This is a genomic window from Pseudoalteromonas sp. MQS005, from assembly GCF_001661605.1.
In the GTDB taxonomy this organism is placed as follows: Bacteria; Pseudomonadota; Gammaproteobacteria; order Enterobacterales; family Alteromonadaceae; genus Pseudoalteromonas; species Pseudoalteromonas tetraodonis.
The window spans coordinates 1-47,649 of the sequence record NZ_LYRQ01000037.1 but is presented as its reverse complement, the minus strand read 5'-3'; the positions used below and the strand labels follow the sequence as shown (position 1 = coordinate 47,649).

Annotated in this window: 34 protein-coding genes; 17 read left to right on the top strand and 17 right to left on the bottom strand. The window is 40.4% G+C overall.

Translation table 11 applies throughout. The features are described 5' to 3' along the window. Positions 1-158 precede the first annotated feature (158 nt). The 4 genes from A9479_RS13330 to A9479_RS13315 all read right to left on the bottom strand — a co-directional run bounded on the left by A9479_RS13330 (position 159) and on the right by A9479_RS13315 (position 5,112). Positions 159-1,763 carry an ABC-F family ATPase gene (locus A9479_RS13330; protein ID WP_082918336.1) on the bottom strand — a complete coding sequence of 535 codons (1,605 nt, stop codon included), beginning with the start codon at positions 1,761-1,763 and terminating at the stop codon, positions 159-161. A gap of 142 nt (positions 1,764-1,905) precedes the next feature. After that, positions 1,906-2,691 (bottom strand): ABC transporter substrate-binding protein, encoded by a 786-nt coding sequence (locus A9479_RS13325; RefSeq protein ID WP_231893567.1) that lies wholly within the window; start codon positions 2,689-2,691, stop codon positions 1,906-1,908. Between the two features lie 91 nt (positions 2,692-2,782). After that, positions 2,783-4,294: an ABC transporter substrate-binding protein gene (locus tag A9479_RS13320; RefSeq protein ID WP_064663645.1), complete on the bottom strand. Its 1,512-nt coding sequence runs from the start codon at positions 4,292-4,294 to the stop codon at positions 2,783-2,785. A gap of 35 nt (positions 4,295-4,329) precedes the next feature. Next, the gene (locus A9479_RS13315) at positions 4,330-5,112 is read right to left on the bottom strand and encodes an ABC transporter substrate-binding protein (protein WP_064663644.1); all 783 of its coding nucleotides are present in this window, start codon (positions 5,110-5,112) and stop codon (positions 4,330-4,332) included. A gap of 453 nt (positions 5,113-5,565) precedes the next feature. Here A9479_RS13315 and A9479_RS13310 point away from each other — a divergent pair, with 453 nt between their 5' ends. From A9479_RS13310 to A9479_RS13290, 4 genes are all read left to right on the top strand, one after another. Then, entirely contained in the window at positions 5,566-6,165 is a 600-nt protein-coding gene (locus A9479_RS13310) for a bifunctional 2-polyprenyl-6-hydroxyphenol methylase/3-demethylubiquinol 3-O-methyltransferase UbiG (protein WP_064663648.1), read from the top strand. Then, complete coding sequence (locus A9479_RS13305; RefSeq protein ID WP_064663643.1) at positions 6,162-7,700, top strand: HNH endonuclease; 1,539 nt, start codon at positions 6,162-6,164, stop codon at positions 7,698-7,700. Before A9479_RS13310 ends, A9479_RS13305 begins: the two co-directional genes overlap by 4 nt. Positions 7,701-8,169: 469 nt before the next feature. Continuing rightward, the gene (locus A9479_RS13295) at positions 8,170-10,014 is read left to right on the top strand and encodes a hypothetical protein (RefSeq protein ID WP_064663641.1); all 1,845 of its coding nucleotides are present in this window, start codon (positions 8,170-8,172) and stop codon (positions 10,012-10,014) included. 168 nt (positions 10,015-10,182) lie between these two features. Further along, the gene (locus A9479_RS13290) at positions 10,183-11,742 is read left to right on the top strand and encodes a hypothetical protein (RefSeq protein WP_064663640.1); all 1,560 of its coding nucleotides are present in this window, start codon (positions 10,183-10,185) and stop codon (positions 11,740-11,742) included. Between the two features lie 9 nt (positions 11,743-11,751). Here A9479_RS13290 and A9479_RS13285 read toward each other — a convergent pair whose 3' ends face one another. After that, positions 11,752-14,904: a DUF3427 domain-containing protein gene (locus A9479_RS13285; RefSeq protein ID WP_064663647.1), complete on the bottom strand. Its 3,153-nt coding sequence runs from the start codon at positions 14,902-14,904 to the stop codon at positions 11,752-11,754. A gap of 461 nt (positions 14,905-15,365) precedes the next feature. Here A9479_RS13285 and A9479_RS13280 point away from each other — a divergent pair, with 461 nt between their 5' ends. The 3 genes from A9479_RS13280 (at position 15,366) to A9479_RS13270 (ending at position 18,059) form a co-directional block, all read left to right on the top strand. After that, positions 15,366-16,241 carry a nuclease-related domain-containing protein gene (locus tag A9479_RS13280; protein ID WP_064663639.1) on the top strand — a complete coding sequence of 292 codons (876 nt, stop codon included), beginning with the start codon at positions 15,366-15,368 and terminating at the stop codon, positions 16,239-16,241. Positions 16,242-16,564: 323 nt separating this feature from the next. Beyond that, entirely contained in the window at positions 16,565-16,864 is a 300-nt protein-coding gene (locus A9479_RS13275) for a helix-turn-helix transcriptional regulator (RefSeq protein ID WP_004589614.1), read from the top strand. Then, the gene (locus A9479_RS13270) at positions 16,854-18,059 is read left to right on the top strand and encodes a type II toxin-antitoxin system HipA family toxin (RefSeq protein ID WP_064663638.1); all 1,206 of its coding nucleotides are present in this window, start codon (positions 16,854-16,856) and stop codon (positions 18,057-18,059) included. Before A9479_RS13275 ends, A9479_RS13270 begins: the two co-directional genes overlap by 11 nt. 383 nt (positions 18,060-18,442) lie before the next feature. Here A9479_RS13270 and A9479_RS13265 read toward each other — a convergent pair whose 3' ends face one another. From A9479_RS13265 to dgt, 3 genes are all read right to left on the bottom strand, one after another. Further along, entirely contained in the window at positions 18,443-19,291 is an 849-nt protein-coding gene (locus A9479_RS13265; protein ID WP_064663637.1) for an ABC transporter substrate-binding protein, read from the bottom strand. Positions 19,292-19,453: 162 nt separating this feature from the next. Beyond that, a complete protein-coding gene (locus A9479_RS13260; protein ID WP_064663636.1) occupies positions 19,454-20,935 on the bottom strand; it encodes a hypothetical protein in 1,482 nt (493 codons plus the stop codon). A 345-nt stretch (positions 20,936-21,280) separates the two neighbouring features. Further along, the gene (gene dgt, locus A9479_RS13255) at positions 21,281-22,744 is read right to left on the bottom strand and encodes a dGTPase (protein ID WP_064663635.1); all 1,464 of its coding nucleotides are present in this window, start codon (positions 22,742-22,744) and stop codon (positions 21,281-21,283) included. A gap of 149 nt (positions 22,745-22,893) precedes the next feature. Between dgt and A9479_RS13250 the strand changes: the two genes are divergently transcribed. Continuing rightward, positions 22,894-24,114 carry an alkaline phosphatase family protein gene (locus A9479_RS13250; RefSeq protein ID WP_064663634.1) on the top strand — a complete coding sequence of 407 codons (1,221 nt, stop codon included), beginning with the start codon at positions 22,894-22,896 and terminating at the stop codon, positions 24,112-24,114. A 119-nt stretch (positions 24,115-24,233) separates the two neighbouring features. Here the strand turns inward: A9479_RS13250 and A9479_RS13245 are convergent, their stop codons facing one another. Beyond that, positions 24,234-24,977, bottom strand: a complete 744-nt coding sequence (locus tag A9479_RS13245; RefSeq protein WP_064663633.1) for a zinc-dependent metalloprotease family protein — start codon at positions 24,975-24,977, stop codon at positions 24,234-24,236. 72 nt (positions 24,978-25,049) lie between these two features. Then, entirely contained in the window at positions 25,050-25,763 is a 714-nt protein-coding gene (locus A9479_RS13240) for a hypothetical protein (protein WP_064663632.1), read from the bottom strand. A gap of 369 nt (positions 25,764-26,132) precedes the next feature. On the opposite strand from A9479_RS13240, the gene A9479_RS13235 reads away from it, so the two are divergent. Continuing rightward, positions 26,133-27,290 (top strand): benzoate/H(+) symporter BenE family transporter, encoded by a 1,158-nt coding sequence (locus tag A9479_RS13235; protein ID WP_064663631.1) that lies wholly within the window; start codon positions 26,133-26,135, stop codon positions 27,288-27,290. 156 nt (positions 27,291-27,446) lie between these two features. On the opposite strand, the gene hemH is transcribed toward A9479_RS13235, so the two are convergent. The 4 genes from hemH to A9479_RS13215 all read right to left on the bottom strand — a co-directional run bounded on the left by hemH (position 27,447) and on the right by A9479_RS13215 (position 32,719). Then, a complete protein-coding gene (gene hemH / locus A9479_RS13230; protein ID WP_064663630.1) occupies positions 27,447-28,466 on the bottom strand; it encodes a ferrochelatase in 1,020 nt (339 codons plus the stop codon). A 78-nt stretch (positions 28,467-28,544) separates the two neighbouring features. After that, positions 28,545-29,882 (bottom strand): HD domain-containing phosphohydrolase, encoded by a 1,338-nt coding sequence (locus A9479_RS13225; RefSeq protein WP_028834307.1) that lies wholly within the window; start codon positions 29,880-29,882, stop codon positions 28,545-28,547. A gap of 246 nt (positions 29,883-30,128) precedes the next feature. Then, a complete protein-coding gene (locus tag A9479_RS13220) occupies positions 30,129-31,538 on the bottom strand; it encodes a sensor histidine kinase (protein WP_064663629.1) in 1,410 nt (469 codons plus the stop codon). Continuing rightward, positions 31,535-32,719, bottom strand: a complete 1,185-nt coding sequence (locus A9479_RS13215; protein WP_064663628.1) for an FIST signal transduction protein — start codon at positions 32,717-32,719, stop codon at positions 31,535-31,537. The genes A9479_RS13220 and A9479_RS13215 overlap by 4 nt, the downstream gene beginning before the upstream one ends. A gap of 218 nt (positions 32,720-32,937) precedes the next feature. Here A9479_RS13215 and A9479_RS13210 point away from each other — a divergent pair, with 218 nt between their 5' ends. The 5 genes from A9479_RS13210 to arfA all read left to right on the top strand — a co-directional run bounded on the left by A9479_RS13210 (position 32,938) and on the right by arfA (position 40,035). Continuing rightward, positions 32,938-33,516, top strand: coding sequence for a response regulator (locus A9479_RS13210; RefSeq protein ID WP_064663627.1), 579 nt, complete (start codon positions 32,938-32,940; stop codon positions 33,514-33,516). Between the two features lie 3 nt (positions 33,517-33,519). Further along, positions 33,520-35,529 carry an EAL domain-containing protein gene (locus A9479_RS13205; RefSeq protein WP_064663626.1) on the top strand — a complete coding sequence of 670 codons (2,010 nt, stop codon included), beginning with the start codon at positions 33,520-33,522 and terminating at the stop codon, positions 35,527-35,529. Then, on the top strand, positions 35,526-36,683 hold the full coding sequence (locus A9479_RS13200; protein ID WP_064663625.1) for an HDOD domain-containing protein: 1,158 nt from the start codon (positions 35,526-35,528) through the stop codon (positions 36,681-36,683). Before A9479_RS13205 ends, A9479_RS13200 begins: the two co-directional genes overlap by 4 nt. Positions 36,684-37,121: 438 nt before the next feature. Next, complete coding sequence (locus A9479_RS13195; protein ID WP_016899106.1) at positions 37,122-39,650, top strand: TonB-dependent siderophore receptor; 2,529 nt, start codon at positions 37,122-37,124, stop codon at positions 39,648-39,650. Positions 39,651-39,834: 184 nt separating this feature from the next. Then, positions 39,835-40,035 carry an alternative ribosome rescue factor ArfA gene (arfA, locus tag A9479_RS13190; RefSeq protein WP_016899107.1) on the top strand — a complete coding sequence of 67 codons (201 nt, stop codon included), beginning with the start codon at positions 39,835-39,837 and terminating at the stop codon, positions 40,033-40,035. Between the two features lie 293 nt (positions 40,036-40,328). On the opposite strand, the gene A9479_RS13185 is transcribed toward arfA, so the two are convergent. Continuing rightward, the gene (locus tag A9479_RS13185; RefSeq protein WP_064663624.1) at positions 40,329-41,312 is read right to left on the bottom strand and encodes a helix-turn-helix domain-containing protein; all 984 of its coding nucleotides are present in this window, start codon (positions 41,310-41,312) and stop codon (positions 40,329-40,331) included. Between the two features lie 221 nt (positions 41,313-41,533). On the opposite strand from A9479_RS13185, the gene A9479_RS13180 reads away from it, so the two are divergent. The 3 genes from A9479_RS13180 to eat are packed head-to-tail and all read left to right on the top strand — an operon-like array spanning position 41,534 to position 45,271. After that, positions 41,534-42,934 (top strand): ethanolamine ammonia-lyase subunit EutB, encoded by a 1,401-nt coding sequence (locus A9479_RS13180; protein WP_028834301.1) that lies wholly within the window; start codon positions 41,534-41,536, stop codon positions 42,932-42,934. A gap of 2 nt (positions 42,935-42,936) precedes the next feature. Continuing rightward, positions 42,937-43,821 (top strand): ethanolamine ammonia-lyase subunit EutC, encoded by an 885-nt coding sequence (gene eutC, locus A9479_RS13175; protein WP_064663623.1) that lies wholly within the window; start codon positions 42,937-42,939, stop codon positions 43,819-43,821. A 37-nt stretch (positions 43,822-43,858) separates the two neighbouring features. Next, positions 43,859-45,271 (top strand): ethanolamine permease, encoded by a 1,413-nt coding sequence (gene eat / locus A9479_RS13170; protein ID WP_016899115.1) that lies wholly within the window; start codon positions 43,859-43,861, stop codon positions 45,269-45,271. A 64-nt stretch (positions 45,272-45,335) separates the two neighbouring features. Here eat and A9479_RS13165 read toward each other — a convergent pair whose 3' ends face one another. Further along, entirely contained in the window at positions 45,336-46,061 is a 726-nt protein-coding gene (locus A9479_RS13165; protein ID WP_064663622.1) for a MauE/DoxX family redox-associated membrane protein, read from the bottom strand. A 363-nt stretch (positions 46,062-46,424) separates the two neighbouring features. Further along, positions 46,425-47,447 (bottom strand): LacI family DNA-binding transcriptional regulator, encoded by a 1,023-nt coding sequence (locus A9479_RS13155; RefSeq protein WP_064663620.1) that lies wholly within the window; start codon positions 47,445-47,447, stop codon positions 46,425-46,427. Positions 47,448-47,649: the final 202 nt, after the last annotated feature.

Sequence of the window (47,649 nt, the reverse complement as noted above, 5' to 3'; positions counted from 1 at the left end):
AACCCCGAACCCCGAACCCCGAACCCCGAACCCCGAACCCCGAACCCCGAACCCCGAACCCCGAACCCCGAACCCAAATTACAGGCACAAAAAAACGGCGCTTAAACAAGCACCGCTTTTAAATGGTTTAGGCTGTTTTTTAACCTAAAACCTTTAACCTAAGCGACTTTAGTATTTTCTTCGCAGCTTGCTAGGTATTCATCAAACGTACCTTGAAAGTCAATTACCTGCTTGTTTTTAATATCAACAATACGGGTTGCCAGTGACGATACAAACTCACGGTCGTGGCTTACAAAAATAAGCGTGCCTTTAAAGTCTTTTAGCGCATTGTTAAGTGCTTCAATGGCTTCCATATCCATGTGGTTTGTTGGTTCATCCATTATCAGTACGTTAACGTCTTGCATCATTAACTTACCAAATAACAAACGGTTTTTTTCACCACCAGAGCAGTTACGGGCTTTTTTATTTGAATCGTCTGCAGTAAACAATAAACGGCCTAACATACCACGAACCATTAAATCGTTGTGCTTAGCGGTGCGCCATTGCGACATCCAATCAAACAAGGTTAAGTCGTTATCAAAGTCTTTGGTGCTGTCTTGTGGGCAATAACCAAACGTGGCGTTTTCTGACCACTTAACTTCGCCCTCGTTGCTTTTAAGCTCGTTAACTAAACAGCGTAAAAAGGTGGTTTTACCCACGCCGTTTTCGCCGATAACCGCCAGTTTAGCACCGGCTTCGAGTAGTAAATCACCACCAGTAAATAACGTTTCACCGTCAAACCCATGGCCAAGCTTGGTTAGCTCAAGCGCTTGGCGATACATTTTTTTGCCCTCATCAAAGTTGAGTGATGGGCTCATACGACTCGATGACTTAACTTCATCAAGCTTAATTTTATCCATTTTTTTAGCGCGCGAGCTGGCTTGTTTCGCTTTAGAGGCGTTAGCACCAAAACGGTTAACAAAGTCTTGTAACTCGTCTATTTCAGCGCTCTTTTTCGCGTTTTCAGCAAGTAATTGCTCGCGTTGTAAGCCTGAAGCTTCAAGGTATTTTTCGTAGTTACCTGGGTAAATACGCAGCTCACCGTAATCAATATCGGCCATGTGAGTACATACCGAGTTTAAAAAGTGACGGTCATGGGAAATAATGATCATGGTGCATTTACGTTGGTTAAGCTCATTCGCAAGCCACGTAATAGTATGAATGTCCAAGTTATTGGTTGGCTCATCAAGTAGCAAAATATCAGGGTTTGCAAATAATGCCTGTGCTAACAGCACACGTAATTTCCAACCTGGGGCTACGTTTGCCATTAAGCCATAATGAAACTCTTTATCAATACCCGCATCAAGCAGAATTTCTTCTGCGCGGCTTTCTGCGGTGTAACCGTCCATTTCAGCAAAAATGCTTTCAAGCTCGGCTACTTTCATGCCGTCTTCTTCGCTCATTTCAGGCAAAGAGTAAATACGGTCGCGCTCTTGTTTTACTTTCCAAAGCTCCACATCCCCCATAATTACCGCATCAACCACGCTGTATTGCTCAAACGCAAACTGATCTTGGCTTAGGTTACCTAATTTTAGCCCCGGCGTAATAGACACATTACCTGCACTAGGCGTAAGCGCACCGCTTAAAATTTTCATAAATGTCGACTTGCCGCAGCCGTTAGCGCCAATTAAACCGTAACGGTTACCGTTACCAAATTTAGCTGAAATGTTTTCAAACAACGGCTCTGCGCCAAACTGCATCGTAATATTTGCGGTGGAGATCAAAAAAAGTAATCCTAGAAAATTAATGGCAGGGTTAAGCTGCAGCAAGGCGCCGCATAAATAAACAAGCAATAGAGTAAATAATAGGCCGCGAATTATACAGACCCGCGCTTCAAGATGAAAGGTAAAAGAATAATCTACGGGTTCAGTAATGTGGGTAAATGGCTTGTATTGCGGATTTATTTTGCTTAATTAACTCATTTATAGCTTGTAACTCTATTTGGCTAATGGTTTTTTTACTTAGCATTAAATGAATAGAACTCTTATTGATGGCCGCCATATTAGTAACCGCTTCTATTGCTGGGTATTGGTTTATAAAATATTGCGCTGCTAGTTCGTCTTCAATTGCGTAATCAACTCTATTTTTATTGAGCATTGCAAAACGTTTCTCGGCGGTAGGCATCATAATAACGTTAGCGGGGTGGTTCTGTTTAAACAGCTCAAACGCAACGCCATAATAACTGCCACGGTTAACCGCCAAGGTTAAATCTTTATAAAAAATATCGCTAATGTTATTTAAATCAGGCGATTCGGTGTATTTATACAGCCGAATTACTTCATCACGATAGGCATCGCTAAAATAGGCAAAATCAGCTCTTGCTGATGTTTTACTGGCGGCAAAAATAACATCAATACGGCCTTCTTTTAATTCTTCAAAAGCGCGCGATGAGGTAGGCAGCAACATAAATTTTAAACAAAAAGATGAGCCGTTAAAAATCGTGTTTAACACGTCAATTTCAACGCCCGTCAGGTTACCGTTAACGGCAATTACATAGGGTGGCCAATTGTTTTCATTTGTGCCTACTTTAAGTGTTTTAAAGCAAGCAAATACGTTACAGCTGCTAAGCAGTAATACAACAAAAGCGACTTTAAGCATTTTATTACTCGAGGCTACAGCGTTATCATTACTAAAGTATAAACTAGACTGCAAATTTAGCTCGTTTTACATCAATTAAGCAACAATGCTGGCTTCCTATGTTTTACTAATAATGGCAAGTACGTTAAATAACGCTATCGTGTGTTTAGGGGGTTGGCACTAGCCCTAACGACGCCCTATAAGCTTTTAGCTGTTTGTCGCGGCCAATTTCATCGGTTAGTTTATTCCAGCCTTGTTCTATATTAATCACGGTTTGCTCAACAGACTGGGTGTGCCTTAGGTATTTAGCCACTTCAGTGTCGAGTATGTCTCTAAAGTAGCGGTTGTTTTCAAAAATTCTCAAATCAAGAATAATATTGGCGTTATTAACGGTTTTAGAAATAGAGCCCAAGTAAAAATGCAGCGTACTTTTACTCATGCCTTGTTTAAGCCAGCTTTTGTGGTTAACTAATTGAGAGGTGCGATACGGGTTCATACCGGTGGCACCTATGGTTACATCTTCATTCGATTGCAAAGGCTGAGTAACATACGACAAGTAGTTATAAGCGAGGTTTTTTTTGTGTTTTGAGCTGGCATTATTAATTGAGCCGACCCAACCACCAAAAGCTGCATAAGGAGCATAATTAATATCGCCAATGGCAAACGGGCATAAGTTAGCATTGCAACGTTCAAGCTGGCCTGTTTTACGGTTTAATACCTCAGTAGCTCCGGGCAATATACTCACCCCTGTTTTGTTTTTCACTTTAGACTCAGGTAATACGGCCATAGTACCAATGTCGCCCCATTCAATGGCTAAGGCGCAGCGACCGCTTATAAACGCATACCTTACATCATTGGTATCAAAGTTAAGCTCATCAGCAGAGCCAAATTCAGTGGTTTTTTTATAAATTTTTAAGGCTTTTTTAAAGGCATCGTTATTCACTAATGGCGCCATAGTTCTTGTATTAAAAAATATGCCTTGAGAAGTGCCTTTGCTTTGCAAAAAACTGCCCGCAATCGAAAGCAAAGACCAATACGATTGCTCATTGGCTTTTTTAGAAATACACGAGCCAAAATCGCCCTCGCCATCCCCGTTCATATCAACGCCATTTAATTGCTTAGCAATAGCAAGGTAATCATCCCAGGTTCTAGGTGGAGCCAAACCATATTTTTCTAAAATATCGAGGCGGTAATAAAGTAAATGTATATCACCATCGAGCGGAATCGAGTAAATTTGGCCGTTATATTTAGAGCTAAAGTCTCTAAAAAAACGCGATACATCATTCCATTCAATTAAAGAGTCGGAGGCTATGTAATTATCTAAACGCGCTAAGTAATTATTTTCTGCAAAATCCACCATCCAGAGTGAGGCGTAGGCAATAATATCGTATTGGCTCGTTGGCGAGCTTAAATCTTTGTTTATTTCGTTATATAACTGGCCAAAAGGCACTTTGGTGACATTAACTTTAATACCAGTTTGTTGTTCAAACTCTAAGCCTCGTTGAATTAAAGGTTTACTAATGAGGGTGCCTAAATCAACTGTAAGCACATTGAGCTGGGTAGTGGCTTGTTGTGGTGTGCTTGGTTGGCTTTCTATTTTAGAGTGGGGCAGGGTAATTTGTGCAACGCATTGAAAAGCCAACATTAAGCTTATAACTAAAGCAAATACAACTCTCATAAAAAACTCAACCACAGCAATATGTAATTACTACTCTAGTCTATATTTTGTGGAAAGGGAAAAGGCAGGTAGTTGTAAGCAACAAACAACGCCTCTAACTCACCGCTGGCAAGTAATTTTGCAAATCCGGCGTCAAAAATTTGTGCTAACTCACGACCTTTAGCGTTATCGGTAAAGGCAATGTATTGTTTTACAGGCACAATGTTTTCGATTTGATACTGCTGCGGGTCAAAATTCATTTTTGATAACTCAGTGGCGTTAGCAATCAGGGTTTGCTGCAGCGCTTTACGGTTATCTAAAAAGAAATCAAGCCTATCGAGCTTAAGCATTTTAACGCCTTCAATTCGCTGGGTAACCTGCTGCAAATCAATCGGCACATACAAATAATTATTGTAGTTAGCGCCCCTTAACGTACCCACCGATCTGTTTTGTAACGAATACTCGCCTTGCCAATTTTTAAACCGGCTTTTTTTAAACATCGCCGACACAAAAGTAATATCGTGATGCCACACCGGAAAGTACAAGCCTTCTACCTCATTTTGCCTTGCGCTTAACATGGCATCAGCATTGCCATTGGCCGTCCATCGATAAGCACGAGACTGAGGTACAATCATAATATTAAGTTCAATCGATTGCGCAGCAAAAATTTTAGTAAGCATATCAACATAAAGGCCAGAGCCGTCTTTTTCTACCAGCCCGTCAATGGTGTCGGTAGCCAGAACAATTTTTTTAATATCGCTCGACGCCCAACCACTGCTAGGCACGCCTAAACAAAGCGCTAAAAGTACAGCTAAACACCACCTAAACCTAACATTCATTGTAAGTAACACCTCGGTACTTAAACACAGCAACACCAACAGTAAATTCATACTAGAAAAAGTTGAATAACGATCTTATGGGTAAACATAGCACACTATAATGACCAATAAGTGAACGGTGTAAAATAGCATCATTTTAACCCTAAAGCATTTAATTAATACCCCTGTTTTTAAGGGGGATTAAAGCAAGTGTTTGCAGAGTTTAACAAGCGATAATGATTTAAATAGCTGCGAGTGTTTTTTATACAACCTAAACCTTTTCAAAGGTGTAGATCTATTAGGTAAAAGTGTAAATAACATGGATTTATAAGGTTAAACAGTGCTTTTTTGTAATAAAAACATACTACTTAGGGCGTATATATTGCTGTGGCTCTATATTTTTAAATGTTGATACTGTAGATTAGTTATAAATGAATACCAGATTAATAAATAAACCAAGGAGCGGTGAATTTAGTGCCTACTAAAACACTCAATTACTACAATCAAAACGCACAAAGCTTCAGCGATTCAACGCTTAATGTTGATATGTCGGCGCTTTACGCTGAGTTTTTACCGCTTATCCCTAAACACGGCCATATATTAGATGCAGGCTGCGGTAGCGCCCGCGATGCCATGTATTTTAAACAGCAAGATTTTACTGTTAGCGCATTTGACGCAAGTTCCGAGCTTGCAAAGTTAGCCAGTAATTACTTACAACAAGCTGTAGAAGTTAAAACCTTTCAGCAGCTTAATTGTACCAATAAGTTCGACGGCATTTGGTGTTGCGCCAGCTTATTGCACGTTCCAAAAGTAGAGTTACCGCAGGTGTTTTTAAAACTGCAAAATGCCCTAAAACCAAAAGGTGTTTTGTATGTATCGTTTAAATATGGCACGCAAGAGCGTGTGCACAATGGCCGCGAATTTACCGATTTAAATAAAGATGGCCTAACCGCATTAATTGCCCACCACACCGAGCTTAAAATACTAAAACAATGGCAAACGGTCGACCAACGAGCAGAGCGCGAAAGCGAAGTGTGGCTTAATGCATTAATTAAAGCAGTGCCTGTTTTATGATGGGCACAATGCAACAACAACTCGACTTTATTGCGTATATTCAACGCATGCTGGTTGAGGGCGATTTTAGTGCAACCTACAAATTTGCATTGCTGCATGCTTTGGCTGATGTATGTGTTGAACAGCCACTTCAATCAGAGCAAAGTGAATTGGTCATAGAACTGCCAACGCTTGCTGACAAACTCATTACCTTGTATTGGCATCATGCAATGCCGTTTCCCTCAGAACATACTGGTGAAAGTGCAATGCTTTTACAAAATACCGGTGCGCAATCAAAAGTAATTAGCGTATTGTTTGAATGCCAACAAAACAATATTCGTAACTTACGCCAGCTAAAGCAAAGTGGTTTTTACAAGCCGACTTTTAATGCCGCTATGGCAACCTTAAAAAGTGGCCCACTTTGGCGCTTACAAATACTTGCCAAGCAAGAAGAGTGCTTTTTATATCCGCATACTAAAAACCCTAAATACATTACTTTGAATGCAGGCATTGCTAGTTGTTTTAGGCGTTTTTACGATCTAGTAACGTATTTAGCTAAAAATGCGTGGCTACAAAAAATTCAAAGCATAAAGCACAACCAAACACTTATTGGCCCGCAAAGCCAACTGCATGATTTTTTATTTGGCTTTGACCGTAACGCACTCACCAAAGCAAAACCTGTTTTGGTAGAGCTGCAATCAAACAGCTGTTTTTATTGCCAAAAGCCAATGAAAAATGATGTTGAAGTCGATCATTTTATACCGTTTGCCCGCTACGCAAACGACTTAGGCCATAATTTTGTGGCAGCGCATCGCACATGTAATAACAATAAACGTGACTTTTTAGCTGCACAGCAGCACCGCGAGCGTTGGCAAAAGCAAAACTTGGTTGTTAACAGCCAAATTATTAGTAACGAGCTAAGTGCGTATTTTCACTGCGATGCAGATAAATCTCTCGCAGTAAGCAATTGGGCCTATCAGGTGGCACAAGCCAACAACGCAAAATTATGGCTTGGGAATAAAGACCATTTTGAACAAGCAAAACCAACTGCTGAGTTGTTTACGTTTCCAAATGCACCACAACCTGAATTAGATCAAGTCGCTGAGCCCGAAGTTAGCTTAAAATCAATTGATGATGCGCTAAAGCTGCCGTACTTCCCCAATATAAAAATAGCCTGTGGGCATTTTAAAACAGGGGATGAAAGCGATATGGAGTTGATGGATGCACCACTTGGTGCAGGCAAGCTCGACCCGCAAGTGCATTTTTTAGCACGCGCTTCGGGTAACTCTATGAATGGTGGTAAACACCCAATACTTGATGGTGATTTACTGCTACTTGAGCTTATAACGTCCGATAAAGCAGGATCGTTACGCGGCCAAATAGTGGCGATAGAGCGAGATGATATAGGCGGGGAAGGGCAGTATTTACTGCGTAAAGTTAATAAATTACCAAACGGGCAATATGAGCTAATAGCTCAAAACCCCGATTACGAAGTAATGATTGCCGATGAAAGCATGCGAACCTTTGCGCGGTTTAAACAAGTGGTTATAGAGTAGCTGTAGTCGCGATCTTACAACGCGTTTTTAAATTGTAGGTTGTGCTTTAGCGCGTCAATGTAATTGATATTATTAGGGGTTGTGAAGGGATTTAATAACCTCTATTCGAGGTTTTATCGCGTTGGCGATGGCAACCAAAGGGCGGCTGCCGCCGACCGCCCTTTGGAATCCCACGGCGCCCCGAGGATCACACTGTGTCCTCAAGTTAAAAATTGATGTGAACGTAATCGCCGTGTATTCGCCATCCATGGCGAAGTCACGGCTTAACTTGCATCCATGCAAGTGATTACTCATCAATTTATACCTTTCGGGTGTGATCACGGGGAATTGGAGTATGTTGATCGTTTTGTGCTTATGAGCAGGAGTTGTTTAATCTTGTTTTAAAGATTAATGCTAGCTGAACATAAATTGCTCTAATCGAGATAAACTGTTACGTTAATAACCACATAATAAGAAAGGACTCTATTAAATGAAACTCAACCAAGTTTTATCAATCGTCAACCAAGTTGAAAAATCTAAATTCATTTCATGCCTTGATCGTCTTTGTTCAGACGCGGCTAAAAATAATAAAACACTAGCTAAAACAATCGACAATATTGACGGCCAAATTAAAAATGCATCAGGAAGTGAAATAACTCAGTTATTTAATACCGTCCGCGAGTTCTTCAAAATTTCTGTAAAAGAACAGATTCTAATGAGTACAGCGCAGCTTAATTTATTGGTGAACATATTGAGCCGTGATGGCAACGGAGTCGCAAGAATTAGCTGGATAGAGTTACTTTATGAAAAAGAATGGGCAGAATTATCTAAGCTCTCAAAAGAGCTAAAAGAGTGTATTCAACAAGGCTCTGACGAAAGTGTTTTAGAGCGAAACCGAGCGTTGAAGATTTATCATGCTTGTATGAAAGAAGCATACTTTAATGATGAAAAAAATAATCGAGAAGCCAAAGTTACTGATGACGAACGCAGTATCCTTAATGTACTGGCTGATGAGCTAAACCTCACTACTGATGAATGTGCAGCTATAGAGCATTTGGTTGATGTTATCCCTAAAAACGGTGTGCTAGATGCTTTAAATAGCCTCAGAGATATGGGGTTATTATTTATCAGTAAAAAGCGCCAAGAAGTGTTTATTCCTGATGAAATAGTTACCCTACTGAATGAAATTCAAGGCAAAGATTTAGCTGATAAATATGTACTGAGAATACTTAGAACGCTGGCAGATGCCGAACTTTCTAATGCACTCAAAGCCCATGGTCGTAAAATTAGAGGTATAAGTCGCACTGATAAAATTCAAACAATTATTCATTCAGGAATTAGTGCAGCTAAATTATTATCAGACGATATTCATAATGTTGAAGATAACCAAAATCAACGTAAAGACAGATTAAAGCAGCTTATACAAGATTTAGAAATTGATACAGATAAACTAGGTATAACTTTAGATGAGCGCATTAGTCTAATATTGTCATCGTTATCAGGTGCAACAGAGAAAGAGTTCGATTCCCTCAGTGCCAGTGGCTTTAAGCAGCTTCTAAAAACATTAGAAGAACACTTCCCAACCATGCAGGCTGTGCTAAAAGATGCATTTGAACTTGAAGCGAACGAAATAATAGACACTGAAAAACTACGTGCGTTAAGTATTACTCCTCACGATATTCTATATTTACTTTCAAACGATGAAGTTAGAGAAGTTCGCGATAGCATGAGGCTATCCAAGCGAGGCAATGCACGCTTTGCAATATTAGAAAGCTTTGCAAACGCAACTGATAAACTAATTGAAAATTACGACGCTCTAGCACGCCGCGATATTAATGCACTAAGAGAGGCTGGAGCAGATGTAACAGAGGCCGATATTGGTGTTAAGTTTGAAGAAGTCACAAAGGCCATCTTTGAGCTATTAGAGCTTAATATTGACGAAGACCTACGTAAAGACCTAAACACCACTAAAGATAAAGCCGATATCGTAATCTCGCTCAGTGATAACGACATAATTATTGGTGAAGCAAAAACCTGTAAAAATGGAGATTTTGCAAAATACTCAACAACTTCACGCCAAGTAAAAGCCTATGTAACCCGCGCTGAAAATCAGGGTAAACGTGTAGCACAAGTATTAATAATTGCCCCCAGTTTTTCAGGTGATTTCATCGAATCAGCCGAGATGGATACAGAGGTTAATATTTCACTACTCGAAGCGCATGGCCTTAAATTAATACTTGATGCTTATAAGTCAAAGCGAAACCCAAGCTTTGCGCCTAAGTTACTGACTAAAGGTGGCTTGTTGAAAGCTGAATTAATAGCGAAGAATATTTGAGTTATTTAGCGTTTCATTTTTGGGACTTAATGACCTTAAAACCTCTATTCGAGTTTTTATCGCGTTGGCGATGGCAACCAAAGGGCGGCTGTCGCCGGCCGTTCTTTGAAATCTCTCAGGCCTCCGAGGATCATACAGTTCTCTCAATTTTAAAATTAAAGGATAAAAATGAGTTGTTTATGCGAAGTTCAGAATTGTAATTTTGATACTTTTAAACAAAGTAGCATGTGTGTTTTACATATGCAGAAAAAAAATCTAAATTCGAAAGAGCTAAATTGCGTTGCTGAAGATTTTGATAATAAGCTTGTGTCATACGTTATTGACTACTTAGATAAGCGCGAAGAAAAAACAGTACAGTCACTCAATGATAATGACTTGAGAAGTTACCTTTTAGAAAATACCGAAGTACACTCTTTTACCCAAATCAGAATAAATGATAGGTTAAGACACGCTATTACTTTTGATCACATAAGCTTTCCAAAAATTGACAGTTTCACGGGATTTAACTTCGTAGAAATATTAAATAAAATTAAAAAGATTCACTTCAATTACTGCTTTTTTGAATGTAATTATTTTAAACTCGAGGAGTCTCAAACTTTTTATCAAGATTGTACTTTTCTAAACTGGTGGAATGTGGGTAAGGCAGATATATTAGCAAACGAAAATAGTGTGCTCTTTCAAGATTGTGAATTTCAAGAAGATGTGAGCATTAGCAAACAAAGCCCTTTAGAGTTCAGTTTATTCAATAATTGTAAGTTCCTTAAAACGCTTGAACTATCGAATCAGTTAATTAACTCCTCACCTTTTAATAATACCGATAAAGTCAATTTGAAATGTTCAAAATTAAAAATAGAAAATTGTAGATTTTCAGCTAAGTTTTTGTTCAACAATACAAAGTTTGATGAAGTTATTATCAAAGATTCTATATTTGAAGAAAAATTCGAGTTCAAAGAGAACTTCGTAGATAAATTTGAAATAATAAATTCAAATTTCAAGAAGTTATTTGATGCATATAAAACAAAATTTATAAACTTCAGATCATTTAAAAGTATTTACGATGACTTTGTAGGTTTTGAAAAATGTCAGTTTGGTATTTCTGAAAAAAATAGCGAAGAAAAAGTAGGCTCAGTATCAAGTTTTACTTATACGACGTTTATGAGCTTTACTAATTTTAGAAATACGAAGTTTAATTCAGGTTTGGATTTTAAAAATACTAACTTAAAAGAACCGCCAAACTTTTTAAATACAGAGTTGGACACTAAGTTTACTAATCGAGAAACTTTCAGAGTAATAAAAGATTCATTTGATAAAATTGGCAATCACATAGAAGCTAATCGATTTTTTGTTGGGGAAATGCAGAAATATAGAGAAGAATTAAAATTAAAAAAAGGTTGGTCACAAGAAAAGGTTATTTTTCATTTAAATTATTTGGTATCAGATTTTGGAAGTAGTTATGTTAGGCCTATAATGTGGATACTGTTAACTCTTTACGTATTTGATTTATTAGTAATAGGCTATGAAAAAAACCTACTTTATAAAGTTGTGCCCATTTATAACCAAGAAATAGCTGCTGTCACTGGATTCTTAAATAGTATTGCATCTTATGCTTTACCTTTTAAAAAATTTCTTTTACCAGGTATGGAGCTAATTAGTTTAGTTTTTTATATCATAATCATTAGTCTAGTCTGGCAGGCTGTTAATGCATTAAAAAGACATACAAAAAGATAGGTTGTTTCATCACCCAACCGCCAATTTCCCTGCCTCATGCCACATTTCACTTGGCATGGGGTTGGTTAATTCCCACGTAATATTCATCGGCTGGCTGCCGTTGTGGCTTTGGTATTTAACCTCGCCATAGTTTACAAATCCCATGGTTCGGCCGTTTTCATCTTTGCCTTGTTCGCGCACAAATAACAGGATGGTTTTGCCTGTTTTTTGATGCTCAATATAACTTAGGCCTCGGCCGTGTGCTGGGCGGGCGCTGTTTTGCGTTTGCCAATGGAATAGGGTGGGGCTAATTGCGTAGTCGTGATACAGCGTGGTGGGCGAGTAGGTTTTCTCACATTTATTGAGTGTTACAAATAACAGTTCTAGGTTTTGGTTTTTAAATTCTAAAACGCCTTCGCGAGCGGTCGATTTTTTATCAAACGAGTGCGCCCCAAACGCGGCGAGTATTTGCTGGCGTGTGTAGCGGCTGTGTAATTTGATTGCGTGATTGGATAGGCACGTTAAATCGCTTTCCTGTTGATGAATACGGTTTATTAAAAGCGCGATTACTTGGGCAAGTTCCTGTTGTAGTTCTTTGTGTTTAAGGGCTTGTAAGCTTTGCTCAAGCGTTTTAAACCCTAAACTCGTGCCTGTGCTATCCCAAAAGTTGTAATGCGCCATAAGCGCGTACTGTTTATTTTGTGGCGTTGGGGTAAAGTTAAAATCGTTGTTACATAAATCACGTAAAAAACACAAGTAGCTGAGCGAGTCGCAGCCGAGTAATTGGGTGTTGATTGCGCGGTAATACGCGGCGTAAATATCGGCTTGCTGTGTTGGTATTTCATCGCCTTTTAGCCAGTGCCAGCCGCCGAGTTTTTTATCTTTTGGTTTGTATATATCTTCAAGCGTAACTTGCGGGTTTATGCGTAAAAAGCTACTTAGCGTTAGCGCATCATTAGTATGTTGTGGATAGCTATTTATCAGCTGCTGTAAACGGCGTTTAGTGTTTATGGCTTGCTGAATATTTTTTAATATTGTTCGTTGTGTGCGCTTTTGTAGCTCTATGCGACAACCCAGTGGTAAGTGCGGGAAGTTGTTTTCAATCTCAGTTTTTATTGGCTGATTACTTTTACCAATTAATGCGCGGAATTTACTGGCAAAGTCGTATTCTGGACGGGCATTTCCTACAAAGTCGAGTACCGTACAGCATTGCTTTTGGCTATTATCTGGCAAGCGCAAGCCACGGCCGAGTTGCTGTAAAAACAGCGTCAGGCTTTCAGTTGGGCGTAAAAATAAAAGAGTATCGACCTCTGGAATATCGACCCCTTCGTTAAAAATATCGACCACGCAAAGTATTTGTATTTCACCTTGGCGCAGTGCTTGCTGCTTGGCCGTACGTTCATTAGTATTTTTGCTAGTAAGCACATCGGCGTTTATGCCTGCTAAGTTAAACTTAGATGCCATAAACTCTGCGTGTTTTTGGCTCACACAAAATGCCAACGCTTTAATGTTGTGAACATTAGTCACTATATCAGCAAGACTGGATATAATTTTGTTAGCGCGGCTGTTCTCCCCTGTATAAAGGTTACTTAGCTCGCTTATATCGTAACGGCCGCCGCGCCATGTTATTTGGCTTAGGTCGGTGTCGTCATCTAGTCCAAAATATTGAAAGGGGCATAAATGGCGCTGGTTTATTGCCTCTGGTAAGCGAATTTCAGCGGCTATTACGCCGCAAAAATCATCGAGTATATTGGCACCGTCTTGGCGCTCTGGCGTGGCGGTTAAGCCAAGTAATATTGTGGGGGTAAAGTGATTTAAAATAGCGCGATAACTGGCGGCGCTTACGTGATGTACTTCGTCAATAACTATGTAGTCGTAGTAATCATGCGTTAATTTGAGTGATTCAATTTGGCTGTTCAGCGTTTGGATTGACGCAAATAATTGGTTGTAACGCTGTGGTTTGTAGTTACCCACCCACAGCTCACCAAAGTCGTTATTTTTAAGTACACCACGGTAAGCGCTTTGTGCTTGTTTAAGTATTTCTTCGCGGTGGGCTACAAACAAAAAGTGTGCGTTAGGGTTTTTATCGTAAACGGTTTTAAAGTCGAACGCCGATATAATGGTTTTACCCGTGCCCGTTGCGGCAACCACTAAGTTTTTAAAGCGATTATGCACGTTACGCTCAGCGCTTAGTTTTTCTAAAATAGCGAGTTGATGGGTTTTTGGTGTTATATCAAAATAAAACTGGCTGCTTGCTTGGCCAACACAACGTTGCTCGTTAAGTGAATTTATGAGCTTTTCTTTACATTCAACCTTGCCAGTAAACAACTCGAAATCTGGCGATTGCCAGTAGGTCTCAAAAGTGCTTTTAGTTTTAGCTATGATGTGCGGAATTTCTTGCGCGGTAATTTTTAAGTTCCACTCAAGGCCGCTAGTAAGCGCCGAATGCGATAAATTAGACGAGCCAATATAACCGGTATGAAAACCCGTATTACGCATAAACAAGTATGACTTTGCGTGTAAGCGCTCTTGCTGGTTGTTGTAACTAAGTTTTACCTCAGTGTTTGGTAGGTTTGCTAAAAACTCCACCGCTTTAGCATCCGTTGCGCCCATGTACGAGGTGGTAATAACTTTGAGCTTATTGCCGCTTTTGGTAAAGGCTTCAAGCTCATTTTTAAATATGCGCAGCCCCGTCCATTTTATAAATGAAACAAGCCAGTAAATAGTGTCGGATGATTTAATCTCGCGCTTTAGCTCGGTTTCGAGGGAGATCCCCGCATTTGCGCCGCTAAACAATTCGCTTTGGGTAAGTCCTGTTTGCGGGAAAACATCTTTGGAGTAATCTTTAAGATTTGCAGCAATAGGGTTTTGAGTATTAAACAGTGCAGTAAGAATACGGCCTTGGCTGTCGATAAGGTTTTCGTTGATCAGCTCGTCATCGCGGATATGATCTTTAAGCCACAGCACAAGGCTGTTTGCGAGGTTTATTTGCTCGTGCAAACGCTCGCTTGAATTAGGGATTGCATCGATTGCATGTTCAACAAGCTTGCCTAAAAAGCGCGAAAGCCACGTAGCCGCCTCAGCCGATTCTAGCTGGCGTTCGCCCACATAAAATTGGTCACGATTTAAATTTTGCTCAATTACTTGCGTAATTAACTGCTCGTAAATACCAATCTGTTGCATTAAATCGCTCCCTGTTGCGAGCATTCAGTTTACTAAAAAATGCAATGTAAACAAGCATTAACTCAAGATTGAATTAAAGGCCGCTGCCAAGACAATTTCCCCGTGATCACACCCGAAATTAAACTAATGATGAGTAATAACAGCGCATGGATGCGCGTTAAGCTGTGACTTCGCCATGGACGGCGAATACACAGCATTTACGTTCATATCATTAATTTAAATTGAGAAAATAGTGTGATCCTCGGGGCGCCGTGGGGTTCCAAGGGGCGGTCGGCGGTATCTGCCCCTTGGTTGCCGTCGCCAACGCGACATGTATAAATTACTCTAAAAGCTTCGCTTTTCGCGTGAGCAAGCTGGGCGCCTACAGGTGTTTCGGTGATCTTTGTAGTGTGAGTTTGAATAATGAGACATGTAACTGTTTTTAATGTATAAAGTACAAGTTGTTATTATAGGAACTCGTCATGGATGATTTATTAAACCAAGGTTTAAGTCTTTTAGTTATTGTTGGTAGTGTTTACTCATTACTTGGCGTTTTATTTTTTCGCATTTGGTCACATCAACGCAGTGCTAAACTTCCTATCGAACGTCATAAATTAAAGCGAGTCGCAGCTCAAACTCTAAGTGAACAAGTCAATGATAATATTGTTGATGTTATAGGTTTAATTTTCTTGTCTGCTTTAATTGTTATAATGCCTTTTGCAATTAAAGGGATTGCTGAAATGTTTGCTAGCGGCAAGTTTAATTACTTTTTAATTATTATGATCTTGCTAGGTTTAGCTTATGTAGCAAGAAAGCTTTGGGTTAAATCAAATCACTTAATAAAGCTAAAGCTTGGGCGTGATGCCGAACTTGCTGTTGCCTCTGAACTTATAGAGTTACAGTCACATGGATACCAAGTATTTCATGATATACAAGCTGATGGTTTTAACATTGATCACTTAGTCGTGGGGCCAAATGGTATTTTTGCTATTGAGACCAAGGGCAGGCACAAGCGAATAAAAGACGATACAAATTACAAAGTTAAATTTGAGAATAATCATCTAGCATTTCCCTCTTGGTTTGAAAGTAAGCCGCTAGAACAAGCCCAAAAGCAGGCTAATTGGGTGAACAAATGGCTACAAGAGGCAACGGGTTTTAACACGCAGGTTTTCCCTGTTTTGTGCTTTCCTGGTTGGTTTGTCGAATTAAAACAGCGCCCACTCTTTCCAATTGTTTCGCATAAACAAATAGTGAAAACGATTCTTTCGATGCGACAAGTAAATTTAAACCAAGAGCAGCAACGTGCTATTTGTTATCAAGTAGTTCAGCGTTCACTGCATGAAAGTAAAGCAATTTAAAAGCTGCGCTTTTCACGTCAGCAAGCTTAACGCCTACGTTGATAAAAATCGCTAGGTTGTGTTCGCTGCCCGTCGCTCGCTGCTCGAAACCCGTTGTCTTCTCTTTGTGCAAATATAGTTTTAAGTGATTTATTCGCAAAGAGGTTATGAGGCGCTGCGCTGAAGAGGTAACGCAAAAGGGACTAGGCGCTTTAAGCTCGCTGCTTTAAGCTCGAACCTCGAAGCTCGAAACTCATTTCGTATCTATTTAAATAATATTGCAATCATATTAAATACCGCTAAACTAATCATTAGTATATTAATGACCGATTAGGTAGTCATTCATGAGATCTGAACAAGCATTAAAACTGGCGCGTCGATTGGGTGATTTAATTCGCCAGCATCGTACTTTACTTTATACCCAGAGCACGTTCGCTAAAATGATTGGTGTATCTCGCTCCACGGTACAAAAGCTTGAACAAGGGGAGGTAGTAAAAAGCGATATATTGTTTGAAGCCCTTGTTGTTCTTCAATTGCAAGGCTCATTGCTGGATGAAATTAACGAGCTTGCCGCAGATGTGGGCGGTTATAATGCAAGACAGCGTAAAAGCAATAAAACTCAGGTGATTAACGATGACTTCTGAAGCTTATGTATTTATTGACGGTTTAGAAGACAGCCCCATAATTTGTGGTTTTTTTAAGTTAAATACACAAACAGGCCGAGGTGAGTTTAATTATGGTAAAAGTTACCTTGCGCGCTCTGATGCGTTTGCGCTCGATCCGCTGCATTTACCATTACGGCCTGGCATAGTTAGTTATTCTGCCAATAAAGGTGTGTTTGGGGTGTTAAGTGATGCAGGAGCTGATTCGTGGGGGCGTAAGCTTATACTGTCGCTACATAATACCAAACCAAAAAATGAGCTAGAATTTTTACTCGCAGGGTCTGGGTATGGTGTTGGCGCCTTGGTATTTAGTTTGTCGCGCAGCGCATCAAAACATAAAGCGAATAAAAATACATTAGCCGATTTAGCTTTGTTAGATCAAGCAAAGGACGATTTGCTCGCCAATAAAGCGATTTCACAAGAAGCAAAAAAAGCCTTTGAATTTGGCCAAAGTATGGGGGGGGCAAGACCTAAAACCTCTGTGAAAATTGACCAAAAACTTTATTTGGCAAAGTTTAATCGTCAAGACGATTTGTTTAATTTAGCTAGGGCTGAGCATGGCGCTATGTGTATGGCTAATGAATTGGGGATTCGCACTGCAAATACCCGTATTCATGAAACAGAAAATGGCGATGTTCTGTTAGTTGAACGTTTTGATGTAAGCGATGACTTACCAACTCATCACTTTTTAAGCGCCAATAGCTTATTACAAAAACCAAAAGTCGCGATAAGCGACTTAGCAACATACTATAGCTACGGTGAACTGGCTGAATTTATTCGCCACCACACAGGTGAGTTTGCTGCTGATGCTACAGAGCTCTACAAGCGAATGGTATTTAACGTATTTATTGGTAATACCGATGATCACAGCCGAAATCATGCATTTTTGTATCACTTTGCTGGGCAAACGTGGCGTATGAGCCCCGCTTATGATATCACCCCTATTAATAACTCAAAGCAGCATGGCATAGGGCTTGGTGATGATGGCCGATATGCTAGTATCGATAATTTACTGTCGCAAGCCAAACGCTTCGGCCTCAACAAGGCTCAAGCAACAAAAATAATTGCCGAGGTTGAGAGCTATACTCGCCAATGGCCAGCGCACTTTAAACGTTTTGCTAATATCAGTGATATTGACATAAAACGCTTAGAAAGCGTAATACCTTCTATAATTTAAAGGCTAATAAAGCAGTCATTAGGTTGTTAATGACTGATTAAATATTCATTTGTTAATTAACGCTTTTATGAACCACAAAGCGGGAATGAGAAGGCAGCGGGCTTCGAGCGACGAGGCGCAGGTAAAATGCAAAAGCCTATAAATACGCGATATAAAATCGCTGCTACAGAATAATATTTGGCTTTATTATTTCCTCTAAAAGCGCAGCGCCTCATAACCTCTTTGTGAATAAATCACTTAAAAATTATTTGAACACAGAGAAGACAACGGGCTTCGAGCGACGAGTAGCGAACTTGTACAAACACTAGAACCTAAAACCTAGCTCGTTGCCCGAGCCCCGCGTTCCAAACATAAAACGCGCGGCATAAAGCCCTGCCTACAGGTTAGTCGGCCAGGGCGCTATTTGTGGGTTGATAAGCGCCATTATCTAACGCATCAAAGTAGGCTTGATAACGGCCGTTTTGTTTAAATTTAAGTAATTGCTGATTAAATATTTCAAGCCGCTGTTCACTGCGTGGGTTATTTTTAGGGAACATCATAAAGCTTTGGTTTACCAACAATGCTTTGGGGTGGTGATTAATAGCGCTGAATAGGTCAGGTAATTTACTCGCTAATGTGAAATAGCCTACGCTTTGTTCTTCGGCAAAGGCGTCGATTCTGCCCATAGCTAAGCGTTTAAAGTTTTGCTCTGTGGTACTTACACGCGACATATCGAACAAGCCTTCATCGGCTGCTTTATCAAAGTCTTTGCCGTAACTGTAGGCAAGCCCACCACCGAGTAATAAGCCTTTTAAATCACTGAGTTTTTGCCAGTTAAACGGGCGTTGTTTATGATAAAAAAATACAAAACGTTCGTTTAGTACCGGCTCGCTATACAAATAGTCATGAGTACGTTGTTGTTCAAACATCCATACGGCAGTGGCTGCGTATTTATCATTAATGGTGTCGTGGTAGGCACGCGGCCACGGTAAAAAGGTAAAGTTAACTTTAATGTTAGCTTGTGCAAATATATCGGTAATTAAATGCGCAACCACGCCTTTGTGAGGCAGCGATTCGCTTAAAAAAGGCGGCCATTCGCCTGTACTTATATTTAAAGTAGCATGGTGATTAGGCGCTTTGCTTGAGGGTTGTATTGCTTCAATTGCGTGCGTGTAATGACTGGTAAAAGCCATCAGCAAAAAAGATGCGATATAAATACGGTATCTTAATTTAGCTGATAACATAACATGCATGTGTATAAGTCTCTCCTTCTATTAAATATACCCTTTTTGGATATAAAGCGGCTTTGAGCGTTGCTTAAAAAACAGGCTATTTTAAAGGCGTTAACTGAATGTAGGCTTAAGGGCTATACCGTCGCTTTACTGACTTATTTTAAGTATTTTTATGTTACCGCGTTATTCTTTTGTTTGCATGTTTTTTGCGCGTTCTTCTGCATCGATGAGTGCTTGTGATTTAGGCGCGCGTTTTTTTTCTTCTATTTTTGGTTTTTGTGGTGAATTTGGATCCCAGCTTTCATCAAGCGATAAATTAGCAAATGGATTGCTGCTTTGTGGTGAGTTATCGGGCTTACTTGGCTCTTCAGGGGCAACCTTTACTTGCTCAGGCATTACTTTTGTTTTTTTAGTTGGTAGTGGCGCGTCGGGATCGAAAGTGCGTACTTCTGGCTCTTTAAAGTCGTGTTCAGTGGTTGAGCTTAATGATGAACGCTGCGTTTTTGCAGGATGGAAATCAGCTTGTGGCTGATGGGGTACAATGGGTTCAGGTGCGCTGTGTGAAGGCTTTATAGGCGCTTCTTGTTGTACCTTTTTGATTGGCTGATTTATAGGATTACGCTGAATTTTGGTTTGTTTGGCTTCGGGGTCAAAATCTCTTACTTGTGGCTCGGCAAACTCTGTTGCATTTTTTATCCGCTCTAAGGTTGCTTTAGCAGCTGCTTCAAACTCTGCCGTGTTAGGCTCCGGCTTTATTTTCACTGCATTAACTCGACTAGAATCAGGCTCTTTACCCTTGCTTTCGACGGCTGGGTTTTGCAGATCAGAGCCAGTCACCATTGGCTCAGTAACAACACTGTGAGTTTGATCATTGTCGTGACTTAGGGGCATTTGCAATGGTATGCCAGTATCAGCCGCTTGTTTATTTTGCTTAATATTGCGCAGGCGCATTAATACCACAACCGTAATTACCACAATTAACAATAGTGCCACACTTGGTAATACTAGCGAGATTATATTAGCCCCTTTGGGCATTGAAGAGGCAATAACGGCTGTTTGCTCGCTGGCTTTTATAGTGATAGGTACGGCGGTTTGTGCAGGCTCAACGGTGGCTTTTTTTACCTCTGGTTGCGTATTTTCCTCAGTGTTTGATAATTCACTGGCCGGTATTTTGCTGGGCTGTGCATTTTTTTCAGAAGCGCCGCTTTGTTCAGCCGCTGCTGTTACATTGACTTGTGACTCATCAGGTGCTGTTGTGGTTGATGCTACTGGGGCATTTTTTTTAGCTTGCTCTATAGTTTGAGTGGCGCTTTGTTCGATTACATTATTTTGGGGTGGAGTTGCACTTTGCTCAGTTGCAGCGTCTGGAAACGTTGGCTGTAAAGTGGGTTCTGTTTGTTGTGGTTTTACAACCTCCGGGGTCAATTGTTCAATAACCGGCTGCGGTTTAGGCTTTGGTACTGGCAAAGTGCGTGCCGCTTGCGGATCACTGCAGTTTTTTTCAAAGTCTCGCGCAGCATTACGGTATTTACGGCTGGCTTTATTATTGCTGTGTTGCTGCATTTCTTGTTTTATAAGAATACACATAGCTTCGTTATAAGCGGCACTGTTGGCACTATAAAACAAAGCAAAACAAAAAAGTAAGCAACTCAGTAACGGTTTCATAAAACTCAAAAGTGGTTAAGCATCAATGCCCTAATCTTAAGCGTAAAGTGAAAAATTATCTAGAAGCGCCTAGCGTTAATTAGGGTCTGTTGACCTTTGCGGATTACAATTTGTTCAAACTAGGGGCGGTTTAATCGCGGCGCGAGGTTTGTAACCTAGTGGACTAAGTAAAAACCGAGCAACAAAGAGTAAATCGCTCCTAGGCAGAACCCGAAGGGCAGCGCCTGTTTGGCATTGATGCTGCGTTATCGCCTATTTATGGGGAACAACCACACCACATAGGCTCTGCCTTGCCTAAATACCAAACAGACTGCTGCAAATTTAACCTTGAAAGGTCAACAGACCCTAGTCAATTACCATTAAGCTTCGGTACTCGTCGTAAGCAAATTGATCGGTCATACCGCTAATGTAGTCTTGAATTAACCGACAGCGATAATAAAATTCATAGGCTGCAAAATGATCGGGCTCTTCTTGCATCGCATTTATGGCATGCTGATAGCTACTTAAATGCTTTTTAGAGAGCTTTTTAACGAGTCTCGATTCTATTAATAAGCGGTTGTCGCCATGCAATGCACGTTTAAAGTCATCGCTACTCAAAAGCAGCAAAGGTTTATAACAATCGAGTAGGCCATTAATAATACGGTAGCCTTGCAGTTCGAGCTTTTCGACTTCTTTGTGCGAAAATACATGCTCAAGCGCGACTTGTTTGAGCGCTTGGGTTGCTGCATGCAGGTAGCTGCGATCTTCTAATAATGCATGGTTAAAGTCGCCATGATAAATTGGCTCTATGTTTTCAATAAAGCGTTTTGCGGCATGGTTTACTAGCGGGTGCAGTAATGACACGCGTAAATAAATAAAAAACTCACTATTAAAATTAAAGGGCTGTGCTTGTGCCCGTTCTATGGCGTAGTTTATGGCGTCGTCCACAAAGCTTTGGTGTTGGGTGTCGTTAAGGGCTAAGTTAATTAGCGCTTTTTGATACTGCTTTTTTAGTTGCTCGCATAATAACTGTGTGGTGATAATGTCTTTTTCTACGGCGTCTTCTATGTCGGCAAGGCAATAAGAAATATCGTCAGCGGCTTCCATAATATAACTGGCAGGGTGACGGCAATAGGGCTCCATTTTCAGCTCAGTTTGCAGTGCCTCTACAAAGCTTTTTTCACTGTAGTAATACCCCACTTTTTTCATAATGTAGTTTTTATTTTGAGGGATATCTTGCTTCGCTAAACTTGCAGGGCGGGTGTACTTTAAAATAGCGGCAGTTTGGCTATAGGTTAAATTTAGGCTCAGCAAAGAGTGAATAATACGTATTCCTTGGGCGTTGCCTTCAAAGCTGCAAATATCTTGGGCTAAATGTTTAAAAATAACGCCAATGCTGCTGTTTGTTGTTTGGCAACGCTCAGGCGTAATGCTGGCTAAATTAGCATTAAACCAATTATTAATAGCCGCTTCGCCAAAGTGACCAAATGGTGGGTTACCAATGTCGTGCATCAGGCAGGCCATTTCTACTAGGGTTTCTAGTGGGCGCTCTAAACCCGACAAACCATATTCTTTTTGTTGCTGGTAATTTAAATTGGCAAAAATGCGCTGCACAATAAAGCGGCCAACTTGCTGAACTTCTAATGAGTGAGTTAGGCGCGAACGCACTGCCGCGTTGCGCTCCAGCGGAAATTCTTGGGTTTTTTGTTGCAGCCGACGAATGGCTGCACTATTAATAATTCGGCCACGATCGCTCTCAAGCGCCATTTGTAAATTGGCAGTGGTGCGCTGCATACGTGCAGGGGTTACTTTGCTACTGAAGTTGATCATGGTAATCCTTTTTATGTGAATTAAGCACTTATTAAACGCACGATTATTTATTTTTAATAGTTTGCTTTAATTTATCAGCATGTATCATAAAGTAACAACTTGCTTTAGTATTATTTTTTATAAAATTAACATACATCTAGGTATTTAAAATGAAGTTGTGGATCACTAAGGTAATGTGTTTTTGCCTTTTATTGGGTGTGAATAGTGCGTTTGCCGCTAAAGAGCAAACGGTTGTTATGATCTCAATTGATGGCTTGCGTTGGGATTACATTGAAAAGCACGGTGCGCCTAATTTAAAAGCAATGGGTGAGCAAGGCGTAAGAGCGCAAAAAATGCAGCCTGTTTATCCTACTAAAACGTTTCCAAATCATATTTCGGTGATCACCGGTTTACTGCCAGTTAACCATGGCATTGTAGATAATAAGTTTTGTGACAAAGCGCGCAATAATGAATGCTACAGCATGGGGAAAGGACAAAAAGACAGTACCTGGGTACGCGGCACACCACTGTGGAATTTAGTTAAAATGCATGGGCTTAAATCGGCGGTATACTTTTGGCCTGAGTCGGATGCGCGCTTTAATGGTATGACGCCTGACTATTATTTTCACTACTCTAAACAAGGTGACTACCAAGACCGAATTGATCAAATCATTCAATGGTTAAGTTTGCCTAAAGCACAGCGCCCGCGTTTTGTGGCAAGTTATTTTTCGTTAGTGGATAGCATGGGGCATGAATATGGCCCTGATGCGGTGCAAACGCGTGATGCCGTTAAACAGCTAGATGCGCTGATGGGGCAATTAAAAACCCGCTTGAGAAAGTTAGAGCAAGAGGTAAATCTGGTGATTGTGTCTGATCATGGTATGGCACAAGTTGAGCCTGAGCAGAGCATTGTTGTGAGCAGCTTACCTAAAGATGATAACTTTATGGTTGTTAATACCGGTCCTCGATTACTTATTTATACTAAAAGCGATGCTAAAAATGCAGATGTTGAGGCTTATAAAGCCCGTTTACAACATGCAGCAAAAGGACGCTACACGGTACTAACAGAGGAGCAACTTGCAGGATATCACTATAATAAAGGCACTCGTGTGGGCGATATTGTGGTACAAACGACAGCGCCTGCGGTATTTAGCAGTAGTGCGAAAGTGCCTTACTTAGGAACGCATGGCTATGCCTATACCGATGATATGGCAGCGACATTTATTGCTACCGGGCCGGCGTTTAAAAAAGGGGTGAGCATTGAGCGAGTGAATAATTTAGATATTTACCCTGTGCTTGCTAAGGTGATGGGTTTAAAGCTAATGAGTAAAGTGGATAGCGATGGTAAAACCTTACTCCCTGCCATACAACAGAAAATGATTAATCATTAAAAAAGAGCGCCGAGGCGCTCCGCAAGGGAAACTTAATTGGTTAGCATGGGTAATTTACCCATGCTGATATTGTTATTTAAGCTGAATTTTGAGAATACATTTATTATTCAGCATTGAGCCTATTTAAAGTTAGCGATACTGGTTTTTGTGTCGGTAACGGTACGAATGGCGTACGATTGATTGGTCACCCCAAATGGGATACCGTTTACGCTCCAGTTAGGGTTTGAGAAATAGTCGTACTGCGTTGCACTGCCAAATACAAATGGGTAGGCCATAATACTGGCAAATTCATTTTGTACACCGTGCCCCATACCATCAACGTATACACCACCGGCTGTATCGCCTTGCTTACGTGAATGCGCTAAACCTTGGTTATGACCAAGCTCATGAACAAAGGTTGTGGCTCCACAATCGATTGCGGTGATTGAGTACATGCGGCTGCTCATTGAGCTGTATAAATTACCATTTGTGCCTTGGCCAACCCATGCTAAGCCACATGAAATTAAACCGTTACCTGCACTTTGGCCTGTACCGAGTACGGCAACCATGTCGGCTTTCCAATCATTGCGTAAACCATCTACGTAACTACTATTTGTGACTGCATTTAACCAATCTTCAGAAGGGGTTACTGCATAGTCACCTAAATTTTGAGTCCCAACTAAACGTAGCGTAATGTCAACGCCATTTTGGCTGTATACCTGGTTACTAAAAGCAATAAGCTGATTAATTTTGGTATTGATATTACTGGTAGCTGCTGCAGATTGATCGGTATATAAAATACCGATATCAATGGTTTCTGCTGACAATGTGCTGGCCGCACATAGCGCTGTTGCAATAGCGGCTGTTGAAATTACTTTTTTCATTTTTGTATTTCCTTACTTTTTACGATTGCAGTGTTTACTGCTAGGTCTTGTTGCCTGCGTTGACAGGTTTGTTTAAAAAGAGGGCGTGTTTTCAGTACGGGGTGCAAATGGGTCTATGTCATCCGCATTTTTTGGTGCAGGTTCACCAACCTGATGCTCTATATGTGTTTTATATAGGTCACGCTTAGCTGCAATCCAGCCATATTGACCTTTACTTTCAAAAACATAATTACCACTTGGGGCTGTAAATTGACCGTAAACCGCATCATTGCCAACGGTTAATATGGTAGTGTGCATTGCGCCATTGGCCCCAATAACCTGACCAATAATGCTTTTATCGCCGTTACTGGCATGGGTAACATTGGTTATTTCAGCGCTGTAGGTTTCTGCGGTTTGCGGTATTGCAAGATCAAAGTTATCACCTGTTTTTAGAGTTTTTAGCGCCGCTAGATCAAATTCTATGTAGGCTTCATTTTGTAAATCGGTTGGCAGTACTTTTGCCGCTTTAAGTATTTCTTTGGCCTTTGTTGAAGGTTTATTAATTGCGTCAAATGAGTTTGAAGGTACCGTTGATTCAATGTTAGCGGGCTTTGCTGCAATAGGGTCTTTACTCATATCAATGGGCGATGGGTTACGTGTTTTTTTTACAAACTCAGAATCAACAGGGACGATATCAATAGCAATGGGCGCTTCTACCTCATCGGGTTTTTTCTGATTATTAAGCAGCGTATATATGGCAAATACAGATAAAGGAATAGCGATAATTAAAACAATGTAACGTTTCATCTGTTTCTCTTATAGGGTAATTGGTGAATTAATTGTTAAGTTTTATCTTAAAAAAAGAATTAGATCAAATTTAAATTGTAATCATAAAGTGGTAGTTGCTTTTTTTATAACTTATTGTAAGTATTTGCTTTACCTTTTTTAGGTATACTTTTTTGGTTTAATAGGATGGCTTTTTTGTAGTAATGGCGCACCCTGTGGCATATTTTTGGGTACATGTGTGTTTTTTAAATCACACCGATTTTAACAAGTAATACTGACCAATAAAATTTTTTAGTAACGTGATCATTTTTTATTATTCAAAGGGCTAATTGCAAAGTATAAATAGGCAAAGTATGTTGTATCGTTAAACACCTATTAAAAGAGGGAATTATGGCAGGGACTGATCAGTTACTTAGTCGAATTATGGCAGGACTTGTTGCGGTCATTATTGGTTTTTCAAGTTCTATTGCATTGATTTATCAAGTGGTGATCACCTTAGGTGGTACACCTGAACTTGTGGCAAGCTGGATATTAATGCTGGGGCTAGTAATGGGCGGTACGTCTATTATGTTGTCGTTTTATTATAAGGTGCCCATTTTAATTGCATGGTCGACCACCGGTGCAGCATTACTGATCTCAAGTGCCCAGGGCTACAGCTTACATGAAGCGATAGGCGCATTTATGCTATCAGCCTTATTGGTGCTGGTGTCTGGCATTACTGGTTGGTTTGAAAAAATCATGAACCGTATTCCCAGTGAACTGGCCTGTGCTATGTTAGCGGGGGTATTAGTGACATTTGGCATTGATGTGTTTAACTTTATGAACGACTTGCCATTAGTGATTGGTTTAATGGTGGTGATGTACTTTATTGGCAAGCGCTTTTTTGCTCGTTTTGCAATGCTAAGTGTATTGTTAGCGGGTATATTTTTAGCCTGGTATATGGGAAATATAGATACTAGCACCGTGCATTGGCAGGCAAGCAGCTTTGCTTATATTGCACCAAGCTTTAGTTTGCAGGCATTTATAAGTATTAGTATTCCTTTGTATATAGTCACTATGACTTCACAAAACTTACCCGGTTTCGCTATTTTAAAAGCGCATAACTATAAAGCGCCAATATCATCGTCATTAACTGTGACCGGGTTAATAAATTTAGTAACCGCGCCATTTGGCACTTATTCAATTAATTTAGCGGCCATTACGGCTGCTATTTGTATGAGCGAAGAGGCCGATAAAAACCCTGATAAGCGCTATTGGGCGAGCATTGCTGGTGGGGTGTTTTACATTATTATGGCGCTGTGTGCTGCAATGCTAGTGGCGATTGTAGCAAGCCTGCCGCAAGCACTGGTATTGGCGTTAGCGGGTATTGCTTTGTTTGGCACCATCGCTAATAGTTTGCAGCAGTCTTTGCATAGCCCCGAATATACAGAGGCGGCCATTATTACCTTTTTAGTTACGGCTTCTGATTTAACGTTATGGTCAGTCGGCTCTGCGTGCTGGGGGATAATAGCAGGGGCACTCACGTTAATGGTGACACGTAAGAGCTAAGAGCAGATTTTAGGTGTTAGGTGCGGGAGCGGGTGTCGAGCAACGGGTTTGGTACTGTGCGCGCGAGGTAAACTCACACCTATAGTAGATCACCGCACTTAGCTGATCTCTTGCTGATCGCTGACAGCTAAAACCTAACCGCTGCTCTTCCCGTTTTTATAGCATTGGTTTTAACACATCAAACATGGCGTCTATGTGATCGTCACGGTCGTTAAGCGCTGCTATATAACGGTATTTTTCGCCGCCGGCTTCTTCAAAAATCTCTCGGTTTTCACCTTCTAATTCTTCAAGTGTTTCTAGGCAGTCGGCGCTAAAGGCAGGGCTGATAATAGCCACATCTTTAATTCCTTCGCCAGGTAAGCTCTCAAGAGTTGCATCTGTGTAAGGTTTTAACCATTCAGCTTTACCAAAACGGCTTTGGAAAGTGGTGATCACTTTGTCTTTATCTAGGCCTAGCTTTTCTACCACTAAACGGGTGGTTTGTTGGCATAAGCAGTGATAGGGGTCGCCATTATCTAAAAACTGTTTAGGCATGCCGTGATACGAAAACACCATTTTTTGTGGCATGCCGTGTTTTTCTAAATCTTCGCTAATGCTGTTAGCAAGCGACTCTAGGTAGGTTGGGTTTTTGTGATACCCATTTACAAAGTGTAGCTCTGGCACCCAGCGCCATTTTTTTAATACATTTGCCACGGCATCAAATGTTGAGCCTGTGGTTGGACTTGAATATTGTGGGTAAAGTGGTAACACAATAATGCGGGTTAAACCTTTATCTCTGAGCTCTTCAAGGCCCGCTTCGATTGATGGATTACCATAGCGCATCGCCATAACCACTTCGGTGTTGGTATAGCCGTGCTGTTTTAATAAGGCATTTAATTTAATGCTTTGTTGGCGTGTAATGTGGGTCAGTGGCGAGCCATTTTCAGTCCATATGCTTTTATACAATTTAGCTGAGCGTTTTGGGCGAATACGCAAAATGATGCCATGCAGAATAAGCATCCACACAATACGCGGTATTTCTACGATACGAGGGTCTGACAAAAACTCACGTAAGTAAATACGCAATGCACTTGCTGTTGGGGCATCGGGGCTACCTAAGTTGGTCAGAAGTATTCCCGTTTTTTGGTTAAAACGCCCGTCGTGGGGATTGTCGGTAACGGCAGAAAATCGCGACACGTTGTGCTCCTTCAAGCAATGGATTTAGAGGTATCTATTTAGGCTTAGTATAACGAATAAAAGAGTATTTTAGATCAATCATTTAGCCATTTTAACCATAATTCTAAATGGGGTCGGCTTTTTGGCTTCGAGTTGTTGTAGCTTAACAATCGATTTCGTATTGAAAATATGTCCTTTAGGCAAAAGCATAATACCTGTATGGCTGTGCAGTGAGTTTGCCAATGTCATATTTTCTTCGAGTTCTTGTGCGCTCATCACCTTTATTGAACCAATAGAGCTGTCAGAGGCAATGAGTTTAGCGTGGCTGGCTTCAAGTGCATCGACAATACGCGGGTGGTATAAGCTGCCACTGTTTGATTTAATACTATTGAGCGCAAATTGATGGCGTTGTTTTGTTGTCAGTAGCGGCTCACTTTGCTCGTAACCCTCCCAATAGTCACGAGCAACGCTGAGCACCATAGCCCCAATGGGGATATCGTTTTTAGCAAGTCCTTTGGGTATTCCTTGGCCGTTGTAGCGTTCGAATTGATGATAAATTGCATCAGAAACATCGCTTAAATGAGTCGCAGGCATGAGCATTAATTGTGAAATACTTGGGTGAGTGTAAAACGTTTTTCTTTGAACTTCATTAAGCTCGTTAATGGGTTTGTTGTAAAGCTCAGGATCCATAGCAAGTAAACCAATTTGAGCCAAATACCCCGCAATAGGCGCAAGTTCAATGCTTTTTTGCGATACGTTAAGGTAACGCGCTATTTGAGTACATGTACCGGCTATATTTTCTGCTCTTTTACCATCGAGATAAGGATTCGCATTGATAAAATTATAAAGCAGTTCAACAGTAGATTGGTGCTCTCGTTTTTCACTTTCATTAGCGACTTCAAGTTTTTTTAATACGCTTCTTATTTGTTTTGTCCGCTTTTCGACGAGTTGCTCTAGGTTAGTATTCAGCTCTTTTAATTGTTCATTTTGCTGATTTACATGGCGCTGTAAAATCTCATTTTGCTTTTTGAGTCTAAACTTTTCGACGCCTGATTGGATAACGCTAATTAAGTGATCGTTTTGCCAAGGCTTTTGCACGTAGGCGTGAATGCCTCCTTCATTAACAGCACTAATTGTTGACTCTAAATCAGAAAAACCAGTCAACAAAATACGCTGGCTATCGGGGGCAACTTTTCTTGCTTTAGCTAAAAATTCAGCCCCACTCATTAGTGGCATACGCATGTCACTGATGACGACATCAAACTGTTTTTTTTGCATTTTTTCAAGTGCATCATGGCCACTGGTTGAAACACTCACATCAAATTTATACTGGCGTAAAAGTCGTACTAAAGATTTGAGTACATTGGCCTCATCATCCAGGCATAAAATGCTCGGCGGCTGTTCATTTAATTGCTCTAATACATCAATGTCCGTCATTTTTTTACCAATAAGATAGTGAGTTTTATAGCTAAATTTAGTCTAAGCTTTGGTTGTAAACAACTGATTTATTTAAGCCGTTTCCAAGTATACTATTTGAACAATACGCAAATCATTGTTGTTAGGATTAAATAAGGTAATGCTGTGTTGTAGTTTGTATCTATTTTTACTGTAATTCTCTGTAATTTAGATGAGTACTTATTTAAATAAAATCGAATCTAAGCAAAATCGAGAGTGTGACATAGCTTACTCAATTTGTTTGTTGGCATGTAATATGGTCAGTACGTCGTCAGTTAATGTGGGCTTTTTAGGTAACGTAATATAAAAAGCAGTGCCTTGGTTTAACTGGCTTTCAACTCGAATTTGGCCACTATGTTGCTCTATAATTGCTTTACTTATAGCTAGCCCTAACCCTGTGCCTTGGCCTATTGGTTTTGTAGTATAAAAAGGGTCAAAAATTTTATTTAATTTGTCCTCATCAATTCCACTGCCATTATCGGCAATAGTTATATAGGCATTTTTTTTATCGGCTTTAGTGGTAATACTGATGACACCGACTTTGTCGCAAATGGCTTGAGCGGCGTTAAAAAATAAATTTAAAAATACCTGAGAGAGCTGGGTCGAACGTCCTGTGATGATAACGGGTTCTGTGTCGTAGTGTTTTTCAACGTTGGCGTTGTATTTAATTTCATTCCAAGCAACACGTAATGTATTATCAATGAGCTCGGTTATATCAATATCGCCAATTTGGGTTTGATCCGGATGAGCAAATTGCCTTAATCCTTGAACAATCTCCTTAACACGATCAGCCCCTTCAGTCATTTCAGCAATGATATCGCTTGAGTCTGTTTGTAATTCATCAAATTGATAATGTTGCAGCGTATCTGCTAATGGTTGCTGCGCTATGGCTTTTTCAGCTTTGAGTGTGTTAATTAAATGACTAAATTGCTCAAGGTTGTAAGCCAAATTTTGGATATTACTGACAATGTAGCTTAAAGGGTTGTTTATTTCGTGTGCAACGCCTGCCGCCATTTGCCCTAACGAAGCCATTTTTTCAGAGTTGATTAACACTTGTTCAATGTTACTTTGCTTTTCTTCCATTTCTTTTTGTTTAACAAGTAAATTTCGTTTTTCAAATTGTGAAATTGTATTCCCTGCAAAGCTGACAAAGCGTTGCATTAAAGTAATATCGTGCTGATTAAATGCGCCAATTGTTTCTGAAAAAATATAGAGCTGGTAGCTTTCTGTACTGGTACTTACTGGAGTGGTGAGCATTGCATGCTGCGAATGCCAAAAAGGATCAGTTATTTGCCAATCAGGAAGTTGGTGTAAGTTAAATACATTTTTAATGTCTCTATTGGGTTCATTTAGTGCTTTGAGTTGGGTAATTATTTCATCACTTTGTGGGTGCGATGCTGTAATTAACGTCGTGGTTTCATTGCTGGGGTTTATTTTAATTAAAATAGCCGCAGAAAAAGCAATCGCCTGCTGCAAAATATCAAAAAACTCAGTGAGTAAGGTTTCAGTTCTGTCGTTCTTTAAAATGGCATCTAAGCCATTTAAGATCAGGCTATTAAAGGCACGGTTTTCTTCAAGTGCTAAATTATGAACTTGTAATAAGTGTAGCTTTTCTAACAGTATTTCATTGCTGCTCATTCAGGGCCACCAAAGATTTCGCATGAAATCATTAAATTACCATGTTTACTGGTTGAATCGCTGAATGTGCCGAGCTCCCCAAAAGTAAAGCCCATAATAAATGGGGTGTTGGGTAGTTGTGTTTCAATAGACTCTTTTACTTCTTGCATGGCGTCTTTAATTGACAGCATACAGCCTCCGCAAAAAATGATAATGGCGCCGGTAATATTTTTTATGGCATGGAGTTCTGCCAATTTAGTTAATGAGGTAACAACCATATCGCCTCGTTTAATTAATTGTTCAGGACTTCCCGAAGCTAGATAAATAGTATCGCCAACGCTTAAATTTGAAAATAATTCTAGCGTGCCATTTTTTGCTACAGCTGGATGACTTAACAGTAATCGAGGGATTTCATCATTTAAAGAAAGGGCTCTTGCCAATGGGGTCATTGTTGATTGAGCAAGTATATTTCCTGCTGTTAACTGCTCTAATCCTAAGTTTTGACGCCATTGATTATAAACATCAAAGGCGGGCAAGTTATCAATTGTTTTTAATAAACGACCATCAACGTCTGTAACGGTACCCTGCTGGTCGGTTTTATCGTAGCCTGAACTATAAAAGCCGAATGTTTCTACACAGGGGTATAACACCGCAATAATAAAGCCTTGTTGGTATACATTTTCAGTATCGCTAAAACACCATTTTGCTGAAATATCGTTGTCGGCGCAACTTCCTCCAAAAACAGGTATACGCTGCCCGATAGCATCTTGAATTCCTTGTAATACCAACTCCTCATTACCTGGAACTTGAAAGCACCAGACCATTTTTGGGGCGAGTCCAGTTTGGCCTGCATTAGCAATGGCTTTAAGTACGGTTTGATGGGCTTTTTCTCTTAGATTATTGGTTGTATTGCAACTGGCAATCCCATAATGACCCCTTGAGTCTTTAATCGAGAATAAACTAATACTTTGCTCATTTAGTGATAGGTTTTGTTCGGTTGCTGAGCCAAGGCACGAAGAGATGATTAAACAATTTTGAGTGTTTTTTAAAAAGCCTGGCTGGTTATTATAAAGGTATTTAATGGTATCGGTTGTTGCAAACCCAAGCAGCAAGTCTGGGGCATTGTCCACAAATTGGCTTATAGGTTGAATAAATTCGTCTATATTTCTGCCGTGAGTGTGAAAAGTATCAATGGCGAACATAGATGCCCCTTGGTAATAAAGATAGCCACAATTGTGGGTGTTTTTAACTATTAATAATAGCTTAGGATTTATTCTAGACTATTCTTGAATAGGGGGTGTTATTGAGTTAGCTGTTAATAAATGTCGCTTATGTCTTAAGTGTCTTGAATGTCTTATTTGTCGTCTTGTTATTAAATTTATGTTAATGTGATTTTAAAATCAAGTTGAATTTTATTAGTATGCTAAAAACATTAAAGCCAAGTGAGATTGCTAGTTATTGCGATGTTCACCAACGTACGGTAAGCCGTTGGATTAATGCCGGTGATCTAAAAGGGCATAAGCTGACTGGTCGAGGTAATTACAGGGTGCAGGTGATTGACTTTATTGACTTTTTAGTAAGACATAAAATGCCCGTTCCACAAAGTTTGTCGCATAAGCCGCAAGTCTTAATTATTGATGATGAGGCAAATGTTCGCTCTGCAATTAGGCGTGTTTTAAAACGAAGCGGTTTTGACGTTGTAGAAGCCGCAGGTGGGTTTGAGGCTGGTACGTTAATGTACCAGCGAAAACCAGAATTGATTACCGTTGACTTATCTATGCCTGGACTAAGCGGTATTGAGGTCATTCGTTTTATCCGCTCTTGCGAAGAGTTTAAAGATATTAAGGTATTAGTGATTTCAGGGATGCCTGAAACTCAACTAATCGATGCAGTTAATGTCGGTGCTGATGGGTATATTTGTAAGCCATTTAGTAACGATACATTGATAAACTGTGTAAATATTTTATTTGGTGAAAATAGAATTCTTCTTGGGGTGTAAATAGTGGCTTTGCGAATTTTATTGGTAAACGATGAACTCAATGTATTGAAGTCTTTAAAGCGAGTACTTGTTCGTTCTGGTTATGATGTAATGACGGCATCCACTGGTTTTGAGGCACTTGAAATATTAGCGGCTAATCAAATTGAGATAATCATTACTGACTTTAGAATGCCAGAAATGAACGGCGCTGATTTATTACGCCAAGTTAAAATTAATTGGCCCGATTGCGTAAATTTAGTGCTCAGCGGGTATGCTGATTTTAAGTCTGTGGTTGAGTTATTAAATCAGGGCTTAGTATTTCGTTTTTTAGAAAAGCCATGGGTTGATAGTGAGCTACTTGAAAACATTAGCGAGGCGAAAGTAAAATATGAACAGCGCCGAGCTAAAAGAGTAAGAGATCAGTTATTAATGGGCAGTATGTCGGCATTAATAGAAATAGACAATAACGGCATTATTAATCGTTTTAATGCACCGGCTGCTGAAATCATTTCAGATATTCATTTATACGAAAACAAACACCTCGCCAATTTAGATACAGCTCAAAACAAAGCGGTAAGTCAGTCGTTTGTTGATAAGCAAAGCAGTACACTTTTTATTAATTATGCTTGCACTTCTGATCTAGCTAAAAGCGAAGAAGTTATGATTGAGCGTTGTTTACATGACGGTTTTTGCCAGCTTTTAAAGTTATCAATTAACTCAAATAGTATGAGTAATATTTTTCAACTTACCAGAACACCATCAGTGGTGACTAATGAGTCTGATTTTTATCATCATTTAGCCCTGTGTGAAGCGAATAAAGAATGTTATGCCCTCGTTTATATAGGTATTGCGCAGTTTCAATTAATCAATGATCTGTTAGGCGCAGAAGATGGCAGCCACCTTGTAAAATTGGTTTTGGAGGTGCTAAAAGGCGTATCAAAGCAACCGGTGAAAGTTCTTCATAAGAGCGCCGATCGGTTTGTATTATTTGTTCCTGAAATTAAATCTGATAGTGAAATTTTAACCGATTTAAATAAGGCGATGAATGATCTGAAAAAACTACTCCCTAGTAAATATAACGATGCCCATGTGCAGCTTTATGGCGTGTATGGGTTGTTTCCTGAGGATAGTTTGGAAGGAAAAGAACTCGTTAATCAAATGCAGTTGACGATGAATTACCAAGTAAGTGAACAACAGCGCATTTTTTCTCGGTTTGATCCTCAGCTGGTAGCCGATTATAAAAAGAACTTTGAGTTAAGCCGTTTATTATTAACAGCGGTAAGTAATGATGAACTATCGTTGCGTTTTCAGCCAAAAGTTGACACTAAAACAGGGCAAATATTGATTGCTGAGACGCTTATTCGCTGGTATGAGCCGAGTAAACATGGCTGGGTACCGCAAGCTCATTTTATTCCGATTGCTGAATGTGATGGCCAAATTATATCAATAGGACGCTGGGTTATTTCTCAAAGTTGTAAAACGCTAAAATATTGGGCAGAGAACAATACAGGCGTGCGTGTATTGGCAATTAACTTATCTGCTAGACAATTAAAAGATGATCCCGATTGGATTGACTTTATGCTCGAGTGTTTAAGTCGCAATAATTTAGAGTCATCACAGTTGGTTTTTGAGCTAACAGAAACCTATTTAATAGAAGATTTTGCTATTTGCGAACAACAGTTAGTAAGGTTAAGAACGTTGGGGTTTAAGTTATTGATTGATGACTTTGGTGTAGGTTACTCATCACTTGGCTATCTTTCGAAGCTGCCAGTAGATGGTGTTAAACTAGATAGAGCCCTTATTGCTGATATTGAATCGTCTTTAGCGATGCAAAGTATGATTCGTAATATTACGCGTATGTCACATGATCTAAATCTTAAAGTTGTTGCTGAGGGGGTAGAAACAGCCTATCAATGTGAATTAATTAAAAAGTTAGGGTGTGACTACATACAAGGCTATTACTATAGTGAGCCTTTAGAGCAGGATGACTTTTGTAATTATTTAAGCCATTTCAATTATCAAGGTGCGCAATGAGTTCAATAGCGGTAGTCATACTAGATGACGATGCTTTTTTATTAAAAGTATTACAAAGAACTATTCATCGAGCCTTTCCAGAGGTTGATATAATGACAACCTCTGATATTGATGAATTTTGGCAACTACTAAACACTAAGCAAGACCTAGATTTAGTATTAAGTGATTATTTAATGCCGCAAATCAATGGTTTGGATGTTTTAGAGCAATGCTCGTCGCAAAACCCTTACCCAGTGAGGGCATTACTTACTGGCGATATGACACTGAGTACCATGATGCGACAGCCTAATGTTGTGCATGCTTATCTTGCTAAACCGTTTAATGAGGCAGACATAACCGCACTTTTTAACAATGTGGCGGCGCTAAAGTCGTTACCCTTTGCTTTTAATGTGCGCAGGCAGTTAGGGGCTATGATCAGCTTTCCTGTTTATCCTCTTATTTTGAAAGAACTCAGGGAGTTAGTACAAAGCGATGAATTTGATTTACACGACATTGCCCATGTTGTTTCTCAAGAGCCAATAATAACTGCTAAATTGTTGCAACTTGCAAACTCCGCTTATCTTGGTTTTGTTAGGCCTACATCGTCAATAGATGAAGCTGTATCGAGGCTTGGAATTACCATATTAATGGCAATTACGACGTCTTTATTAGTTGCCAAAAATTTTGAATCATCTATTCCTTCGGCTATCCATGAGAAACAATTGGATATAGCGGCGAATTACGCTAGTTGTGTTAAGCGTTTTGCTAAGCAGGCAGGTTTTAACTTACATGATCAAGAACTATTATTTTCAGTGGCATTATTGAGTTTTGTTGGCAAAATTATTTTGCTGTCTCAAGGGGAAAGTGAAGCGTCTTTTGAGCATGAAAAAGCCGTGAGTGAAGAATATGCTAGTTCTAACTTTATTTCGGCCTATGTTTTAAAGTTATGGGGATACGACACGAAAATGTGTAGCTTATTAATAAGTTGCCATGATTTAGCCGCCACTGATGATAATGAGTTAATTCCGCTTAATCATACGTTATTTATTGTTAGGCAAATTCTTTTTGATAAACACTCCCCCATGCAGTTACGCGCATACTGTGACTCAAAAGGTGTAGACCCTATACTTTGCCATCTAATTAGTGAATTTGATTGGCATAGTTATACCTCTTAAATAGGCCTGTATAAAATATTGTTTAAAAACGGACAATACTACATAGCGACCTATGTATAGTTTCTGCTGAGTCCCCTTTCTTACCTTTAGTATCTACTTTAGTCTTATAAAAACCGCATAAAACCTCATTTGGAGTGTGTTTTTTGCTCATTTCAGAGTAAAAAATATACAAAACCGTTGTTTTCACTAATTATGAATAAAACCTCAATATTAACATTGCATTAACTTTGGGCGGTGTGATATTAAATTGCTACTTTGGTTGTATTTTGAGCTTTTATAGGTGTTATTTTCCTGTTTTTAAAGTTATTTGCATTCTTATGCTAATTTTATCAAATTTTTTGTTTCTTTTTGTTTGTGTATGTTGCTAGGATGTTGGCAATGGGATACAGGAATATACCCCACACACATTATAAGAATACACAAAACAGGGTCATCATTATGTCAACATATCGTTTAAACACCTTGGCTGTAGCGGTTGCTTTTGCTTTCAGTGCGCCAAGTATGGTTAATGCACAAGAAGCGCCTGCTAAAGCTGAAAAAAATATCGAACAAATATCTGTGTTAGGGTCGCGAGTTTCTAACCGAACAGCAACAGAGTCGTCATCACCTATTGATTTAATTGACGCGGATGATTTAAACAAAGGCGGCTTTACCGAGCTTGGGCAAAGCTTACAAGCGACAGCGCCATCGTTTAACTTTTCTCGTACACAAGTTTCTGACGGTTCAGATTTATTTCGCCCAGCAACATTACGCGGTTTACAGCCAGATCAAACGCTGGTTTTAGTCAACGGTAAGCGTCGCCATAATCAATCTATTTTTGGTTTAACTAGTACCGTGGGCGGTGGCTCTGCGGGGACTGATATGAACGCGATCCCGCTTATTGCCTTAAAAGGGGTTGAGGTTTTACGTGATGGTGCGGCGGCGCAGTACGGCTCAGATGCGATTGCGGGGGTTATCAATTTATCACTTAATAACTCAACAGATTTAACCACAGGTTATGTGCAATACGGTGAAACGGCAGAAGGCGATGGGGAAACAATTTCTGCAGGTTTAAATCGTGGTTTTGAACTAGGCAACGAAGGTGGTTTTATTAATTTATCGCTTGAGTATCGCGATGCAGATAAAACCAATCGTGCCGAGCGAGATACCGGTGGTTCACTTAATGTCGCACCTGGCACCTTATCGGACGAAGTTCGTTGGGGACAAGGTAATGCAGAGAGTGAATTTACTTCGGTATTTTACAATATGGCATTGCCAATGAGTGAGGGCGAGCTTTACTCATTTGGTGGTTATTCTGAGCGTACTGCACTAGGTAACGGCTTTTATCGTAACTTTAACGAAGCATCTAAAAACGTGATTCAAGTATATAGTGATGGATTTTTACCGCAAATAGACAATGAAGCACAGGATATCTCTGTTTCAATCGGTTTTAGAGGTGATATTAACCCTGATTGGAATTACGATGTATCGGCGGTATATGGTGAAAACCAATACGACTTTACCTCACGCAATACATTAAATGCCTCTTATGCTGCTGAGTATTTATTTAATAACCCAGGTGCAAGTGATGCCGATATTGCTGCAAATGCAGGACCAACTGAGGGGTATTCGGGTGGCTTTAGGTTTGACCAAACAACATTCAACGCGGATGTGAACGGGATTGTTGATATTGGCCGCAGTGAGCCTGTGTACGTGTCAATTGGTGCTGAATACCGTAAAGAAAACTATGAAATTGTACCCGGTGAAGAAGCCTCATACGCGTGTGGCACTGCTAACACAGATACTTCATACCCATCAGTGAACGATCCGAATCAATTTGCACAATGTGGTTTTCAAGCCTACAACGGCCTTCGCCCTGAAGCATCAAATAAAAGTGATCGCGATAGCTACGCCGTTTATATTGACGCAGAAACCATGGTTACCGATGCGTGGAATGTTAGCGGTGCACTTCGTTACGAAGATTTCTCTAATGCGGGTGACGACATAATTGGTAAAGTAGCCACGCGTTATGAATTTAACGATGACTTTGCGGTACGTGGTGCGTTATCAACAGGTTTTAGAGCGCCATCATTACAGCAAAGCGGTTACACTGCGTTTACCACTAACTTAGGTTCTGACGGCACGTTAAGCCAGTCGTTTACAGCAACAACGGGCTCTGCATTTCCAGCTGCTTTAGGCGTTGATAACTTAAAGCTTGAAACATCAACGAACTACAGTGCGGGCTTTGTTTATGATGTGACGAGTGATTTATCGTTAACGGTGGATTTTTACCGTGTAGAAATTGAAGACCGTATTACACTGGGCAGCTTGTTATCGGCTGATGATGTGGCATTTAGTCCTGATGCAGTTGCCGCGCTACAGGCAACGGGTGCAGTACAAGCTAACTACTTTTCAAACTCTGTGAATTCGACAACGCAGGGTGTTGATATTATCGCGTCGTATCGTACCGATTTATATGACGGTAATTTCTCTGCTACGTTTGCCGGTAATTTAAACGAAACTAAAATTGACAGTGTTAATGCAGCACCGGGTATTCCTGAAAATGTAGCACTTGATGATATTCAAAGTAGCTTTTTAACTGATGGGCAGCCGGGCGAACGTGCAACGCTAACGTTTGATTATGAGCGTGACGCGTATAGCTCAATGATCCGCTTTAATTACTTTGGCGAAACCGATGTGAAGTACTTTGGTAATGACCATATTGAACTTGCAACAGATGGCTCATTTAAAGCAACCAGTACGGTAGAATCAGCCGTATTAGTGGATTTAAATGTAAGTTATCAAATTAACGATATGTTTGCTCTATCGGTAGGTGCAGACAATGTATTTGATGAAACACCGGATGAATTAGGCGATGATGAAGTATTAAACGCTATTTCAAATGGGGCATTTAAATATCCGTTACGAGCCGTACCCTATGGCTTTGATGGTCGCACTTACTACGCAAAAGTAAGCTTTAGTTTTTAATTTTTAGGTTAAGTTAAACCAGCAAAGGCGCCGTTTATAACGGCGCTTTTTTATGGCTAAAATATATATTTAAAACAGCATTAAAAATGTTTGCATGCTTGAAAATTAAGCATACAATCGCCATCAATAACACTGTGGGGTATGTATCCCTCGTTATACTCATTTTATTAATAGGAAAAAATAAATGGCGAAAAAAAGCAAAACAAAAGCGGGTAACAAATCCGCAGTAGACACTGGGCGCGGCGTGATAAAACACAACGCATTGGCAGCACTGGTGACTTCTAAAGTATTTAAACCGCAAGTGGTTAAAGCCAAAAAAGGCAAAGGCTCGTTTAAACGCAGCAACAAACACGCAGGACAAGAGTCCTATTTAATCGCGGCTTAAATAGCACCGATCAAATAGGGCTTTTGTTGCGAGTTGGCTAAGTGTTTGCTGAAATAAGGCGGGCTTCGGGCTTCGGGCTACGAGTCACGAGCAGCGAACACAACCTAGCGCCAAGTTACTTCCCTAGAACCTAGCGCCTTTAACCTACTCTTTCAGCGCAGCGTCTCATAACCTCTTTGTGAATAAATCACTTAAAACATGTTTGCACAATGAGAAGTGAGTGAGGGTTAATGAGAAAATATAAAAACAGGAATGCTCTTCCCGTAGCTCTTAGCCCGACACCCATCTCTTATTTACCCGTGTATTATCGATTTAGAATTTGCCAAATAAGAAGCATGGTTGCTTAGTGTTTGCGAAGGGTTTTCACCAAATAATTGGGTGTAATCTTTAGTAAATTGCCCTGCATGCCAAAATCCCCAATTGGCTGCGATGACAGAAATTGGCTTATCTTGTTTTGCTAATTTTAGTTCTCTTCTGATGTTATTTAATCGGGTTAAACGTAAAAATCGCAGCGGATTAATCCCTAAAATACTTTCAAAACTGTATTGTAGCGTGCGCCTGCTAACAAAAGTGAGCTCACATAGCTGAGTAATGGTCACGCTACTTTGTGGGTTTGCATTTACATACTCTTTAACTTTATCAACCACCGCTTTTCGGTGTTTATAACTGGGAGCGATACGTTGACACGGAGTCTGTTCGTTTAGTAAATGTAATGCCAACATATTAAGCATGTCTTGCTGTAAATCGGCATTTAGGCCAAAAGCGTTACTGCTAACCATACTGTTTATTATACCCCGGGCACTTTTTAACATGGCGTTGCTTGTTGTATGTCGCTCAGTACCTGAAGAGGTTATATTTTTTAAGTGTATCCCTTGTATCTGAGCCATATGTTCTAACGATTGCGTGTCTATTACTAAACCATAAATATTAAACTGCTCAGGTGTAATAAGCTCAAAGTTACTCTCACTGGTTCGACACATAAATTGATTACTTGCCACATTTAAGCCATTAATTTTGCTCTGCTGAGACTGCTTTGGGATCCCAAGCCAAATAGATTGCGGCGCTATTGCACATTGTTGGTGAAGAGCACGCTCTGTGTATTCTTCAAATGCATGAATATTAGAATAATCCACGCTCTCTATACGCCCAAAAAATCGCCCTTCACTGAGCTGATCATATTTTTGCTGCCACTGCGTTAGGTTATTCGCTTGCTCATCTATATCTTGGGTATGCACCATGCTCTTTTGTGGTGCGCTAGCTAAATCTTGCTGCGTCATAATGGAGTTACTCTTTGCTTTTTTTATTTTTATTAAGATTAAGTTACCACCAGTAACTATAGTTAACTATATGAAATAAAGCCAAAAATGATGATTTGCCAAAATTCGATAGTGTCTTGGTACGAATTAAGCTCTCTTGAAACTAAACAAAATTGATTTATAGCTTATAGGTCAGCAAAACCTGTACCAAGGTTTGAACTAGTTGTTATGTGGAGTAGATCATGGGGCAAAGGTACCGATATACGTTAGGCACGCAGGTGTACAATTTTAAAAACTTGGCTGAAGTAATGGCAAAGGCTACCCCTGGGCGATCGGGCGATCGTCTTGCAGGAGTGATAGCAGGCTCAGCACAAGAGCGAGCTGTGGCGCAAATGACACTGGCAGATATTCCGCTTAAAACGTTTTTAAATGAGGCGCTGATTGCCTATGAAGACGATGAGATAACCCGCTTAATTATGGACGATCACGACACCAATGCATTTATGGCGATTGCTCATTTAACCGTAGGCGATTTTCGTAACTGGTTATTAAGTGACTTTGCAACTCCCGCTGTGTTGGCAAGTGTTAGGCAAGGGATCACTCCTGAAATGGCTGCGGCTGTAAGCAAAATAATGCGAAATCAGGATCTTATTTTAATTGCTAAAAAATGCCATGTAACCAGTGCGTTTAGAAATACCATTGGCTTACCAGGGCACTTATCCACGCGATTGCAACCTAACCACCCTACGGATGATATTAACGGTATTGCCGCCTGTATTTTAGATGGGCTTTTGTACGGTAATGGTGATGCGGTAATAGGTATAAACCCTGCAACCGATAACGTAGCGCAGGCCATTAAGTTGATGACATTGATGGATGAGGTGATTCAAAAATATGAAATTCCTACCCAAAGCTGCGTCCTTACTCATGTTACTAACACGATTGAATGCATTGAAGCGGGAGCGCCGGTTGATTTAGTGTTTCAGTCTATTGGTGGAACAGAAGCAACCAACTCGAGCTTTGGTTTTAATTTAAATACCTTAGCTGAGGCACAAGATGCCGCACTGAGTTTAAAGCGCGGAACTGTAGGCGATAATGTGATGTATTTTGAAACGGGGCAGGGCAGTTCGCTTTCGGCTAACGCACATCATGGGCTTGATCAACAAACCTGCGAAACCCGTGCTTATGCCGTTGCACGAAAATTTAATCCGCTACTAGTTAATACCGTGGTGGGCTTTATTGGTCCTGAATATTTGTTTGATGGTAAAGAAATTACTCGCGCAGGGCTTGAAGATCATTTTTGTGCCAAGTTATTGGGTATTCCGATGGGCTGCGACGTGTGTTACACCAATCATGCCGAGGCCGACCAAAACGATATGGATAACTTACTTACGCTACTTGGGGTCGCAGGGTGCTCGTTTGTGATGGGCATTCCGGGCTCTGATGACATTATGCTTAATTACCAAACCACCTCATTTCATGATGCATTATATGTGCGCCGAGTACTGGGCGCGCGCCCCGCGCCAGAGTTTGAAAAGTGGCTTACTGATATGAATATTATGCGCAACAGTCACGATATTATTTTATCTGATACGTTACCTGCCGCTTTTGCTAAACCACTGAATGCGATTAAAGGGGGCTGAGTATGAAATCAAATTCTAACGCAACGTCTGTTACAAACAACAGCGATAATACACATAAAAATAATGGCAACGTGGTGCATAACCCATGGCGCGATTTACGCCGTTTTACTGATGCACGGATTGGCCTTGGCCGCGCAGGAATAAGCTTACCGACCAGTGAAATGCTGGCGTTTCAATTATCCCATGCACAAGCGCGTGATGCGGTGAACTTTCCGCTCGATATTAATGCAATAATCGAACAGCTTAGCAAACTCAGTGCTGAGAAACAGCTGGCTGCTCCTTTGCGCTTACATAGCCAGGCTGTTGACCGAATGACGTATTTACAACGCCCCGATTTAGGGCGCAGGTTAGATGAAAACGGCCGACAAACCCTACTTAATTTCACCGCTGGGCAGCAAAACACGGCTGCAAAATATGATTTAGCCATCGTTGTGGTTGATGGCTTATCGTCGCTAGCGGTGCAAAAAAATGCTTATCCTTTTATTAATGAATTATTAGCGCAGCTAGGTGATAACAGTGAGTTAAACATTGCGCCTTTTAGTGTGGTTGAGCAAGGTCGGGTGGCGATTGGTGACGACATTGGAGAGCTTTTAAATGCACAAGTAGTCATGGTGTTAATTGGTGAGCGACCAGGGCTTAGCTCGCCCGATAGCCTTGGTTTATATTTAACTTGGGCACCTAAAACAGGTCTTAACGATGCCTGTCGCAATTGTATTTCAAATATTCGCCCTGCGGGCTTGCCTTACTGTGAGGCTGCAAGGCGTGCAGTTTATTTATTACGTGAGGCAAAAAAATTAAAACTAACAGGAGTGAACTTAAAAGATCGTACACAGGATGATGTGATTGAGCATCAACAATCGAGCCGTCATTTTTTAAATGCGGAATAACGGTAACTAAAAATAAAAAATCGATAAAGAGGATGTTATGTCTACTAATAATTCAGAGTACTTAGCAAAAAGGCAACTTAAAAGTGGCACTGCGGGTTGGTTATTACTGGCGGGGTTAGGGGTATCGTATGTGATTTCAGGAGACTTTGCTGGGTGGAACTTTGGTATTGCAGAAGCAGGCTGGGGCGGCTTTGCCATAGCGGCAGTATTAATGGCTATTATGTATCTCACCTTAGTGTTATCGCTGGCTGAAATGTCGGCTGCTATTCCCGCTGCGGGAGGAGGGTATAGCTTTGCTCGCCAAGCAATGGGGCCAACGGGGGGTTATTTAACCGGCCTTGCGGTATTAATTGAATATGCGTTAGCACCGGCTGCTATTGTTATTTTTATTGGCTCTGCGGTGGAGGCGTTAACGGGGTTTAATGGCCCTTGGGTTTATGCGCTCTTTTACTTGGTGTTTGTGGGTATTCATTTAGCTGGGGTTGGTGAAGCGCTAAAAGTAATGATGGTAATAAGCGGTTTGGCGGTACTTGCCATTGTTGCCACCGCTGTGGTGCTAATCACCAATTTTGATGCGACAAATTTATTTGATGTTGCCGTAACCGATGCTGCTGGCGCGAGTGAATTTTTACCTCTGGGTTGGTATGGTGTATGGGCAGCATTACCTTTTGCTATGTGGTTATTTTTAGCGGTTGAAGGGGTGCCATTGGCGGCAGAAGAGGCAAAAGATCCGGCGAAAGATGTGCCTAAAGGCATTATTGGCGCTATGGTGTTTTTATTGTTTACCGCGTTATTAGTGGTTGTGTTAGTACCCGGGGCAGCAGGTGCAACAGCAATGGGCGCAAGTGCAGTTCCGCTGGTGGATGCGTTAAATGCGACGGGCAATAACGATTTAGCAACCGTGGTTAATATATTAGGGTTAGCAGGGCTGGTGGCTTCATTTTTCTCTATTATTTATGGTTATAGTCGATTGGTGTTTGCGCTGTCGCGTGCGGGATATTTACCCCGTTCGTTATCAATTACTACCGCGCGTAAGGTGCCCGCACGAGCGCTTATTGTACCTGCTGTATTTGGTTTTTTAGCTTCACTAAGTGGTGAGGGCGATTTAATGTTAGCTATGGCGGTGGTTGGTGCAACCGTATCGTATGCGTTAATGGCGTTAAGTCATATTTTACTGCGCTATAAGCAGCCAGATTTACCTCGTCCTTATAAAACGCCTGGCGGGACTGTGACTTCAAGTATTGCATTATGCTTATCGTTGATTGCACTGACCGGTGTGTACGCTTTTGATCCCCGCGCTTTTTTATACACTATGGTGTTATTTATAGTGGGAGCTGCGTATTACTTTGGCTTTAGTTCTAAACATTTAGTGGCCAAAAGTGCAGATGAAGAGTTTGCTATGCTAGCCGATGCAGAGGCCGGTTTAAATATCCCCATAAGTGAGAGTTAATTTTACTTTATAAATACAGACTTAATAGTGGCGCGGTAGGTTTTAAACCTATCGCGCCTTTTTATTATTTAACTAGCATCCAGATACCGGCTGCTATCATAAATAGGTTTTCGGTTAGTGAAATAAAGCCAAGTGGTACATTGCTATCGCCGCCAACACAGGCACATTTAAGTTCGCGTTTGTCTATATACACGGCTTTAATCACGGATATTGCGCCGACACTACCAATAAACAAAGAGATAGGTGCAACCAAGTAAACCGGAAGTGCTGCAATCATGGCCACGCCAACAAGGGCTTCTAAAAATGGATATACATAAGCGTAAGGAATCACTTTCATGGCAAGTAAGTCGTAAGTGATAAAGGAATTTGAAAAACTGTTTAAATCTTGCAGCTTTTGAATGGCCAGTACCGCCATGGTTAACGCAACAAATAACTCAAGCGTATACATGCTTAATCCTGCACCGCTCAACGAAAAGGCTAAACTTAGCAACAAGGTAACCGCGAAAATAGTAATGACCGGCGTATACGTTGTGCCTTGTTGGCCTGCAGGGGATTTATTAAAGTATTCTCTGAGTTCATCATAACCACCGATACGCTCATCATCTATAAATGTTTGTGGTGTTGTTTTTACATCGTATTTTTGTTTGAAGGTATCGGTATCGGCTCTTGAGGTGAGTAAATGATCGTCTACTTCAAAGCCTTGACATTCAAGTAAATCTTTAGATTTTAAACCAAATGGGCAAATATGTTCATCGGTTGCCATTCTATATAATTGGGCTGACTTGGCCATATTTTACTCCTGTATATTTATACCAATTTGCAATAATACTTAATCATTTTGAGGGGGCAAATCAGACGCTCACAGCGTTAAAAATTTCTCATTTAGAACAACTCAATAACGAAATTTTTTTGCCTTGCTATCGACACGATTTTCCTCCCTCAAAATAGCTCAGTTAATTAAGCGAATTGGTATTAGAGGGGTTAACTGAGTTATATAGCCTTGAAAGATCAACAGACCCTAAGTGTAAAATTTACAACATGTGCCGTTTTATTGTTAATAAACTCAGTGGTACAGGCTATACGTTCAAAAATCAGGCCGCTTTTAATGCTTTAAGCGCTGAAGGGGGACTTGCAGCGCGTGCCAGCTAATTTATTATAAAGCTATAGGAGGGGCTGTTGAATCTCTGACAACCAGTTCTGGTGTGTATAGTTTTATAATATCGCGGTCATTGCCATTACGAATTTGCGCTATCAGTAAGCTGGCTGCATCTTCAGCAATTTTATTATTTGGCTGACGCGCTGTAGTGAGCTTTGGCCATGTTTGGCGTGAGAATGGGCTATCCTCAAACCCTGTAATAGAAAGTTCGCTGGGTATATCAATGTTCATTAATCTGGCTGCAAATAACGCACCGGCGGCTATTTCATCGTTACATGAGACGATAGCGGTTGGCCTGTTTTGTTGATTAATGAGTGTTTTAGCACCCTCAACCCCGGATTCAAATGAGTATTCGCCATCAATAATTAAGCTAGGGTCTATAGTAATGTCGTATTGTTTTAAAGCCGCTTTGTAGCCCTCTAAGCGCTCTTTGGTGGAGTTATGTTCGCTGCCCCCAGCTAAAAAGCCGATGCGTGTGTGGCCATTATTTATAAGGTGTTCGGTAATTGATTTAGAGGCGAGGTTATCGTCAATCATAATACAGGGCGTTAATGTATCGGGGGCGTCGTGCCCCGATAAAATACGCACAACTTTTAGGTCAAGCTGTGTCAGCTTTTCAACAAAATGTGGCATCTCTGAAAATGGCGGTGTGAGTAAAATACCGGCAATTCGGGTGCGTTTTATCATGCTGGTTATTTCGTCAATAATATGTGCTTCTTTGGCATCGCATGGGTGGATAAGTAGTTCAAACCCTTGCTTTTTACACGCATCTAAAATGCCGTTTTGCATATCTATAATATAGTAGGCATTTGGATTGTCGTAAATGTAAGCAATGCTGTAAGCTTTTGTTCCTGCGAGACTTCTTGCAGCAAGGTTAGGCTGAAAGTTCAACTTTTTAACCGACGCCATGACTTTCTCACGGGTGTTGTCACGCACCGAGGTTTCGTTATTTATTACTCGTGATACCGTTTTTATTGATACCCCGGCATCTTTTGCCACGTCGTTTATTGTTGTTCTCATAGGCTTAATAGACCTTTACATATCATTTTGGGTACTAATTTATCTTTATCGGTTAACAACTACAGCAAAAGTAGTTAACAGTGCTCGGTTTTTATTATTTGACGGCTAAATTATAAAGACATCATTGAATATTAACAGTTAATTTATACGCCTTTCTTGTGAGAATGGTAGATAAAGTTTTAGGTAATAATTTAGTAATATT

Bases quoted from the DNA above. Each gene is read 5' to 3' on its own strand.
- A9479_RS13320 (WP_064663645.1), bottom strand. From the start codon at position 4,294: ATGAGAGTTGTATTTGCTTTAGTTATAAGCTTAATGTTGGCTTTTCAA.
- A9479_RS13315 (WP_064663644.1), bottom strand. From the start codon at position 5,112: ATGAATGTTAGGTTTAGGTGGTGTTTAGCTGTACTTTTAGCGCTTTGT.
- A9479_RS13305 (WP_064663643.1), top strand. From the start codon at position 6,162: ATGATGGGCACAATGCAACAACAACTCGACTTTATTGCGTATATTCAA.
- A9479_RS13295 (WP_064663641.1), top strand. From the start codon at position 8,170: ATGAAACTCAACCAAGTTTTATCAATCGTCAACCAAGTTGAAAAATCT.
- A9479_RS13290 (WP_064663640.1), top strand. From the start codon at position 10,183: ATGAGTTGTTTATGCGAAGTTCAGAATTGTAATTTTGATACTTTTAAA.
- A9479_RS13285 (WP_064663647.1), bottom strand. From the start codon at position 14,904: ATGCAACAGATTGGTATTTACGAGCAGTTAATTACGCAAGTAATTGAG.
- A9479_RS13280 (WP_064663639.1), top strand. From the start codon at position 15,366: ATGGATGATTTATTAAACCAAGGTTTAAGTCTTTTAGTTATTGTTGGT.
- A9479_RS13275 (WP_004589614.1), top strand. From the start codon at position 16,565: ATGAGATCTGAACAAGCATTAAAACTGGCGCGTCGATTGGGTGATTTA.
- A9479_RS13270 (WP_064663638.1), top strand. From the start codon at position 16,854: ATGACTTCTGAAGCTTATGTATTTATTGACGGTTTAGAAGACAGCCCC.
- A9479_RS13265 (WP_064663637.1), bottom strand. From the start codon at position 19,291: ATGCATGTTATGTTATCAGCTAAATTAAGATACCGTATTTATATCGCA.
- A9479_RS13260 (WP_064663636.1), bottom strand. From the start codon at position 20,935: ATGAAACCGTTACTGAGTTGCTTACTTTTTTGTTTTGCTTTGTTTTAT.
- dgt (WP_064663635.1), bottom strand. From the start codon at position 22,744: ATGATCAACTTCAGTAGCAAAGTAACCCCTGCACGTATGCAGCGCACC.
- A9479_RS13250 (WP_064663634.1), top strand. From the start codon at position 22,894: ATGAAGTTGTGGATCACTAAGGTAATGTGTTTTTGCCTTTTATTGGGT.
- A9479_RS13245 (WP_064663633.1), bottom strand. From the start codon at position 24,977: ATGAAAAAAGTAATTTCAACAGCCGCTATTGCAACAGCGCTATGTGCG.
- A9479_RS13240 (WP_064663632.1), bottom strand. From the start codon at position 25,763: ATGAAACGTTACATTGTTTTAATTATCGCTATTCCTTTATCTGTATTT.
- A9479_RS13235 (WP_064663631.1), top strand. From the start codon at position 26,133: ATGGCAGGGACTGATCAGTTACTTAGTCGAATTATGGCAGGACTTGTT.
- A9479_RS13225 (WP_028834307.1), bottom strand. From the start codon at position 29,882: ATGACGGACATTGATGTATTAGAGCAATTAAATGAACAGCCGCCGAGC.
- A9479_RS13220 (WP_064663629.1), bottom strand. From the start codon at position 31,538: ATGAGCAGCAATGAAATACTGTTAGAAAAGCTACACTTATTACAAGTT.
- A9479_RS13215 (WP_064663628.1), bottom strand. From the start codon at position 32,719: ATGTTCGCCATTGATACTTTTCACACTCACGGCAGAAATATAGACGAA.
- A9479_RS13210 (WP_064663627.1), top strand. From the start codon at position 32,938: ATGCTAAAAACATTAAAGCCAAGTGAGATTGCTAGTTATTGCGATGTT.
- A9479_RS13200 (WP_064663625.1), top strand. From the start codon at position 35,526: ATGAGTTCAATAGCGGTAGTCATACTAGATGACGATGCTTTTTTATTA.
- A9479_RS13195 (WP_016899106.1), top strand. From the start codon at position 37,122: ATGTCAACATATCGTTTAAACACCTTGGCTGTAGCGGTTGCTTTTGCT.
- arfA (WP_016899107.1), top strand. From the start codon at position 39,835: ATGGCGAAAAAAAGCAAAACAAAAGCGGGTAACAAATCCGCAGTAGAC.
- A9479_RS13185 (WP_064663624.1), bottom strand. From the start codon at position 41,312: ATGACGCAGCAAGATTTAGCTAGCGCACCACAAAAGAGCATGGTGCAT.
- A9479_RS13180 (WP_028834301.1), top strand. From the start codon at position 41,534: ATGGGGCAAAGGTACCGATATACGTTAGGCACGCAGGTGTACAATTTT.
- eutC (WP_064663623.1), top strand. From the start codon at position 42,937: ATGAAATCAAATTCTAACGCAACGTCTGTTACAAACAACAGCGATAAT.
- eat (WP_016899115.1), top strand. From the start codon at position 43,859: ATGTCTACTAATAATTCAGAGTACTTAGCAAAAAGGCAACTTAAAAGT.
- A9479_RS13165 (WP_064663622.1), bottom strand. From the start codon at position 46,061: ATGGCCAAGTCAGCCCAATTATATAGAATGGCAACCGATGAACATATT.
- A9479_RS13155 (WP_064663620.1), bottom strand. From the start codon at position 47,447: ATGAGAACAACAATAAACGACGTGGCAAAAGATGCCGGGGTATCAATA.